At 53.7% G+C, this 57,671-nt stretch carries 52 protein-coding genes and 3 tRNA genes (2 of these 55 running past the window's edge); 28 read left to right on the top strand and 27 right to left on the bottom strand.

Translation table 11 applies throughout. The features are described from left to right. From PGR10_RS22140 to nnr, 11 genes are all read right to left on the bottom strand, one after another. On the bottom strand, window positions 1-202 hold the 5' end (the start) of the coding sequence (locus PGR10_RS22140; protein ID WP_087858289.1) for an adenylosuccinate synthase. 1,097 nt of this gene lie to the left of the window's left edge; 202 of the gene's 1,299 nt are visible here — the first part of the coding sequence; it begins with the start codon at window positions 200-202; its stop codon lies beyond the left edge, outside the window. Window positions 203-305: 103 nt separating this feature from the next. Next, window positions 306-503: a DUF2065 domain-containing protein gene (locus PGR10_RS22135; protein WP_430924108.1), complete on the bottom strand. Its 198-nt coding sequence runs from the start codon at window positions 501-503 to the stop codon at window positions 306-308. Window positions 504-701: 198 nt separating this feature from the next. After that, window positions 702-1,706: a protease modulator HflC gene (gene hflC / locus PGR10_RS22130; protein WP_015368630.1), complete on the bottom strand. Its 1,005-nt coding sequence runs from the start codon at window positions 1,704-1,706 to the stop codon at window positions 702-704. A gap of 2 nt (window positions 1,707-1,708) precedes the next feature. Then, complete coding sequence (gene hflK, locus PGR10_RS22125; RefSeq protein ID WP_015368631.1) at window positions 1,709-2,971, bottom strand: FtsH protease activity modulator HflK; 1,263 nt, start codon at window positions 2,969-2,971, stop codon at window positions 1,709-1,711. Window positions 2,972-3,029: 58 nt separating this feature from the next. Continuing rightward, window positions 3,030-4,310, bottom strand: coding sequence for a ribosome rescue GTPase HflX (hflX, locus tag PGR10_RS22120; RefSeq protein WP_032713510.1), 1,281 nt, complete (start codon window positions 4,308-4,310; stop codon window positions 3,030-3,032). Between the two features lie 75 nt (window positions 4,311-4,385). Then, window positions 4,386-4,694, bottom strand: coding sequence for an RNA chaperone Hfq (gene hfq, locus PGR10_RS22115; protein ID WP_045396870.1), 309 nt, complete (start codon window positions 4,692-4,694; stop codon window positions 4,386-4,388). A 92-nt stretch (window positions 4,695-4,786) separates the two neighbouring features. Then, on the bottom strand, window positions 4,787-5,737 hold the full coding sequence (miaA, locus tag PGR10_RS22110) for a tRNA (adenosine(37)-N6)-dimethylallyltransferase MiaA (protein ID WP_087858288.1): 951 nt from the start codon (window positions 5,735-5,737) through the stop codon (window positions 4,787-4,789). After that, window positions 5,730-7,592 (bottom strand): DNA mismatch repair endonuclease MutL, encoded by a 1,863-nt coding sequence (gene mutL / locus PGR10_RS22105; RefSeq protein WP_308957763.1) that lies wholly within the window; start codon window positions 7,590-7,592, stop codon window positions 5,730-5,732. The genes miaA and mutL overlap by 8 nt, the downstream gene beginning before the upstream one ends. Before the next feature lie 10 nt (window positions 7,593-7,602). Further along, on the bottom strand, window positions 7,603-8,955 hold the full coding sequence (gene amiB, locus PGR10_RS22100) for an N-acetylmuramoyl-L-alanine amidase AmiB (RefSeq protein WP_271031642.1): 1,353 nt from the start codon (window positions 8,953-8,955) through the stop codon (window positions 7,603-7,605). A gap of 16 nt (window positions 8,956-8,971) precedes the next feature. Next, complete coding sequence (tsaE, locus tag PGR10_RS22095; RefSeq protein WP_087858285.1) at window positions 8,972-9,433, bottom strand: tRNA (adenosine(37)-N6)-threonylcarbamoyltransferase complex ATPase subunit type 1 TsaE; 462 nt, start codon at window positions 9,431-9,433, stop codon at window positions 8,972-8,974. Further along, on the bottom strand, window positions 9,426-10,937 hold the full coding sequence (gene nnr / locus PGR10_RS22090) for a bifunctional ADP-dependent NAD(P)H-hydrate dehydratase/NAD(P)H-hydrate epimerase (RefSeq protein WP_430924107.1): 1,512 nt from the start codon (window positions 10,935-10,937) through the stop codon (window positions 9,426-9,428). The genes tsaE and nnr overlap by 8 nt, the downstream gene beginning before the upstream one ends. Before the next feature lie 13 nt (window positions 10,938-10,950). Here nnr and queG point away from each other — a divergent pair, with 13 nt between their 5' ends. After that, window positions 10,951-12,090 (top strand): tRNA epoxyqueuosine(34) reductase QueG, encoded by a 1,140-nt coding sequence (gene queG / locus PGR10_RS22085; protein ID WP_015704164.1) that lies wholly within the window; start codon window positions 10,951-10,953, stop codon window positions 12,088-12,090. A gap of 270 nt (window positions 12,091-12,360) precedes the next feature. On the opposite strand, the gene PGR10_RS22080 is transcribed toward queG, so the two are convergent. Beyond that, window positions 12,361-12,436: transfer RNA gene (locus PGR10_RS22080), tRNA-Gly, on the bottom strand. Window positions 12,437-12,507: 71 nt separating this feature from the next. Beyond that, window positions 12,508-12,583, bottom strand: a tRNA-Gly gene (locus tag PGR10_RS22075). 292 nt (window positions 12,584-12,875) lie between these two features. On the opposite strand from PGR10_RS22075, the gene PGR10_RS22070 reads away from it, so the two are divergent. Beyond that, a complete protein-coding gene (locus PGR10_RS22070) occupies window positions 12,876-13,607 on the top strand; it encodes an arginine ABC transporter substrate-binding protein (RefSeq protein ID WP_213795033.1) in 732 nt (243 codons plus the stop codon). A 41-nt stretch (window positions 13,608-13,648) separates the two neighbouring features. On the opposite strand, the gene orn is transcribed toward PGR10_RS22070, so the two are convergent. Further along, the gene (gene orn, locus PGR10_RS22065) at window positions 13,649-14,194 is read right to left on the bottom strand and encodes an oligoribonuclease (RefSeq protein WP_015704162.1); all 546 of its coding nucleotides are present in this window, start codon (window positions 14,192-14,194) and stop codon (window positions 13,649-13,651) included. A 94-nt stretch (window positions 14,195-14,288) separates the two neighbouring features. Between orn and rsgA the strand changes: the two genes are divergently transcribed. The 3 genes from rsgA to mscM all read left to right on the top strand — a co-directional run bounded on the left by rsgA (window position 14,289) and on the right by mscM (window position 19,814). Continuing rightward, entirely contained in the window at window positions 14,289-15,350 is a 1,062-nt protein-coding gene (gene rsgA, locus PGR10_RS22060; protein WP_015368642.1) for a small ribosomal subunit biogenesis GTPase RsgA, read from the top strand. 150 nt (window positions 15,351-15,500) lie between these two features. Next, a complete protein-coding gene (gene asd / locus PGR10_RS22055; protein ID WP_113374741.1) occupies window positions 15,501-16,463 on the top strand; it encodes an archaetidylserine decarboxylase in 963 nt (320 codons plus the stop codon). Between the two features lie 24 nt (window positions 16,464-16,487). Continuing rightward, a complete protein-coding gene (gene mscM, locus PGR10_RS22050; RefSeq protein WP_430924106.1) occupies window positions 16,488-19,814 on the top strand; it encodes a miniconductance mechanosensitive channel MscM in 3,327 nt (1,108 codons plus the stop codon). Between the two features lie 43 nt (window positions 19,815-19,857). Here the strand turns inward: mscM and yjeM are convergent, their stop codons facing one another. Then, window positions 19,858-21,360, bottom strand: coding sequence for a glutamate/gamma-aminobutyrate family transporter YjeM (gene yjeM, locus PGR10_RS22045; protein ID WP_430924105.1), 1,503 nt, complete (start codon window positions 21,358-21,360; stop codon window positions 19,858-19,860). Between the two features lie 202 nt (window positions 21,361-21,562). Beyond that, entirely contained in the window at window positions 21,563-22,540 is a 978-nt protein-coding gene (gene epmA / locus PGR10_RS22040; RefSeq protein ID WP_430924104.1) for an elongation factor P--(R)-beta-lysine ligase, read from the bottom strand. 277 nt (window positions 22,541-22,817) lie between these two features. Here epmA and frdA point away from each other — a divergent pair, with 277 nt between their 5' ends. The 5 genes from frdA (at window position 22,818) to PGR10_RS22015 (ending at window position 26,755) form a co-directional block, all read left to right on the top strand. Beyond that, window positions 22,818-24,608, top strand: coding sequence for a fumarate reductase (quinol) flavoprotein subunit (gene frdA / locus PGR10_RS22035; protein WP_113374740.1), 1,791 nt, complete (start codon window positions 22,818-22,820; stop codon window positions 24,606-24,608). After that, a complete protein-coding gene (gene frdB / locus PGR10_RS22030; RefSeq protein ID WP_087859210.1) occupies window positions 24,601-25,335 on the top strand; it encodes a fumarate reductase iron-sulfur protein in 735 nt (244 codons plus the stop codon). Before frdA ends, frdB begins: the two co-directional genes overlap by 8 nt. A 10-nt stretch (window positions 25,336-25,345) precedes the next feature. After that, window positions 25,346-25,741: a fumarate reductase subunit FrdC gene (gene frdC / locus PGR10_RS22025; protein WP_045362549.1), complete on the top strand. Its 396-nt coding sequence runs from the start codon at window positions 25,346-25,348 to the stop codon at window positions 25,739-25,741. Between the two features lie 10 nt (window positions 25,742-25,751). Further along, window positions 25,752-26,111: a fumarate reductase subunit FrdD gene (gene frdD / locus PGR10_RS22020; protein ID WP_015368650.1), complete on the top strand. Its 360-nt coding sequence runs from the start codon at window positions 25,752-25,754 to the stop codon at window positions 26,109-26,111. A gap of 113 nt (window positions 26,112-26,224) precedes the next feature. Further along, complete coding sequence (locus PGR10_RS22015; protein ID WP_045396405.1) at window positions 26,225-26,755, top strand: lipocalin family protein; 531 nt, start codon at window positions 26,225-26,227, stop codon at window positions 26,753-26,755. Here PGR10_RS22015 and sugE read toward each other — a convergent pair. From sugE to efp, 4 genes are all read right to left on the bottom strand, one after another. Further along, window positions 26,752-27,069, bottom strand: coding sequence for a quaternary ammonium compound efflux SMR transporter SugE (gene sugE / locus PGR10_RS22010; RefSeq protein WP_015368652.1), 318 nt, complete (start codon window positions 27,067-27,069; stop codon window positions 26,752-26,754). The two genes, PGR10_RS22015 and sugE, sit on opposite strands and share 4 nt — an antisense overlap. 138 nt (window positions 27,070-27,207) lie before the next feature. Next, window positions 27,208-27,354 (bottom strand): lipoprotein toxin entericidin B, encoded by a 147-nt coding sequence (ecnB, locus tag PGR10_RS22005; RefSeq protein WP_015368653.1) that lies wholly within the window; start codon window positions 27,352-27,354, stop codon window positions 27,208-27,210. Window positions 27,355-27,505: 151 nt separating this feature from the next. Continuing rightward, window positions 27,506-27,637 (bottom strand): entericidin A/B family lipoprotein, encoded by a 132-nt coding sequence (locus PGR10_RS22000; protein ID WP_087859224.1) that lies wholly within the window; start codon window positions 27,635-27,637, stop codon window positions 27,506-27,508. 64 nt (window positions 27,638-27,701) lie between these two features. Then, window positions 27,702-28,268: an elongation factor P gene (gene efp / locus PGR10_RS21995; protein WP_003855940.1), complete on the bottom strand. Its 567-nt coding sequence runs from the start codon at window positions 28,266-28,268 to the stop codon at window positions 27,702-27,704. Between the two features lie 42 nt (window positions 28,269-28,310). On the opposite strand from efp, the gene epmB reads away from it, so the two are divergent. Continuing rightward, entirely contained in the window at window positions 28,311-29,342 is a 1,032-nt protein-coding gene (gene epmB, locus PGR10_RS21990) for an EF-P beta-lysylation protein EpmB (RefSeq protein WP_430924103.1), read from the top strand. Window positions 29,343-29,506: 164 nt separating this feature from the next. Here the strand turns inward: epmB and PGR10_RS21985 are convergent, their stop codons facing one another. Then, on the bottom strand, window positions 29,507-30,064 hold the full coding sequence (locus PGR10_RS21985) for a winged helix-turn-helix domain-containing protein (RefSeq protein ID WP_087859212.1): 558 nt from the start codon (window positions 30,062-30,064) through the stop codon (window positions 29,507-29,509). A 501-nt stretch (window positions 30,065-30,565) separates the two neighbouring features. On the opposite strand from PGR10_RS21985, the gene PGR10_RS21980 reads away from it, so the two are divergent. The 8 genes from PGR10_RS21980 to yjeJ all read left to right on the top strand — a co-directional run bounded on the left by PGR10_RS21980 (window position 30,566) and on the right by yjeJ (window position 40,346). Beyond that, window positions 30,566-31,129: a fimbrial protein gene (locus PGR10_RS21980; RefSeq protein WP_113374738.1), complete on the top strand. Its 564-nt coding sequence runs from the start codon at window positions 30,566-30,568 to the stop codon at window positions 31,127-31,129. Window positions 31,130-31,185: 56 nt separating this feature from the next. Next, window positions 31,186-31,872 (top strand): fimbrial biogenesis chaperone, encoded by a 687-nt coding sequence (locus PGR10_RS21975; RefSeq protein WP_087859214.1) that lies wholly within the window; start codon window positions 31,186-31,188, stop codon window positions 31,870-31,872. Between the two features lie 35 nt (window positions 31,873-31,907). Beyond that, window positions 31,908-34,451, top strand: coding sequence for a fimbria/pilus outer membrane usher protein (locus PGR10_RS21970; protein WP_087859215.1), 2,544 nt, complete (start codon window positions 31,908-31,910; stop codon window positions 34,449-34,451). Between the two features lie 23 nt (window positions 34,452-34,474). Beyond that, window positions 34,475-35,491, top strand: coding sequence for a fimbrial protein (locus PGR10_RS21965; RefSeq protein ID WP_087859216.1), 1,017 nt, complete (start codon window positions 34,475-34,477; stop codon window positions 35,489-35,491). Between the two features lie 132 nt (window positions 35,492-35,623). Further along, window positions 35,624-35,995 carry a hypothetical protein gene (locus PGR10_RS21960; RefSeq protein WP_045396432.1) on the top strand — a complete coding sequence of 124 codons (372 nt, stop codon included), beginning with the start codon at window positions 35,624-35,626 and terminating at the stop codon, window positions 35,993-35,995. 71 nt (window positions 35,996-36,066) lie between these two features. Then, complete coding sequence (locus PGR10_RS21955) at window positions 36,067-37,356, top strand: HlyD family secretion protein (protein ID WP_087859218.1); 1,290 nt, start codon at window positions 36,067-36,069, stop codon at window positions 37,354-37,356. After that, entirely contained in the window at window positions 37,349-39,472 is a 2,124-nt protein-coding gene (locus PGR10_RS21950) for a peptidase domain-containing ABC transporter (RefSeq protein ID WP_316425429.1), read from the top strand. The genes PGR10_RS21955 and PGR10_RS21950 overlap by 8 nt, the downstream gene beginning before the upstream one ends. A 10-nt stretch (window positions 39,473-39,482) precedes the next feature. After that, window positions 39,483-40,346, top strand: a complete 864-nt coding sequence (gene yjeJ, locus PGR10_RS21945; RefSeq protein ID WP_430924102.1) for a YjeJ family protein — start codon at window positions 39,483-39,485, stop codon at window positions 40,344-40,346. 42 nt (window positions 40,347-40,388) lie between these two features. Here yjeJ and PGR10_RS21940 read toward each other — a convergent pair whose 3' ends face one another. The 3 genes from PGR10_RS21940 to PGR10_RS21930 form a co-directional block, all read right to left on the bottom strand. Continuing rightward, the gene (locus PGR10_RS21940; RefSeq protein ID WP_015368664.1) at window positions 40,389-40,742 is read right to left on the bottom strand and encodes a DUF4156 domain-containing protein; all 354 of its coding nucleotides are present in this window, start codon (window positions 40,740-40,742) and stop codon (window positions 40,389-40,391) included. 127 nt (window positions 40,743-40,869) lie between these two features. Then, window positions 40,870-42,516: a chaperonin GroEL gene (gene groL, locus PGR10_RS21935; RefSeq protein ID WP_015368665.1), complete on the bottom strand. Its 1,647-nt coding sequence runs from the start codon at window positions 42,514-42,516 to the stop codon at window positions 40,870-40,872. 37 nt (window positions 42,517-42,553) lie between these two features. Further along, entirely contained in the window at window positions 42,554-42,847 is a 294-nt protein-coding gene (locus tag PGR10_RS21930) for a co-chaperone GroES (protein WP_003855929.1), read from the bottom strand. A 231-nt stretch (window positions 42,848-43,078) separates the two neighbouring features. On the opposite strand from PGR10_RS21930, the gene yjeH reads away from it, so the two are divergent. Continuing rightward, window positions 43,079-44,326 (top strand): L-methionine/branched-chain amino acid transporter, encoded by a 1,248-nt coding sequence (yjeH, locus tag PGR10_RS21925; RefSeq protein ID WP_113374734.1) that lies wholly within the window; start codon window positions 43,079-43,081, stop codon window positions 44,324-44,326. Between the two features lie 31 nt (window positions 44,327-44,357). Here yjeH and PGR10_RS21920 read toward each other — a convergent pair whose 3' ends face one another. Continuing rightward, complete coding sequence (locus tag PGR10_RS21920) at window positions 44,358-44,828, bottom strand: FxsA family protein (protein ID WP_015368667.1); 471 nt, start codon at window positions 44,826-44,828, stop codon at window positions 44,358-44,360. A gap of 335 nt (window positions 44,829-45,163) precedes the next feature. On the opposite strand from PGR10_RS21920, the gene aspA reads away from it, so the two are divergent. From aspA to PGR10_RS21885, 7 genes are all read left to right on the top strand, one after another. Then, window positions 45,164-46,600 carry an aspartate ammonia-lyase gene (gene aspA / locus PGR10_RS21915; protein ID WP_045380159.1) on the top strand — a complete coding sequence of 479 codons (1,437 nt, stop codon included), beginning with the start codon at window positions 45,164-45,166 and terminating at the stop codon, window positions 46,598-46,600. A 116-nt stretch (window positions 46,601-46,716) separates the two neighbouring features. After that, on the top strand, window positions 46,717-48,018 hold the full coding sequence (locus tag PGR10_RS21910; protein WP_047040086.1) for an anaerobic C4-dicarboxylate transporter: 1,302 nt from the start codon (window positions 46,717-46,719) through the stop codon (window positions 48,016-48,018). Window positions 48,019-48,117: 99 nt separating this feature from the next. Beyond that, complete coding sequence (cutA, locus tag PGR10_RS21905; protein WP_032715456.1) at window positions 48,118-48,441, top strand: divalent cation tolerance protein CutA; 324 nt, start codon at window positions 48,118-48,120, stop codon at window positions 48,439-48,441. Next, window positions 48,417-50,129 carry a protein-disulfide reductase DsbD gene (locus tag PGR10_RS21900; protein ID WP_430924101.1) on the top strand — a complete coding sequence of 571 codons (1,713 nt, stop codon included), beginning with the start codon at window positions 48,417-48,419 and terminating at the stop codon, window positions 50,127-50,129. The genes cutA and PGR10_RS21900 overlap by 25 nt, the downstream gene beginning before the upstream one ends. 35 nt (window positions 50,130-50,164) lie before the next feature. Beyond that, a complete protein-coding gene (locus PGR10_RS21895) occupies window positions 50,165-50,740 on the top strand; it encodes a transcriptional regulator (RefSeq protein WP_113374765.1) in 576 nt (191 codons plus the stop codon). 65 nt (window positions 50,741-50,805) lie between these two features. After that, the gene (locus PGR10_RS21890) at window positions 50,806-52,893 is read left to right on the top strand and encodes a DUF1176 domain-containing protein (protein WP_430924100.1); all 2,088 of its coding nucleotides are present in this window, start codon (window positions 50,806-50,808) and stop codon (window positions 52,891-52,893) included. Between the two features lie 114 nt (window positions 52,894-53,007). After that, window positions 53,008-53,083, top strand: a tRNA-Phe gene (locus PGR10_RS21885). Window positions 53,084-53,616: 533 nt separating this feature from the next. On the opposite strand, the gene PGR10_RS21880 is transcribed toward PGR10_RS21885, so the two are convergent. Both PGR10_RS21880 and PGR10_RS21875 read right to left on the bottom strand, forming a co-directional pair. Beyond that, entirely contained in the window at window positions 53,617-53,904 is a 288-nt protein-coding gene (locus PGR10_RS21880; protein ID WP_020079839.1) for a PerC family transcriptional regulator, read from the bottom strand. A gap of 330 nt (window positions 53,905-54,234) precedes the next feature. Then, on the bottom strand, window positions 54,235-54,801 hold the full coding sequence (locus tag PGR10_RS21875; RefSeq protein ID WP_020079840.1) for a helix-turn-helix transcriptional regulator: 567 nt from the start codon (window positions 54,799-54,801) through the stop codon (window positions 54,235-54,237). A 651-nt stretch (window positions 54,802-55,452) separates the two neighbouring features. Here PGR10_RS21875 and pgaA point away from each other — a divergent pair. After that, window positions 55,453-57,671, top strand: the 5' portion of a protein-coding gene (gene pgaA / locus PGR10_RS21870; RefSeq protein WP_430924098.1) for a poly-beta-1,6 N-acetyl-D-glucosamine export porin PgaA. 229 nt of this gene lie beyond the right edge of the window; the window shows 2,219 of its 2,448 coding nt (coding positions 1-2,219); the start codon lies at window positions 55,453-55,455; the stop codon falls past the right edge of the window.

Genomic DNA, 57,671 nt, shown 5'->3' with positions numbered 1-57,671 from the left:
TGCTGGTTACATTCTCGCGGAGAATACCTGATGGAATAAGATGGAGGACGGTTTTTTCACCGTTGATTACGAGAGTATGGCCTGCGTTATGGCCACCCTGGTAGCGCACAACATATTTAGCCCGTTCTGTCAGGAGATCGACGATCTTCCCTTTACCTTCGTCACCCCATTGGGTGCCCAGTACGACGACGTTGTTACCCATTTTTTCAAAATCACCGTTTGCTTAAAAATGGATTCTACCATCGCTTTTTCAGAGTTACAGCACTTTTTGCACTCAAAATGAGGGTAATCCGATTATTTTTTGATCAGCCAATCGATTTCCTCAACATGTAGTAGATGACGATGCCAGCTACCACAAGACCGCCGCCAAAGCGACGCAATAAATTATCCGGCAGTTGACTCATGGTCGCTACTATCTTGCGCCAGGCGCGGGGATAAAGCAGTGGGCCAAGACCTTCGAGAACTAAAACCAGCGCCAGTGCCAGCCAAATTGTTGCATTCATTATTGATGACCCTTATAGAAAAACAAAACCGCCGCCAGTTTGGCGCCGGTGAGTATTACCGCAAACCCTTTTTCTTTCTTCACATTCTCCGGCATTTCATAGGCAATATGAAACCACTAGCTGAGAGAAAAATCACAATCAATGGCATGAAAAAAGGCGCCTCTTGCAAGGCGCCTTCTGATTTCACACCGACCCGGCTTATTTACGCACGGAATCCGGTGACTTCATGTAACGGAAGAAATCGCTATCCGGGCTGAGAACCATCACGTCCTGGTTGCTCTGGAAGCTCTTCTCGTAAGCACGCAGGCTACGGATAAAGGCATAGAAGCCCGGATCCTGACTGAATGCATCGGCAAACAGTTTTGCCGACTCGGCATCGCCTTCACCGCGCAGGATACGCCCTTGACGCTCGGCTTCCGCCAAAGTCTTGGTCACTTCATAGTCCGCGGTCGCGCGCAGTTTTTCCGCCTCTTCCTGACCTTGTGAACGATGGCGACGAGCAACCGCTTCACGCTCGGCGCGCATACGGTTGTAGATCGCTTCAGACACTTCAGCAGGCAGGTTGATCTGCTTGATACGTACGTCAACGACTTCAATACCCAGCGCCGCCATACTGTTCGGGTTGATCACCTGAACCTTACCGTTAGTTTCAGCTTCTACACGCTCTGCCGCTTTAGCGATAGCGTCATCGGCTGCCGGCGTCGAAACTTCATCTTCTGTACCTGCAGAACCTGAGTTCAGCGCATCACGCACTTCCAGGGTCAAACGACCGCGAGAATCAGTCACGATGTCTTTCACGTCCAGACGACCAATCTCAGAGCGCAAACGGTCAGAGAACTTACGTTTCAGCAGAACCTCGGCCTGGGAGACGTCGCCGCCGCCGGTCGCCAGATAGTAACGACTGAAGTCACTGATGCGCCACTTGATATAGGAGTCGACGATCAGATCTTTCTTCTCTTTGGTAACAAAGCGGTCAGCCTGGTTGTCCATGGTCTGGATACGCGCATCCAGCATTTTCACGGATTCAATAAACGGGATCTTGAAGTGCAGACCCGGCGCATACACCAGCGGCTTGTTCTCATCGTCGCGCAGAACTTTGCCGAAGCGCAGCGTAATGCCACGCTCGCCTTCTTTCACCACGAAGACAGACATGTAGAGCACTACCAGCACGACGACAATGATCGCGATAACAGATTTACGCATCGTTATTCCCCCTGACGCTGGTAGTCGTTACGCTGCGCGTTGGCGCGGCGTTGGTCCATAATGGTACCCCCGGTTGAACTCGAGGTTGATGAAGTGCTGGCGCTGCTTGAGCTGGACGCAGGCGGCAGGCGCAGCAGATCGCTTGCGCCACTGCTATCGCTCTTTGCCGGCGCACCAGTGGCGCCTTTCAGCATCTGATCCAACGGCAGAACCATCAGGTTGCCGCCCTTGCTGTCATTAACCAGCACTTTGCGGGTATGGCTCAGCACTTTTTCCATGGTTTCGATATACAGACGCTCGCGGGTAATTTCCGGCGCGGCTTTATATTCCGGCAGGATCTTCGCAAAGCGAGCGACTTCACCCTGCGCTTCCAGTACGGTCTGGGTTTTATACGCACGCGCCTCTTCGAGGATACGCTGCGCCTGACCGTTAGCACGCGGCTGAACTTCGTTGGTATAAGCTTCCGCTTCGCGGATGTACTGCTGCTCGTTCTCACGCGCGGCAATGGCATCATCAAACGCGGCCTTCACCTCTTCCGGCGGACGCGCCGTCTGGAAGTTGACGTCCAGCAGGGTGATACCCATGTTGTACGGACGAATGGTCTCTTCCAGCTCGCGCTGGGTATCGCTACGGATAACGGTACGACCTTCGGTCAGGATACGGTCCATGGTGTACTTACCAATGACGCCACGCAGGGCGCTGTCGGTGGCCTGACGCAGACTATCGTCGGCGCTGGTCACGCTAAACAGGTAGCGCTCCGGATCGGTCACCCGGTACTGTACGTTCATCTCAACGCGCACGACGTTCTCATCGGAAGTCAGCATGACGCCGGACGCTGCCAGTTCGCGAACCGACTCGACGTTCACCGCTTGCACATTATCGACAAAAGTTGGCTTCCAGTTCAGACCTGGCTCAACCAGATGGCTGAACTTGCCAAAGCGTGTCACCACACCACGTTCCGCTTCCTTGATGGTATAGAAACCGCTGGCTGCCCAGATAATCACCGCCGCTGCAGCAACGATGCCGACAATGCGCCCGCCCATCGGGCCACGCGGCCCCTGCGTCACATTACCGCCACCCTGGCCGCCTTTACCGCCGCCGAGACCGCCAAGTTTTTTGCTTAACTTGCGGAAGATATCATCCAGATCGGGCGGCCCCTGATCGCGACCGCCTTTGTTGCCATTTCCCTCAGAGTTGCCGCCATTCTTGCTGCTTCCCCACGGGTCGCGGTCCTGTCCGTTATTACCGGGCTGATTCCACGCCATGTATATGCTCCATATTTGTTTTTGATATCCCCACAGGGGTTAATATCTTCAGGCCAGGTCAAACCACGTAGTCGACCAACGCAGGCTCTTGTTTGCAGAGGCGACGCCAGTCCACGATGGGCATGCGCACTTGCAGGCTTACGCTGCCGTCATCCTCCATCCACTCTTTTTCTATCGCCTGAAGCTGATAGAACCGGCTTCTCAGACGACCTTCCTGCGGCGGTAAACGCAGCGTATGCTGCGCCACTTCGCCGGAAAGACGTTCTGTTAACGCCTGAAAAAGCAGTGGTACGCCAATCCCGGTCTGGGCGGAGAGCCAGACCCGAATCGGTTTATTCTCTTCATCCCGATCGATGCGCGGTTCAAAATCGTCAAGCACATCGATTTTGTTCATCACCAGCAATGACGGAATTTCATCGGCCTCGATTTCAGCAAGGACCGTATTTACTGCATCAATATTTTCCTGCACGCGGACATCCGCCGCGTCGATAACGTGCAGCAGCAGCGTCGCCTGACGCGTCTCCTGCAGAGTCGCTTTAAACGCCGCCACCAAATCGTGCGGCAGATGACGAATAAAACCTACGGTGTCTGCCAGTACCGTTTCGCCGACGTCTGTGACGTTAATACGGCGCAGCGTCGGGTCCAGAGTGGCGAACAGTTGGTCCGCGGCATAGACTTCCGCTTCGGTTATCTGGTTGAACAGCGTTGATTTTCCGGCGTTGGTATATCCCACCAGCGAGACGGTAGGGATATCGGCCTTGGCGCGTGACCGCCGACCTTGCTCGCGCTGTTTTTCTACTTTTTCCAGTCGCGACAGGATCTGCATAATACGGTTACGCAGCAATCGACGGTCGGTTTCGAGCTGGGTTTCACCCGGTCCGCGCAAACCAATCCCGCCTTTCTGCCTTTCAAGGTGGGTCCAGCCGCGTACCAGACGCGTGGCCAGATGGCGCAACTGCGCCAGCTCAACCTGCAGTTTCCCTTCGTGGGTACGCGCTCGCTGGGCAAAAATATCTAAAATCAGACCGGTGCGATCGATAACCCGGCATTCGCATAGCTGCTCCAGGTTACGTTCCTGGGCCGGACTCAAGGCATGATCGAACAGCACGACCGAGGCGCCGGTCGCTTTTACGGCTTCCGCAATTTCAACAGCCTTACCTTCACCAACAAAATACTTCGGGTGCGGTGCTTTACGGCTACCGGTAATCACCTGCATTGCTTCGACACCGGCGGAAGAGACCAGGGATTCAAACTCCTGGAGATCCTCCATATCTTTGTCTTGCGAAAAATAGATGTGTACCAGTACCGCCTGCTCACCGGCATCATAACGGTCAAACAAGCGTAAACCCCTTATAAAATACCAGCGGGGAACGCAGAAAACCTGGCTCCCCGACGTGGAAAAACAGCATTAGCCTTATTCGGCGTCGTCGCTGTCTTGCTGCGGCGCAGAAGAACCTTGCGCGCTACCACCGTGGTGATAGTTGCTTGCACCGCCGCCAGCATTATTGCTGTGGTGAGACACCGGACGGGACGGGACAACAGTAGAAATTGCGTGCTTATAGACCATCTGGCTGACCGTGTTCTTCAACAGGATCACGAACTGATCGAAAGACTCAATTTGCCCTTGCAGCTTAATACCATTCACCAAATAAATAGAAACCGGAACACGTTCCCGACGCAAAGCGTTCAGGAACGGATCTTGTAAAGATTGCCCCTTAGCCATTCTCTCTTTTCCTTATATGTATGCTTGTTTTGTACTCAGAACCTTACGATTCTTAAAAAAAATTACGCACGATACCGTTCAATTGTACACGTTCAGTTCTGGCTAGCACCAACAACCTGTAATACTTTGTTGAGCGCTTGTTCAGGTTGCTCACTGTCTAACCAGTGAACATCTTCCCAACCGCGCAGCCAGGTGACCTGACGTTTCGCTAACTGTCTCGTCGCGCAAACACCTCGATAAACCATTTCATCATACGAGACCTCGCCTTCAAGGTATGACCACATCTGGCGGTATCCAACACAACGAATGGAAGGCATATCCGTATGCAAATCTCCACGGGCAAATAGCGCCCGCACTTCTGCTTCAAAACCTGAAGCCAACATCTGATGAAAACGCTGCTCAATGCGTTGATGTAGCAGTTCACGGCTCGCCGGGGCGATGGCGAACTGATGCACCTGATACGGCAGAGCCTCTCCTGACGTTTGCGTCAGTTCCGTTAAAGTTTTACCCGAAATGAAAAAAACTTCCAGTGCTCGGGAAAGTCTTTGCGGATCATTTGGATGAATACGCGCGGCGGCCACGGGATCGATCTCCTGTAACTGCCGGTGCAATGCGTGCCACCCCTGCTCTGCTGCTTGTTGCTCAATTCTGGCCCTGACTGCGGGATCCGCCGAAGGCAGCGGCGATAACCCTTCCAACAACGCTTTGAAATACAACATCGTTCCGCCGACCAGCAGCGGGATGCGCCCGGCGGCGACGATATCCGCCATTTCCGCCAACGCATCGCGACGAAAATCCGCCGCCGAGTAAGACTCTGCCGGATCAAGGATATCCAGCAACCGATGCGGCGCAGCGCTAAGCTCCGCGGCATCGGGTTTGGCCGTACCGATATCCATTCCTCGATAGATGAGGGCGGAATCGACGCTAATCAACTCTACGGGCAAAACTTTACGCAAGGCGATAGCTAATGCGGTTTTACCGGAGGCCGTCGGCCCCATTAAAAAAATTGCCTTAGGCAGGCTCGCCTCAGTTACATCACTCATCTTTCAGGGCTGTCATCGCCGAATGTAAATCAACAGGTTGTAACAGACCACCCGGCGGCGCTTTAATCAGCTGCGGACATAAACGCTCAACGTCCGCCAGCACCGAAATCGCCTGCGCCATACTCCACTGCGCGTGCTCGCTCGTCAGATTACGCGCCGTCCACTGGGCAATGTCGCCGACGTTGAATGCCGTTAGCTGCGCCAGGTAGCCTATCAGTTCAGGAATCAAGATTTGTAAATTTTGTTGTCTTAAGGGTAAAGGCACCGCGCGGACCGTCACGTGCTGGGCATCTGCTTGTAAATCGATGCCCAATTGCGCCAGCGCCGGCTGCGCCTTTTCCAGCGCCTTACGTTCTGCTTCACTCACTTTAAGACGCAGCGGGATAAGCAGCGGCTGCGCGCAAACCGCTTCCGCGCCCGGCGTTAGCTGCGCCTGACGCAGCCAGCGTTCCGCCACCGGCAGCGCCAGCAACGCCAATGTGCCGCCCCGCTCGAGCAGCGCGCAATCGCCGCCGATAATAGTCAGCACCCGGCCAAAGCTTTGGCCATGGGCCGCCAGACTTTCCGCAGGCGCCGACGCGGCTTGTTTTTTTTCCACCGCCGGGGTTTGCAGCAGTTGACGATAAAGCGCCCCTTGCTGTTTTTGATAACCCGGCTGGGCGTGCGGCCAACTGGCGCCGCCTGCGCTATAGCCGCCAGCGGCGGCAGGTTCGCGCGGCGCGCGAGTATCATAACCAGCCGCCGGTTCCCGGACCGGCGATGGGCGAGCGAAATGGTTCGCGCCCGCCGCTACGCGGTTTTCCGGCACCTGCCGCGGCGCTGGCGCTTCGTCCTCTGCCACCAGCGGCGCATCAAGCTGCTGCTGCAGCACGCTCAGTACGCCCTGGTAGATAAAATCATGCACCAGTCGTGATTGATGGAAACGCACTTCGTGCTTCGCCGGATGCACGTTGACATCAACCTGATGCGGGTCAATCTCCAGATACAGTACAAACGCCGGCTGCTGGTCAGCGCCCAGCTTGTCTTCGCAGGCCTGGCGAATGGCATGGTTGATAAGCCGGTCGCGCATCATACGCCCGTTGACGTAACAATACTGGATTTCCGCTAGTGCCGGATTGGTATGCAATGGATCGGCGACCCAGCCGCGCAGCGTCAAATCGCCATGCTGCCACTCAATGGCCAACGCATGTTCCAGAAACGCCGCGCCGCAAATCGAGCCGAGGCGGCGTTCACGCGGGCCGCCTTCCGCCACTGCGCGATACTGGCGCATCATTTTGCCGTTATGGCTGAGATTAATCGTCACATCGAAACGCGCCAGCGCGATGCGGCGGACGATTTCATCAATATGATTAAACTCGGTTTTTTCGGTGCGCATGAACTTGCGTCGCGCGGGAGTGTTGTAAAACAGATCCAGCACTTCCAGCGTGGTGCCTATCGGATGCGCCGCCGGTTTCACCGTCACCGCCTGGTCGCGCCCTTCAGCATAGGCCTGCCATGCCTCTTGCTGCTCCGCGGTACGCGAAGTCAACGTCAGGCGGGCGACAGAGCTGATACTGGCCAACGCTTCGCCGCGAAAGCCAAGACTGATGATCGCCTCAAGGTCATCCAGCGAGGCGATTTTACTGGTGGCGTGACGAGCCAGCGCCAGCGCCAGCTCATCTTTTTTGATCCCACAGCCGTTATCGCGAATACGGATAAGCTTCGCGCCGCCGCGTTCGATATCTATGTCGATACGGGTCGCGCCGGCATCAAGGCTGTTTTCGACCAGCTCTTTAACGACCGACGCCGGACGTTCCACCACCTCGCCAGCGGCAATCTGGTTGGCGAGCTGCGGCGGTAGAACCTGAATCGGCATGACCTTCTCCTTAGTTAATCAACGACCCGCCAGGCGAACTGGCGCTGGCGGTTTGCGCAGCCGTGCCGCGCGGCGCTGATTGCAGCGGGTGCTGCATATAATAGTTACGCAGCCCTTTATAAATCGCCTCTGCAATCTGCTGTTGGTAATCATCGCTACCCAGCAGGCGCTCTTCGCCGTTATTACTGATAAAGCCAGTTTCTACGAGGATCGACGGAATATCCGGCGAGCGCAGAACGCCAAGGCTGGCATGCTCCGGGCGGCGTTTATGCAGATTACCAACCCGCTGGAGCTGGCTGAGTACATCGGTCGCCACATCATAACCGACGCGCTGGGAATGGCCGAACTGTAAATCCAGCACCGCCTGGCTCAGATAAGGATCCGACTGGCTATTCGCCAGCACATCGCCCGCGCCGCCCAGAAGTTCGGATTGTTTCTCATGCTGTTCAAGCCAGCCGGCCATTTCGCTGTTAGCGCGGCGGTTAGAAAGTACCCACACCGATGCGCCAGTCGCATCGCGATTCGGGGCCGCATCGGCATGGATAGAGACCAGGAAATTGGCGTTTTGTTTGCGCGCCACGTCCGAACGCCCCATGACCGAGATGAAGTAGTCGCCGTTGCGGGTCAGCACCGGTTTAAACTGCGGATCGTCGTTGAGCAACGCCCGTAGCTTATGGGCGATAGCAATCGTGACGTTTTTCTCTTTGGTGCCGCCCGGTCCGATAGCGCCAGGATCCTGGCCGCCGTGACCGGCATCAATAGCGATAATTATTTTTTCGTCAGATGAGACGGTACGCGCCGCCGGTCGGCTGATGGTCTGGTTGTTAGTCATCGCCGGCTGACTGCTGGTGACCACCGTGGTTCTGTCGCTACCAGAGTTTTTAAACGGATTGCGCGGCGGCTCGCTCGGACGCGGCGCCACTACCGGCGCTTCGACCCGTTTCGCTACCACTGGCGGCGGCGGAGGGGGCGGCGGCACATCGGCGTTAATGGTAAAGACGACGGTATAGTTGGCGCCGTTTTGCTGCTTCGCCGCCCGCGTTTTACCATCTTCCGTCAGATCGACCAACAGCCGCAGAGATTGCGTATCCTGAGGCGAGCCAGAGCGAATGCTTTTGACCAGATTATTACCGCTAAACTGCAGCGGCAGCCCCTGAAGCACGCCGGTTTGTTTGATATCCAACGCCACCACGCGCTTACCTTGCGGGGTGAAGGAATATTCGGGATCGCCGACAAAACTTAGCGTGATGCGGGCCTGCCGATCGCCGTTTGAGACCTGGATATCGGATAAACTTGCCGCGGACGCCTGAGTGCCGAACAGCATCAGAGCGGCGGCCAGCCAACTGGTTATACGATACTTCATCCCGTCATCCTTTAGGCTAAATGGCTAAACGCGCCAATAAAGACTCACCCAATGAAGAGACCGCCGTTACGCGCGCCTCACGCCCTTGCGCCTGGTAATCCAGGTGAATTTCGACATCCGGGTCAGGCAGTACACCCGCGCCTTGTTGCGGCCATTCCACCAGGCAGATGGCATCGTTAGCGAAGTAATCGCGGATCCCCATAAATTCGAGCTCCTCAGGATCCGCCAGGCGGTACAGGTCGAAGTGATACACCATCAGATTTTCGAGGGTGTAAGGCTCCACCAGCGTATACGTTGGGCTTTTGACATTGCCGCGGTGGCCAAGGGCCTGTAGAAAACCGCGGCTGAAGGTGGTTTTACCCGCGCCTAAATCGCCATACAGATAGATAACCGTCGCGCCGGTACAGGCCTGCGCTACGCGGTTGCCAAGGTCTAATGTCGCCTGCTCGTCGGGTAAAGGAATCACACGGTTAATCATGGTCTAGGTCAATCACATCCGGGTTAACAACACGCCTTAGCGTGCAAAAAAGATCGGTCGCCAGCATCCCACGGGCGCCATCTCTGGCGGCCAGTCGGTCTGCGGCTTCGCCGTGCGCCACGCAGCCTGCGCAAGCGGCATCATACGGGGTCAGCCCCTGTCCCAACAGCGCGGCGATAATGCCGGTGAGCACATCGCCCATCCCGCCGCTGGCCATTCCGGGATTACCGGCATCAATGATACCGATTTCACCCGCGTTATTCGCCACTACGGTTCCTGCGCCTTTTAGCACCACCACGCCGCCATACCGTTTTACCAGACGTTGTACAGAATGTAAGCGATCGCTTTCAACTTCTGCCACGCTGATATTCAATAAACGGGCGGCTTCGCCAGGATGCGGGGTTAACACGCGATTGTGACGTTTATCGGGATTGATTGCCAGCAGGTTCAACGCGTCGGCATCCCAGACCATTGGTTTGCGAAAATTCTCTACCTGCCGCAGCGCCGCTTTCCCCCATTCGCTTTGCCCAAGACCGGGGCCAATCGCCACGACATCCGCCCACTCCAGGCTCTCGGTAAGGGTGTCGCCGTTCAGCTCATGAACCATCAATTCCGGCCTGGCAGTCACGATCCCCGCGATATTTTCCGCCCTGGTCAGCACGCGTACTAAACCCGCGCCGGCACGTAGAGCGGCCTCGCCCGCCATACGAATGGCGCCAGCGGTGCCGCGATCGCCGCCAATAATCACCAGCCGACCATGCGAACCTTTATGCGACGTCGGACGACGCGGCGGCAGCCAGCCTGCCAGCTGCGCCGCGGAAAAACGGCGAATAGCGGTGTTTTGCCCGGCAAGCCAGCGCTCCAGACCGAGCGCATGATGATGTAAGCGCCCGACAACGTCGCGGGCATTACCGGTCAGCAGACCGGGTTTTAGCGCGATAAACGTCAGAGTATGGGCGGCGTGGATCGCCGCGCCAGGCGTCGCGCCGGTTTGCGCGTTCAGCCCGGAGGGGATATCAAGCGCAATAACCGGCGCGGGATAGGCGTTCGCCAGTTCAATCAGCCCGGCGACGTTAGCGCGCGGCGCGCTATGCAGGCCGGTGCCGAGCAGCCCGTCAATAATCAATGAGATATCATCCGGCCAGGCGCTATCGGCGGCGTGGATGACGCCGCCGGCATTGAGCCACTCTTCCCGCGCGGCCTGCGCCTCTTCCGGCAGCGGCTTATCGCTTTCCAACGCCAGTAGCGTTACCGCGATGCCCTGCGCCTGCGCCAGTCGCGCGACGACATAGCCGTCGCCGCCGTTATTGCCGTGGCCGCAAAGAATCAACCAGTGCTGGCTGGCGGGATAAAGGCTTCGGGCCAGTTGAAACGCCGCCTCGCCGGCACGCCGCATCAATTCAAAAAGCGTCAGCCCGAGACTATCCGCCGCCTCTCTTTCCGCCTGGCGCAGCGTCTCCGCTGGCCACACGATGTGTGGTATACTGTCAGGGTTTTTCGTCATTGTATGGTCCATCATGTCACAGCCCCTCGATCTCAATCAGTTAGCGCAGCAAATCAAACAATGGGGCACCGAGCTTGGCTTCCAGCAGGTCGGTATTACCGATACCGATCTCAGCGCCAGCGAACCTAAACTACAGGCATGGCTGGATAAACAATACCATGGCGAAATGGAATGGATGGCTCGCCACGGCATGATGCGCGCCCGGCCGCATGAACTGCTGCCCGGTACGCTACGCGTAATTAGCGTGCGCATGAACTATCTGCCCGCCAATGCTGCTTTCGCCAGCACTCTGAAAGATCCCACGCTGGGTTACGTCAGCCGTTATGCCCTGGGGCGTGATTATCATAAGCTGCTACGTAACCGCCTGAAAAAACTCGGCGAGATGATTCAGGAACAGTGTGCTTCGCTCAATTTTAGACCGTTTGTCGATTCCGCGCCTATCCTGGAGCGGCCAATCGCTGAAAAAGCGGGCCTTGGCTGGACAGGTAAGCACTCACTTATCTTAAGCCGCGACGCCGGATCGTTTTTCTTCCTGGGCGAGTTGCTTATCGATCTGCCACTGCCGATAGACCAGCCGGTTGCCGAAGAGTGCGGGCGTTGTGTCGCCTGTATGACTATCTGCCCCACCGGCGCCATCGTCGAGCCCTATACCGTCGACGCGCGGCGCTGCATCTCCTATCTGACCATCGAGCTGGAAGGCGCCATCCCGGAAGAATTTCGTCCGCTTATCGGCAACCGTATTTACGGCTGCGATGATTGCCAGTTGATATGCCCGTGGAACCGTTTTTCGCAGCTCACCGATGAAGAGGACTTCAGCCCGCGTAAAGCGCTACATGCGCCGCAGCTGATTGAGCTGTTCGCCTGGAGCGAAGCCTGGTTTCTGAAAGTCACTGAGGGATCGGCGATACGCCGTATCGGTCACTTACGCTGGCTACGCAATATCGCCGTCGCGCTCGGTAATGCCCCGTGGAATGAAGCCAATCTGGTCGCGCTGGAAAGTCGCCGAGGTGAGCACCCACTTCTCGATGAACACATTGAATGGGCGGTTGCGCAGCAGATCGAAAAGCGAAACGCCAACGTTGTCGAAGTGCAGTTGCCGCAGAAATTACGCCTGGTCCGGGTGGTCGAGAAAGGATTACCGCGCGACGCCTGATTCATTCACAGGCTGTGAATAAAAACAAAAAAACATTGCGTTTCAACGGGCAGACGTACGTCAAGTGATCGAATTAACAGTTTGAAATGAAATTTAAATGTTAAATTTCAATCAGATACAATAATACTATTTACAAAGTGAAGCATTTGTCGCGCAGTCAGCCAAACGACAGCCTGTGGATAACTCTGTTTACAGTATTTTTGGATAGGTAATGAAAATCATCCCCGGCGCGATTTCGCACTGTGGATAAATTGGATAAAGGAAGAAATTTGGAGCGGGAAACGAGACTCGAACTCGCGACCCCGACCTTGGCAAGGTCGTGCTCTACCAACTGAGCTATTCCCGCTTACATCGGTTTTCAATTTACCTGCTGGTAACCTGAAAACTATGCTTTGGTATGGTGTGTCTTTCAAATTTTGGAGCGGGAAACGAGACTCGAACTCGCGACCCCGACCTTGGCAAGGTCGTGCTCTACCAACTGAGCTATTCCCGCGTTACTGCTTTTTTGCCATATTTCGATGGCGTCGTAATTTGCATTTCTGCGTCGTTACGGGAGGCGCATTATACGAGAATTCGATTCACCTGCAACCCCCTGGCGAGCACTTTTTTTCGTTTTTTGTTTGAATGGACATTTTCTCGCCACACAGCCCACTGAATTGTATAAATAACCGCCATAATTAGCAAAATATCTTTTTCCCCCCGCGCGAATGGCGCAAAATCGCCCGCATGACACCGCGGTGGCTATCCGCGAAAAGGTCCACCATGACGACTATCAGGGATTAAGAATGAAAAAAGCGCTTTCCGTCCTGCTGCTGACCACATCAATCATCGGAACAGCTTCTGCCGAGACGCTCCATTTTGGCACCACAACCGCCAATCCGCCGTTTGAGACCGTCAAAGGCAAAGGCCAACCTACGGGTTTTGACATTGATTTGGCCAATGCGCTGTGTAAACAGATGCAGGCGGAATGTAAATTCACGCCGCAGCGCTTTGATACGCTCATCCCGGCGCTACGCTTTAAAAAGTTCGACGCTATTATCGCCGGCGTTGAAGTATTGCCGATGCGTGAAAAGCAGGTCGCCTTCACTCAGCCTTATCGCCAGGAGCTCTCCGGGGTGGTAGTCACGGCAAAAGACGCCGCCCACGGGTTTGCCGACCTGCAGGGTAAAAAGCTCGCCGTGGTCAAGGGCAGCGTTCATCAGCGTTATCTACGCGATAAACAAAAAGGCATTCAAACCGTCGCCTTTGGCAGCGATAGCGAGGCGCTGACAGCGTTGAAAAGCGGCGAAGTCGACGGCGCGATCGGCGATTTAGCGACGATGGACCAGTGGCTGGCGGATAATCCTGATTACGCCGAGATGAAAGAGCGCGCCACCGACCCGGCCTACTACGGCAAACAATATGCCATCGCGGTACGCAAAGACGACCCGGAGTTGCTTAAGCAGATTAATGACGCGCTGGAGGTCGTGAAGGCGTCGCCGGAGTTCCAGCAGATGGAACAAAAGTGGTTTAAGTAACACATCAAAAAGAACGGGGCCATGTCGGCCCCGTTGACGCTTCAGAGCTTAATAAAATGCTCGCGATAATAGGCTAACTCGGCGACGGATTCGCGGATATCGTCCATCGCCTGGTGAGTGCCCTGCTTTTTAAACCCATCAAGGATTTCCGGCTTCCAGCGGCGCGCCAGCTCTTTTAGGGTGCTGACGTCGAGATAGCGATAATGGAAGTAAGCTTCCAGTTCCGGCATATATTTGAACAGGAAGCGGCGGTCCTGACCGATGCTGTTGCCACAAATTGGCGATTTCCCCGCCGGCACCCACTGCTTGAGAAACTCAATAGTGGCCAGTTCCGCTTCACGGTCGCCCACGGTACTGGCCTTCACGCGATCGACCAGCCCGCTGCCGGTATGAGTGCGCACGTTCCATTCGTCCATTAGCGCCAGCTGAGCATCAGACTGGTGCACGGCAATGGTCGGGCCTTCTGCCAGAATATTAAGATTCGCGTCGGTGACCAGGGTGGCGATTTCGATAATGCGATCGCGCTCGGGATCCAGCCCCGTCATCTCAAGATCGATCCAAATCAGGTTGTTTTCATCTGCACTCATGCTATTTTCCACCCTTCTTGCGTGACTATATTCATCTAAAATAGCGTGTATCATAGAGGTTTTGCCCCATCAGGGCGACCAGGAGCCAGTTCGATTGAGTAAAAATAAGCTCTCCAAAGGCCAGCAGCGCCGCGTCAAGGCCAACCACCAGCGCCGCCTGAAAACGACTTCGGAGAAGGCCGACTACGATGACAACCTGTTTGGCGAGCCTTCTGAAGGTATCGTCATCAGCCGTTTTGGTATGCATGCCGATGTCGAATCCGCGGATGGCACGACCCACCGCTGCAACATTCGCCGGACCATTCGTTCCCTGGTGACCGGCGACCGCGTGGTCTGGCGGCCAGGTAAAGACGCCGCCGACGGGGTCAACGTCAAAGGTATCGTCGAAGCGGTACATGAACGCGCCTCGGTGTTAACGCGCCCGGACTTTTACGACGGCGTGAAGCCTATCGCGGCAAATATCGACCAAATCGTCGTGGTTTCGGCCATTTTACCCGAACTGTCGCTCAATATTATCGATCGCTATCTGGTGGCCTGCGAAGCGCAGAATATCGAACCGTTACTGGTACTGAATAAGATAGACCTGCTGGACGATGACGGCATGGCCTTCGTCAACGAGCAGATGGATATCTATCGCCAGATCGGTTATCCGGTATTGATGGTGTCCAGCCATACTCAGGACGGCCTGAAGCCGCTTGAAGAGGCGCTGACCGGGCGCATCAGCATCTTTGCCGGCCAGTCCGGGGTGGGTAAATCCAGCTTGCTGAACACGCTGCTGGGACTGCGGGATGAGCAAATCCTGACGAACGACGTCTCTGATGTTTCAGGGCTCGGCCAGCACACCACCACCGCCGCACGTCTTTATCACTTCCCGCACGGCGGCGATGTGATTGACTCCCCAGGCGTGCGCGAGTTCGGCCTGTGGCATCTTGACGCGGAACAAATCACCAACGGCTTTGTCGAATTCCATGATTATTTAGGCCATTGCAAGTATCGCGACTGCAAGCACGACACCGACCCAGGCTGCGCCATTCGCGAAGCGGTAGAAAAAGGCGCTATCGCCGAAAGCCGTTTCGCCAACTATCACCGCATCCTGGAAAGTATGGAACAGGTGCAGGTAAAAACGCGTAAAAGCTTTTCATCAACCGACGACTGACATTTAAGCTGTCCTCGCTAAACGTAATCGCTTTGCCGGCAAGACGGCGCGGATACAATTCGCTGAAGTTTACGTATAGAATCGTCCCCCTTTTCAGTACCCCGCGCCAAAGCGGGGTCAGGAACGACAATTAACGGCCTGGAGGCTACCTTGTTAAACTCGTTTAAACTCTCACTGCAATACATTCTGCCTAAACTGTGGCTCACCCGCCTCGCAGGCTGGGGGGCAAGTAAACGAGCAGGCTGGCTGACTAAACTGGTTATCGATCTGTTCGTCAAATACTACAAAGTCGATATGAAAGAGGCGCAGAAGCCGGATACTGCCGCTTACCGCACCTTCAACGACTTCTTCGTCCGCCCGCTGCGTGACGATGTTCGCCCGCTGAACACCGATCCCAACGTGCTGGTAATGCCGGCTGACGGCGTTATCAGCCAGCTTGGCGCTATCGAAGATGACAAAATTCTGCAGGCCAAAGGCCACAATTACACCCTGGAGGCCCTGCTGGCGGGTAACTACCAGATGGCCGACCTGTTCCGTAACGGTAGCTTCGCCACCACTTATCTGTCGCCGCGCGACTATCACCGCGTGCATATGCCGTGCAACGGCATCCTGCGCGAGATGATCTATGTCCCAGGCGATCTGTTCTCGGTCAACCACCTGACGGCGCAAAACGTACCGAACCTGTTTGCCCGCAACGAGCGCGTTATCTGCCTGTTCGATACTGAATTCGGTCCAATGGCGCAGATTCTGGTCGGCGCAACGATTGTTGGCAGCATCGAGACCGTCTGGTCCGGCACCGTGACGCCGCCGCGGGAAGGTATTATTAAACGCTGGACCTGGCCTGCAGGCGAAAGCGAAGGCTCCGTTGCGCTGCTGAAGGGCCAGGAGATGGGCCGCTTTAAGCTGGGCTCAACGGTGATTAACCTGTTTGCGCCAGGCCAGGTGAAGCTGGTTGAACAACTGCAAAGCCTGTCAGTCACCAAAATCGGCGAACCGCTGGCGACGGCCGTAGAAGCTGATATCTCCGTGGAACCTGCGCCGTTGCCGGAAGAAGAGATCCGCGCCGAACACCGCGCCAGCCCGCTGGTTGACGATAAACAAGACGAAGGTTAATTCCGGACGACAAAGGGTTACGCCGTGCGCCTGATATACACTTTTCTGTTGGCCTTGAGCCTCAGCTTCGGGGCGTACGCAGCGACGGCCCCGGACGTCAAACAAATTACCCAGGAACTGGAACAGGCGAAGGCGGCGAAACCCGCCCAGCCTGAAACCGTCGAAGTCCTGCAAGCCGCGCTGAATGCGCTGGAGGAGCGCAACGCCTCCGTTGAGCGCGCTCGCCAGTACCAGGACGTTATCGATAATTTCCCCAAACTGTTTCAAACGCTCCGCGCTCAGTTAGCGAATGTCAGCGAAACGCCGCACCAGGTACCTACCGCCCTCACCGCCGACGCGCTGAATCAGGAGATCCTGCAGGTCAGCAGCCAACTGCTGGAAGCCAGCCGCCAGGCGCAGCAGGAGCAGGATCGGGCGCGGGAAATCGCCGACTCCCTTAATCAATTACCACAGCAGCAAACCGACGCCCGCCGCAAGCTTAATGAGATTGAACGTCGCGTCGGCGCGCAGCCCGGCAATACGCCGCTGGCGCAGGCGCAAAATCTCGGTCTGCAGGCGGAATCCGCGCGTCTGAAAGCGCTGGTCGACGAGCTGGATCTGGCCCAACTCTCCGCTAACAACCGCCAGGAACTGTCGCGCATCCGCTCTGAGCTGGCGCAGAAACAGAGCGAACAGCTCGATGCCTACCTGCAGGCGCTGCGTAATCAGCAGAACAGCCAGCGCCAACGCGAAGCGGAAAAGGCGCTGGAGAGCACCGAGCTGTTGGCGGAAAACAGCGAAAACCTGCCGCCGGGGATCACCGACCAGTTCAAAATTAACCGCGAACTATCGCAGGCGCTTAATCAGCAGGTTCAGCGCCTGGATCTGGTGGCCTCGCAGCAGCGGCAAGCAACCAATCAAACGCTCCAGGTGCGCCAGGCGCTGAACACCCTGCGCGAACAGTCGCAGTGGCTGGGATCATCAAATCTACTCGGCGAAGCGCTACGCGCCCAGGTCGCCCGTCTGCCGGAGCGCCCGCGCCCACAGCAGTTAGATACTGAAACGGCCCAGTTGCGCGTACAGCGCTTGCATTACGAAGACCTGCTCAGCAAGCAGGCGCAGCTACGGCTGATTCGCCAGGCCGACGGCGAGCCGCTCACCGCGGAACAAAACCGCATCCTGCAGGCGCAGCTGCGCACCCAGAGCGAGCTGCTTAACTCGCTGCTGCGCGGCGGCGATACCCTGCTGCTCGAACTGACGAAACTGAAGGTCGCCAACGGCCAGTTAGAAGACGCGCTGAAAGAGATTAACGAAGCAACCCACCGCTATCTGTTCTGGACCTCGGACGTCAGCCCAATTGGCTTCTCCTGGCCGCTGGAAGTGGTGCAGGATCTGCGTCGTCTGATCTCGCTTGATACCATCAACCAGCTCGGCAAGGCCAGCGTCATGATGCTGACCAGCAAAGAGACGCTGTTCCCGCTTTTTGGCGCGCTGGTGCTGGTGGGCTTCAGTATCTATTCGCGCCGCCACTTTACCCGCTTCCTTGAGCGCTCCAGCGCGCGGATTGGCAAGGTGACGCAGGATCACTTCTGGCTGACGCTGCGTACCGTGTTCTGGTCAATTCTGGTGGCTTCGCCACTGCCGGTATTGTGGATGACGCTCGGCTATGGATTGCAGGCGGCCTGGCCCTTCCCGCTGGCGGTCGCCATTGGCGACGGCGTGACCGCCACCGTGCCGCTGCTGTGGGTGGTGATGATTTGCGCCACCTTCGCCCGGCCGAATGGATTGTTCATCGCCCACTTCGGCTGGCCGCGTAACCGCGTCGCCAAAGCCATGCGCTACTACCTGATGAGCATCGGGTTGATCGTACCGCTGATTATGGCGCTGATCATGTTCGATAATCTCAACGACCGTGAATTCTCGGCCTCTCTGGGCCGCCTGTGCTTCATGCTGATATGCGGCGCGCTGGCGCTGGTTACCTTGAGCCTGAAGCACGCCGGGATCCCGCTGTATCTTGATAAAGCAGGCGACGGCGAGAACATGGTGAACCGTCTGCTGTGGAACCTGCTGCTCGGCGCGCCGCTGATCGCGATGCTGGCGGCGGCAGTGGGCTATCTTGCCACCTCGCAGGCGCTACTGGCGCGACTGGAAACCTCGGTCGCCATCTGGTTCCTGCTGTTGGTGGTTTACCATATTATTCGCCGTTGGATGCTGATTCAGCGTCGGCGTCTGGCCTTCGATCGCGCCAAACACCGCCGTGCGGAAATCCTCGCCCAGCGCGCCCGCGGCGAAGAAGATACCGCCCACTCCACCAGCACAGAAGGCTCGGTCGAAGCGGAAGTCAGCGAAGTCGACCTCGACGCCATCAGTACCCAGTCCCTGCGCCTGGTCCGCTCGCTGCTGATGCTAATCGCCCTGCTGTCGGTGATTATTCTGTGGTCGGAAATTCACTCGGCATTCGGCTTCCTCGAAAATATCTCGCTATGGGATGTGACCTCCACGGTACAGGGCGTCGAAAGTCTTGAACCCATTACTCTTGGCGCCGTCCTGATCGCCATTCTGGTGCTGATTATCACCACCCAGCTGGTGCGCAATCTCCCGGCGCTGCTGGAGCTGGCGATTCTGCAACATCTGGATTTGACGCCGGGTACCGGCTACGCCATCACCACCATCACCAAATATCTGTTGATGCTAATTGGCGGGCTGGTCGGCTTCTCGATGATTGGTATTGAGTGGTCGAAACTGCAGTGGCTGGTGGCGGCGCTCAGCGTCGGTCTTGGTTTTGGTCTACAGGAAATTTTCGCCAACTTTATCTCCGGCCTGATCATCCTGTTTGAAAAACCAATCCGTATCGGCGATACGGTCACTATCCGCAGCCTGACCGGTAGCGTGACGAAAATTAATACCCGCGCCACCACCATCAGCGACTGGGACCGTAAAGAAATCATCGTGCCGAACAAAGCGTTCATCACCGAACAGTTCATCAACTGGTCGCTGTCGGATTCGGTCACTCGCGTGGTGTTGACTATCCCGGCGCCCGCGGAGGCCAATACGGAAGAGGTCACGCAGATTCTGTTAACCGCCGCTCATCGCTGCTCGCTGGTGATTGATACCCCGGCGCCGGAAGCGTTTCTCGTTGACCTGCAGCAGGGGATACAGATTTTCGAGCTGCGTATTTACGCCGCCGAGATGGGCCACCGTATGCCGCTGCGTCATGAGCTGCATCAGCTGATTCTGGCGGGTTACCGCGCGCACGGCATCGACATGCCGTTCCCTCCGTTCCAGATGCGCCTGGAAAGCCTGGATGGCCTGCGCAGCAGCCAGCCGCTAAACTCAGCGGGTAAAACCAGCCGTACGCCAGGAAGTTTGTAAGCACTAACTAGCCCGGTGAGCGCTTCACCGGGCATTCTCTTTCTTAACCCTCCGCCAGCGCTACCTGTACCGCCGTTCTCTGACGATAGTTCTCGTAGATCCCTAGCGCCAGTAGCGAGAAGAAAATCGGCCCGCCGACCATCCACAGCGTACTGTTCCAGTCGCCGGAATCCATCACCGGCTGAATAACGGTGAAGATATTGGCGAACGCTACCACCAGTACCACTATCGTCGTCGCCAGCAGCGTACTTATGCGGCTTTTGAACATCACAAATGGACGATCGAGCTCGGCTTTGACCTTAAAGAACGGGAACGCGATCGCCAGGAACAGATACGGCAAGGTCATCGAGACGTTAGCCATCAGCGTCAGCTTGTTATAAAACGCCGAGGCGGTATCGCCGCCGAAAGAGACCAGCAGAATAAACAGACTCACCAGCAGACACTGCAGCCACATGGCGTTAGCCGGCATGCCGTTGGCGTTGACTTTGGTCATCATCGTCGGCCACAGCGCTTTCGGCGTCCCCTGAATAATCGCCTTCAGCGGCGAATAGCTCAGGGTGAAGAATGCGCCGGTATAGGCCAGGAACATCGACAGCCCGGTAATGCGTGCAAACCATACGCCGGTCAGCGCCGCCGCCTGCGGCGACAGATGCAACGCCTGTCCAAGCGTTGCGCCAAGGCTGGTCATCAACACATAGGTGATATTGCCGAGGTTGGTACTGTGGTTGCTCAATACCTGCTGCCAGTTGGCGCTGACGCCCCACAGCACGATGGCCAGCGAGTAGCCGATCGAAATCACCAGCGCGGCGATAATAATGCCTTTGGCAAAGTTCTTTTCCGGCTTCACGGTTTTATCCACCAGCCCGCCGACCGCTTCAATCCCGCCATAGGCGAAAATGGCGAATACCACGAAAGAGAGCATCGCCAGCCCGGATTGATATCCTGGATTCGGCGACGCCGTGAAATCCAGCGGTTGTGCGAAATGGCCGCCGTTCAGCAACAGAATCGCCCCGCTTACCAGCAGCAGTACCAGATTCAGGCACATCACCGCGATACCGCCGACGGCGGTAATTTTGGCAATCTTATTTATCCCTTTCGCCGCCACCAGCGTCACCAGCACCATCCAGCAGGCGGCCAGCACGCCGACGGTTTGCGTCGAGGTTAAGCCGGCAAAAGCCCAGCTCTGGGTTTTATCCGCGCCGAAGAGAAAGGTCGAAAAAGGGACCCAAATTTTCGCCGCGGTGCTGACCATCCACACCACATAGGATGAAAACCACATAAAGGTGCCGATAAACGCAAAGCGCGGCCCGACGCTGCGGTTCATCCACGAATAGATCCCGCCCTCTTCCTTACGATATGCCGAGCCCATCTCCGCCATCATTAAGGCGAAAGGAATAAAGAAAAACAGCGCCGAGAAAAGATAAAACGGCATCGCGCTATAACCCATCAGATAAAACGCCGAAGGGCTGTTGGCAAAGCCAAACACCGAAGTAAAGATCATTAATATCAGCCCAATCAGGCTCATCTTCTTGATTTGTTGAGGCATAAATCGATCCAAACGTGAGCGTCGCCGAACGGCGTCGCCAGGTAAGCAGAAATTGAACGCGGATCCTAGCAATAATCCAGTTTGAAATTGTGGTTATTAGGGCTAATGCAGCGGGGAGAACTGTAAAAATCTTTGAATGAAGGGGAAAACGCTAACGGCAGGAAACAGCTTCCCTCTCCTCATGAAAGGGAAGCGCAGTTCATCAGGCGCGATCGACGGTGAATGAGATCACTTCGCCGATGGTCTCTACACCTAACGCCAGCATCACCAGGCGATCGACGCCCAGCGCGACGCCGGAACAATCCGGCAGGCCGGCTTCCAGCGCAGCCAGCAGATTATAGTCGATGGGCTGTTCCGGCAGGCCGCGGGCCGCACGTTTGCGGTTGTCCTGCTCAAAACGCTGCTGTTGTTCGCGCGCGTCGGTCAATTCATGGAAGCCGTTCGCCAGCTCCATCCCCTTGTAGTAGACCTCGAAGCGCTCGGCGACGCGGTGATCTTCGGTGCTGATCTGCGCCAGCGAAGCCTGGCTTGCCGGGAAGTGATAGACGAACGTCGGACGTTCTTTACCGATGTGCGGCTCTACGCCCATGGCGAACAACAACTGCAGCAGCGTATCGCGATCTTCTTCCGTATCAGCGATATTACTGAGATCGAGCTTTGCCGCCACTTCGCGCAGCTGGGTTTTATCTGCCGAGAGCGGATCGATCTCCAGATAGCGCTGGAAGGCCTGTTGATAAGAGAGGCTTTCCGCGGGGGCGCACTCAAGCACCTGCTGTAGTAAATCGTCAACTTCGTTAATCAGACGGTACATGTCATAGCACGGACGATACCACTCCAGCATGGTGAACTCTGGATTGTGGTGACGGCCCATCTCTTCATTACGGAAGCTTCGGCACAGCTGAAATACCGGCCCGCATCCGGCGGCCAGCAGCCGCTTCATGTGGTATTCCGGGCTGGTCATCAGATACAGATTCAGACCCTGAGAGTGGCCGGGGCCGACGAAACGGGTTTCAAACGGGAACATGTGGATATCGGTCACCGTTGCCTGACTCATACAAGGCGTTTCCACCTCCAGCACGCCGCGGTCGGTAAAGAAACGGCGAATTTCCGCCATTACAGCCGCACGTTTTAACAGATTTGGAATGGATGCGCTCGGCTGCCAGGTTGCCGTCTCGCTCATGGTACTTTTCTCCGATTTCATACAAGGGCACGAAGTCTACTCGCAACCGTCGAGTGAAACAAATTTTGTGCAATCCGGCGGCGATATTACATCCTGATAATTTATTGCTAACTTAATTGCATAAATAAAATTGATAAATCAGCGCACGGATTGATAAAAAAATCGAACGCGTCAATTTTCCCCAACATCCCTATGGCTATACTCATTTACCTATAAAGGAGCAGTGATACTTTTTCGCCAGCCCGGCGGCGAAATACACAAAAACTGGAGGAATGTCGTGCAAACTTTTCAAGCCGATCTTGTCGTCATTGGCGCAGGCGGAGCAGGTCTTCGCGCAGCCATCGCCGCTGCGCAGGCTAATCCAAAAGCCAAAATCGCACTGATTTCAAAAGTCTATCCAATGCGTAGCCATACCGTCGCCGCCGAAGGCGGTTCTGCGGCGGTCGCGCAGGATCACGATAGCTTTGAATACCATTTTCACGACACCGTCGCCGGCGGCGACTGGCTCTGTGAACAGGATGTCGTAGACTATTTCGTACACCACTGCCCCACGGAAATGACCCAGCTTGAGCTGTGGGGCTGCCCGTGGAGCCGCCGCCCGGACGGCAGCGTCAACGTTCGCCGCTTCGGCGGGATGAAAATCGAACGTACATGGTTCGCCGCCGATAAAACCGGCTTCCATATGCTGCATACCCTCTTCCAGACCTCCCTCCAGTTCCCGCAAATTCAACGTTTCGACGAGCACTTCGTGCTGGATATTCTCGTCGATGACGGCCAGGCCCGCGGCCTGGTGGCAATGAATATGATGGAAGGCACGCTGGTGCAAATTCGCGCCAATGCGGTCGTCATGGCTACCGGCGGCGCTGGCCGCGTCTATCGCTATAACACCAACGGCGGCATCGTCACCGGCGATGGCATGGGCATGGCGCTGGGCCACGGCGTCCCGCTGCGCGACATGGAGTTCGTCCAGTATCACCCAACCGGCCTGCCGGGTTCGGGGATCCTGATGACCGAAGGCTGCCGCGGCGAAGGCGGTATTCTGGTGAATAAAAACGGCTACCGCTACCTGCAGGATTACGGTATGGGGCCAGAAACGCCGCTCGGCGAGCCGAAAAACAAATACATGGAACTCGGCCCGCGCGATAAAGTCTCTCAGGCCTTCTGGCACGAGTGGCGCAAAGGCAACACCATTTCGACGCCGCGCGGCGACGTGGTTTATCTCGACCTGCGCCATCTCGGCGAGAAGAAACTGCTTGAACGCCTACCGTTCATCTGCGAACTGGCGAAAGCCTATGTCGGCGTCGATCCGGTAAAAGAGCCCATTCCGGTGCGTCCGACCGCCCACTACACGATGGGAGGCATCGAAACTGACCAGCAGTGCGAAACCCGCATCAAGGGCCTGTTCGCCGTCGGCGAATGTTCCTCCGTCGGTCTCCATGGCGCCAACCGTCTGGGATCCAACTCGCTTGCCGAGCTGGTGGTCTTTGGCCGCCTTGCCGGTGAGCAAGCCATGCAGCGCGCGATGGCCGCGGGCGAAGCTAACAACGCGGCGCTGGATGCGCAGGTCAACGACGTTGAAAACCGTCTTAAAGACCTCGTTAACCAGCAAGGCAATGAAAACTGGGCCAAAATCCGCGATGAAATGGGTATGTCGATGGAAGAAGGCTGCGGTATCTATCGCACGCCGGAGCTGATGCAAAAAACCATCGATAAGCTGGCCGAGCTGCAGGAGCGCTTTAAGCGCGTGCGTATCACCGACACCTCCAGCGTATTCAATACCGACCTGCTCTACACCATTGAGCTGGGCCATGGTCTCAACGTCGCCGAATGTATGGCGCACTCCGCTATCGCGCGTAAAGAGTCCCGCGGCGCTCACCAACGTCTCGATGAAGGCTGTACTGAACGCGACGACGTCAATTTCCTCAAGCATACGCTGGCCTTCCGTGAGGCCGACGGCAGCACGCGTCTGGAGTATGGCGATGTGAAGATCACCACTCTGCCGCCGGCTAAACGCGTGTATGGCGCCGAAGCGGAAGCCGCTGAGAAGAAGGAGACGACCCATGGCTGAGATGAACAAACTGAAAATTGAAGTGGTGCGCTACAACCCGGAAGTCGATACCGCGCCGCACAGCGCTTTCTATGAAGTCCCCTACGACGAACAAACCTCGCTGCTCGACGCGCTGGGCTATATCAAAGACAACCTCGCGCCGGATTTAAGCTACCGCTGGTCGTGCCGCATGGCGATCTGCGGTTCTTGCGGCATGATGGTCAACAAGGTGCCAAAACTGGCCTGTAAAACCTTCCTGCGCGACTATACCAAAGGGTTGAAGGTAGAAGCGCTGGCCAACTTCCCGATCGAGCGCGATCTGGTGGTCGATATGACCCACTTTATCGAAAGTCTGGAAGCGATTAAGCCGTATATCATCGGAAATAACCGCACGCCGGAGCAGGGGCCGAATAAGCAGACTCCCGCGCAGATGGCGAAATACCATCAGTTCTCCGGCTGCATCAACTGCGGTTTGTGCTATGCCGCCTGTCCGCAATTTGGTCTGAACCCGGAGTTCATCGGCCCGGCGGCGATCACCCTCGCCCATCGCTACAACGAAGACAGCCGCGACCACGGCAAAAAGGAACGTATGGCGCAGCTTAACGGCCAGAACGGCGTGTGGAGCTGTACGTTTGTCGGCTTCTGCTCCGAAGTTTGCCCGAAGCATGTCGATCCGGCGGCCGCCATTCAGCAGGGCAAGGTAGAAAGTTCGAAAGACTTCCTGATCGCCACCCTGAAACCACGCTAAGGAGTGCACTATGACGACTAAACGCAAACCCTACGTGCGGCCCATGACCTCCACCTGGTGGAAGAAGCTGCCATTTTATCGCTTCTATATGCTGCGTGAAGGGACGGCGGTGCCGACGGTCTGGTTCAGCATCGTGCTGATTTACGGCCTGTTCGCCCTTAAGCACGGCGCCGAAAGCTGGGATGGCTATGTGGCATTCCTGCAAAACCCGATTGTGGTGATCCTCAACCTGATCACCCTGGCAGCGGCGCTGCTGCACACCAAAACCTGGTTTGAGCTGGCGCCGAAAGCCGCCAACATCATTATTAAAGGCGAGAAAATGGGGCCTGAGCCGCTGATTAAAGGGCTGTGGGCGGTAACGGCGCTGGTTAGCATCGTGATCCTGTTTGTCGCGTTGTTCTGGTAAGGAGGCTGATATGATTAATCCCAATCCCAAACGTTCCGATGAACCGGTGTTCTGGGGGCTGTTTGGCGCAGGCGGCATGTGGGGGGCGATTATCGCGCCGGTGATGGTGCTACTGGTCGGCATTCTGCTGCCGCTGGGACTCGCCCCTGGCGATGCTTTCAGCTACGAACGCGTTTACGCCTTCGCCCATAGCTTCATCGGCCGCCTTTTCATCTTTCTGATGATTGTTCTGCCGCTGTGGTGCGGCCTGCACCGTATCCACCATGCGATGCATGATCTGAAAATCCACGTACCGAACGGCAAATGGGTCTTCTATGGCCTGGCGGCGATTTTAACCGTCGTTACCCTGGTCGGCGTGTTATTTATCTGATGCGACATCTCGCCCGGTAGCAATCTGTTACCGGGCTCGCTTATCGACAAAATCTCCCTACTTTTTTCCTGCCGCTATCTACACTTAGAGAAAAAGCGGTAAGGAAGGTACCTATGCGTCTGCTGCCAGTGTTAACCGTGGTTATCGCGTCGTTGCTGAGCGTTGCGTGCAGCAATCCCGTTCCTCCCGCTGGCGTGACCGTCGTCAGCCCATTCGAAAGCCAACGCTTCCTCGGCACCTGGTATGAAATAGCCCGCTTCGATCATCATTTCGAAAGCGGACTGGAAAAGGTTACGGCGACTTACAGCCTGCGCGGCGATGGCGGCATTGATGTGGTCAATAAAGGTTATAACCCTGACCGCGGCATCTGGCAGAAAACAGACGGCGTGGCCTGGTTCACCGGCGATCCGAACCGCGCGGCGCTAAAAGTCTCGTTCTTCGGCCCTTTCTATGGCGGATACAACGTGATTGCGCTGGATAAAGAGTACCGCCATGCGCTGGTTTGCGGGCCGAATCGCGATTACCTGTGGCTACTGGCGCGTACGCCGAAGATTTCGCCGCAGGTAAAACAGCAGATGCTGGATATCGCCACCCGGCAGGGCTTCGACGTGAGCAAACTGATTTGGGTTAACCAGCGCTATTAATGTGCGCTGATTTTCAGACCAATAATGCCGATGACAATACAGGCCAGGCTTGCGATGCGCATCGGGCTTGCGGATTCACCCAGCAGCACGATGCCGGTTATCGCTGCGCCTACGGCGCCGATCCCGGTCCACACCGCATAGGCGGTACCCACCGGCAGTGATTTCATCGCCCACGATAGCAGCGCCATACTGACGACCATAGCGGCAATGGTAATCACGCTTGGCAGCAGACGGCTAAACCCATGGGTGTATTTGAGGCCGACGGCCCACACGACTTCCAGCAAACCGGCGATAAAGAGAATGATCCAGGACATATGGCTCCAGTAATGGGGCCGTCCCCGAATGAGATACGCTCACGGGTCGTCCCGCAAGGTGGTTGAAAACGCCGGGATTATAAACAACGGCGCCGTGAATGTGAAGACCGGTACGGCGCGAGGCCGTACCGGTAATGTTTAATTCTGAGCTTTGGTCGCCGCACCAGAGATAGCGCTGCCGCCGTCAGAAATGTCTTCACCGATACCACGCGTGGTGTTACATGCGGTGAGCACGGAGGAAAGGACCAAAACAGTAAAGAACGCCGCAATCGTTTTTTTCACCATAATATCATCCTTATAAACAGTTTTTGTTTTCTTGCCCTATAAGCATAGCCAAACTGATTCAGAATGAAGGGATAGTCGCGTTTTTTAAGAGAAAAAGAGGTTCAGACTGAACTGCGCAAAATGAATTGCAGGGAAGGCAGATGAAATGAGACTAGCTGACGGCGTGAGAAATCGCGTGCCCTAACCCCTGGATATCTTCGCCAAAACCGCGGGCGGTATTACATCCAGTAAGCAGCGCGCCGCTGAGCAGCAGCAAAATGAGAAATTTGAGCGTCCGGTTCATGTTAATCCTGACATGAAACTGGAGGCGCAGCAGCATGGCTGCGCCCACCGTCTCACAGCATGAATTACTTCACGCGAGATACGTATTCGCCGGAGCGGGTATCTACTTTGATGACTTCGCCAATCTGAACGAACAGCGGAACTTTAACCACAGCGCCAGTGGACAGAGTCGCCGGCTTGCCGCCAGTACCTGCGGTGTCGCCTTTCAGACCTGGATCGGTTTCAACGATTTCCAGTTCAACGAAGTTCGGCGGCGTGACAGCGATAGGCTGACCGTTCCACAGGGTCACGATGCACTCAGCCTGATCCAGCAGCCATTTCGCGTTGTCGCCGATAGCTTTAGCATCAGCGGACAGCTGTTCGAAGGTTTCGTTGTTCATGAAGTGCCAGAACTCACCATCGTTGTACAGGTAAGTCAGGTTCATATCGACAACGTCCGCGCCTTCTGCAGAGTCGGTGGACTTGAACGTTTTTTCTACACGGGTGCCGGTCAGCAGGCGACGCAGCTTAACGCGTGCGAATGCCTGACCTTTACCTGGTTTAACGAATTCACTGGCTTCAACCGCATACGGTTCACCATCCATCATGATTTTAAGACCAGCACGAAAATCGTTGCTATAGTAAGTCGCCATAAGGCCCTCTGAAATTGTTTAACTTGGTAGCTAAGCCACAAAATGGCGCATATTGTAACCCTAAATACCCCATCCAGAGAAGATTGGATCACGCAACTTGCCGATGTTGTGACCAGTCCCGATGAACTATTGCATCTTTTAGATCTGGAAACAGATGCAAACCTATTGGCGGGACGTGATGCGAAGCGTCTCTTCGCGCTGCGCGTACCGCGCGCGTTTATTGCACGTATGGAAAAGGGCAACCCAAACGATCCCCTTCTTCGTCAGGTACTTACCGCACAAGAAGAGTTTGTTGCCGTCCCTGGTTTTTCCACCGATCCGCTGGAAGAACAACACAGCGTTGTACCAGGCCTGCTGCATAAATATAGCAACCGGGCGCTATTGCTGGTGAAAGGAGGCTGTGCGGTCAACTGCCGCTACTGCTTCCGCCGCCACTTCCCCTATGCCGAGAACCAGGGCAATAAACGCAACTGGCAGGCAGCGCTCGAGTACATTGCCGCCAATCCGCAGCTTGATGAAATTATTTTTTCCGGCGGCGATCCGTTGATGGCCAAAGACCACGAACTGGATTGGTTGCTGACGCAACTGGAAGCTATCCCGCATATTAAACGGTTACGCATCCATAGCCGCTTGCCGATTGTCATTCCGGCGCGGATCACCGAAGGGCTGGCGGCTCGCTTTAACGCCTCCTCGCTGCAGATCCTGTTGGTTAACCATATCAATCATGCCAATGAGATCGGCCCGGAATTTCGGGCGGCAATGGCGCTGCTACGGCAAGCGCGCGTGACGCTGCTCAACCAAAGCGTCCTGCTGCGCGGCGTTAACGACAACGCACAAACCCTGGCGGACCTCAGCAACGCGCTGTTCGATGCCGGGGTGATGCCCTACTACCTGCACGTGCTTGATAAAGTCCAGGGCGCAGCCCACTTCATGGTCGAAGACGAGGAGGCCCGGGCAATCATGCGTAAGCTATTAACGCTGGTATCCGGATATATGGTGCCAAGGCTGGCACGTGAAATCGGCGGCGAACCGAGTAAAACGCCGCTGGATTTAGGTTTAAAGCAACAAAACTAAGTTTTTCTGCCGGCCCTGTCCGGCAGATACTTAAATGACAAGTATGTTCGCCTGGCAAATAAAAGATATAACATTTTTCACCAGCGTTATCCAGAAAGCGGTGTTTGCTTAACATTTATAATTATATATACGCGTATCTATTAAATGATGCGCTAATAGAGCATCTAAAAAAGCAGTGAAAGTATATTAGTTGCGACCATAACAATAAACATCACCACGATCCATTTAGGTAATTTAAACGTAGTTCCTCTGCGACTTTCGCTTCGATTAGCATTAACGGTATTTTTAACTTCGTACATTTCGCTCTCTATGCTCTCCCTATCACTTGCAGAATCATCTACATTCGTTGATGGGCTCGCTATTATCTCTTGCGTTGTGGTAACTGGAGTGATTACCGCATCCGTGGCAAGGATAAACCCGCGCTGCCTGACGGTAATAATGATATCCTGAGATAGTCCGGCCTTTACCAGTGATTTTCTGAGCAATGAGATATTTTGGTAAAACGTGTTTTGCGCAACTATTACCCCCCTTGTTTTCCAGACAGTTTCCAGAAATTCCTCACGTGAAATGATCCTGCCATTACTTTCTATTAGCAACAATAAACAACGCGCCGTTGGTCCATTTAAGTTAACGGTAGTGCCATTTTCATTAACAGTTCGCAACTCACTCATATTCACGTCAAAAATAACTTCATCATTAATGATGAATTCACTAAATGCCATAATGTCTTCCCTTTTTCATTAGCTATGTGAAATAAACATGAAATTAATGAAATCCCATCTTTAATGTTGCGCGAATAGCCTTGAACAGGCCTGCTATTAGATGGCTTCACATATCAATCATTGAGTCTCGATTTTGCATCAAAGATAAGACTAACATGATATTTAAACTGAATGGAAGCCAGAGATACCGCACAACATTCATCGAATCAACGCTATCACTTATAGTTCGAATAAAAATGTGAATCGTTCCTTTAGTCATTAAAAAGATTATTCAATTAAAATTCACATGCATTTTCACCAACGGCGAATTAGATTCCTCAGTGCTCCCGTCTTAAGCTAAATGCAGGCTAACACCTGCTTATTAGCGTAAGGGACAACAAGGAGTACAGAGATGGGATAGTGTAGTTCTTGGGGCAATTATTGGATTATTAGACCAACCAATAATTAGCAATTAGAGCGATATCTATTTCAAGGATTACGTATTTATACATGGACAAATAAATGAAAAAAACAATCGTAGCTGTAATGGTTGCTGCATCTGCAGTTCTGAGTGCTCAGGCAATGGCCGCTAACACTGCTGAAGTGACCGTTCTGGGTGAAGTCAATGACTCCTCCGCTTCTTGCGTAGTCACCCCGACTGGTACTCTGAACAACGGCATCGTTCGTCTGACTTCTGTTACCACCAGCGAAGCGAACGCTCAGGCTGCAAACACCCTTTTCAAAAGCCAGAAGTTTGGTTTTGATGTTTCTGATTGCGCCCAAGGCAGCAAAGATCCGGCAACAGGCCTGACTGTTGCTGTTACTGGTACCACCAGCAGCAACGCGACCATTCTGGACAACACCGCTGACGACGGCGCTGCCGGTATCGGTATCGGTATCGCGAAAGTCAGCGATGGTTCTCGCGTAGCCTTCGATGGTTCCCAAACCATGTCCGAAACCTACACTGACGGTTCCGTCACTTCCCTGAACTACTACGCTGGTTATGTGAAAGTAAATGCCACAACTGCTGTAACCGAAGGTCCGGTTAAAGGCGTTGCAACCTTTACTATCGATTACACCATCTAATTCTATTTTAGAGGGCTCGCCGTCTGGCGAGCCCTTTTTCCGTTTAGAGAAATGCTATGTTAAGCACCTTATTTAAACTTTTCATTCCCTTTTTTTTATTGATTAGCGGTATTGCACATGCTGGTATCGTTATCGAGTCAACTCGCTATCTTTACAAAGAGGGCGCTCGCGAAATCACCGCGCAGATTGAGAACAAAGACGGTATTCCTTACTTAATTAAGTCGTGGATTGAGACCCCAAAAGGGCAAATCCCCTCTTTCACGGCGACTCCGCCACTATTCCGACTCGAAGCAAAACAGCAAAATACCGTGCGTTTGTTTTCAACCAATAATGTTACTGCGCCAACAGATCGAGAATCTATATTTTATTTCAATATTATGGCTATCCCGCCAGCTGATGACACCAATGCCAAAAACAATACGATTCAGCTAGCGGTTCGCCACCGTATGCGTCTGGTATACCGGCCAAAATCGCTGTTTGATATGAAGCCAAATACAGAAGCGGCAAAACTCCAATGGCGTAAATCAGGCAATAAATTGTTCATTAACAATCCGACACCTTTTTTCTATTACTTCAACACAATAAAAATAGGTAACACCGAAATAAAAAATGAAGTAAACACCGTCCCTCCGATGGAAACAAAAGAAGTCACGTTAAAGGAAAGTGTCAATGCATCAAGCGTGACATGGAAAATAGTTAATGATTATGGTGGGGCCGGATCGCTCTATTCATCACCGTTGTAATTTGGAATTTTTATTAACGTTATAGGGATGTGTCTATGCAAAATAAAAATAAAGAGCTATTCAAACTATCAACGCTCTGCATCACGTTGTTGCCAGCGTTTTTTTGTGGTTTGGATAATAAAGCGCAAGCACGTGATTTCTTCGATCCCTCATTCATCAATTCATTGAATGGTAGCGATCCTTCAAACGCCCCAGACTTATCTGTTTTTGAAGCCAGGAACGCTCAGGCGCCCGGGGATTATCGGGTTGACATTGTTTTCAACGGTCAATATCTGGATACCCGTACTATCAAGTTTGTTATTGATAGCCATACTGCCGATAAGAGTGATGATATCAAATTAACCCCCTGTTTCACGCTTAAAGACCTGGCGGAATATGGTGTCAGAGTGAAATCCTTCCCAGCTCTGAAAGAAGATGCCAATAACTGCGTTAACCTAACGGTCATACCGGATACAAAAGCGGATTTCGATTTTACTGCACAACGGTTAAATATCTCCATACCACAAGCGGCATTATCCACCGTTGTGCAAGGATTTATTCCGGAAGATCAATTTGATGAAGGTATTAACGCGCTGTTAATGAATTACCAGTTCAGCGGCTCGAATGATTTCGAATCAGAAGATGAATACTATAGCCTTAACCTCCAGTCCGGTTTAAATCTTGGTCCATGGCGTATCCGAAATCTGAGCACCTGGAATAAAACGAAAGGAGAATCCAGCGACTGGGAATCAGCTTACCTGTACATGCAGCGCAGCATTCGCCCTCTTAATAGTAATCTGGTAATGGGTGAAAGCTCCTCGCTCTCCGGTATTTTTGATAGCGTGCCGTTTACCGGGATTCAAATGGCAACGGATACCTCCATGCTGCCGGAGAGCCTTCGCGGCTATGCGCCAATTATCCGAGGGATTGCAAAAACCAACGCCAGGGTGATTGTTAAGCAGAATGGCTACCAGGTATATCAGACCTACGTCGCCCCCGGCGCCTTTGAAATTACCGATATGTACCCAAGCGGCGGTAGCGGCGATCTGTACGTAACGGTAGAAGAATCGGATGGCTCAAAGCAAGAATTCATCGTGCCGTTCGCTACGCTGCCGGTCATGGTGCGCGAAGGCCAGCTACAGTATGAAATCACCTCTGGTAAATATCGTCCTTATGATGGCGGAGTTGACGAAACGCCATTCACCCAAGCGACAATAAGCTATGGTGTATCCAGTAGCCTGACGGCCTACGGCGGGATGCAAATGGCCTCGCACTATCAAGCATTATCATCCGGTCTAGGCTATAACCTCGGTGATTTTGGCGCGGCTTCAGCAGACGTCACCCAAGCCTGGTCAAAGATCCAGGATCAAGAAAAGACGTCGGGTCAGTCCTGGCGTATCCGCTACGGTAAAAACATCCTTGATACCGGTACTAACATTACTATCGCGGGTTACCGATACTCTACCAAAGGCTTTAACACTCTGTCAGAGGTGTTCGATAGTTATTCAAACGACGGCAGCTATACCACCCGCTCACTGCGCAACCGTACCAACCTGACGCTTAATCAAAGCTTAGGTAAAGGGCTCGGTAGTCTCTCTATTAGCGGTCTGGTAGAAGATTATTGGGATGATAAACGCACCAATAAATCTATCAGCGTTGGCTATAACGGTGGCTTTAAAAACGTGAACTTCTACTTGGGTTATAGCTATAGCCGCTATACCTGGAGCAGCAATAGCGCGAATAAAGATGCCCAGGACGATCAGCGTATCACCCTAACGGTTACTTTACCGATCGGCAACTGGCTTCCTGGCACCTATACCAGTTACCAGCTCACCAATAGCAACCCAGGCTCAACGGATCAATCGGTTGCTATCGGCGGCGTCGGGCTGGAAAACGATAGTCTGGACTGGAGTATTCAGCAAGGATACAGCAACCGCGAGTATTACAGCGGCGACATGCGCGCCACCTTTAACAGTTCTCAGGGGAGTGTTAACGCCGGTTACAGCTACGATCGCGATAGCCAACGCATTGATTATGGCGCCAACGGCAGCATTATCGCGCACGCTGACGGCATCACTTTAGGTCAGGACATCACCGATGCTGCCGTACTGGTTAAAGCTCCGGGGCTGGATGACGTCAAACTGACGACCGATAACACCATTTCGACCGACTATCGCGGCTATGCCATCGTGCCTTACGTTACCCCTTATCGTCGCACCGATATCACTCTCGACACCGCCACGCTTGGCGATGATATGGAACTACCGGAAACAACGCAAACCGTGGTGCCGACTCGCGGCGCTATTGTGCGGGCCAACTACGACGGCAAGATTGGGCAACGTGCCTTTATTCATCTTAAATCCGCCAGCGGTCAGGACATTCCCTATGGAGCGATGGTTTTACTGGCTGGTGATGCGAAAAGCCAGGCAAGTATCGTTAGCGATGCCGGGATGGTCTATATGTCCGGTCTACAGCAAACCGGGACGCTCAACGTTCAGTGGGGAAAAAGTAGTTCCCAGCAGTGTCATGCCCCCTTCACGTTACCGCCGCGGGAAGGCAAAACCGCTGGCTTAAACCAGGTCGAAGCGGTATGTCGCTAGCCATCATTTAAGGACAAATATTGATGAAGAGAATATTTATTCTATTAATGCTTTTAGTTATCGGTGGTGAGGCGGCTGCAAAATGTAGTTACTCAGGTAGCATCCAGCGGCAAGCATTTACTATTAGAGCAAAAATACCGACAGACGACTCAATTCCAGTGGGCAGCATATTATATTCGACTAAATACGGCACTGGTAACTATAAAAACTTCACATGCAGCCAGAAAGATAACGATCAGTATATTACGACTATCAGTACCGCTGAGGTCGCCGGCGTTACAGGAATGCATGGAATGCCGGTGTATGAAACCGGAATTGACGGTATTGGATTCCAGGTATCCGATCTGCTGGAAAGTAAAAATGGCGCACTGGTTCCTGCCGTTGCGGGTTCGGTACTGGTACCGTTTGAAAAAACCTCAGATAACTACTATAAGTTTGTCACCGTGTGGTTTATCAAAACAAAACAGGTCATTGATACTTCAGGGTCGGATTCAAACCCGTCAATAAGTTTCTCTGTCGGCAACCCTACAACCAACCCAAGCGCCAGTGATAGACTTTTATACACTACGAGTATCAAACTGAAAAATACTACCTATCAGGCAACATCCTGTGATATATCGCCCTCCAGTTCACAGATAACGCTCGGTCGGATTAAAAAAAGCACGCTAATGTCGGTCTCCCGCGGCGGCGTGACACCAGAGCAAAAAAACATCTTATTAACCATTAACTGCCCAGCCGGTTCAATCGGTAATACGTTAATGTACTGGTTTAATCCGATAGGCACCGCCAGCGCATCTGGCGATGGCATCATTGATAATATGATAACCGATGATAGCGGCGCCAAAAATGTCGGTATCATTTTCAAACAAACTGGGACGCCTTTAGTTTTCTATGATATGGATAGCTATAGCTTCAACAGTGCAGCGACTTCGCAGGTCATCAACCTTACCGCTGACTACTATCGCCAAAGCAATAGTGTTGACGATATTACTAACGGTAAAGTTAAGGCAATGTTAGAGGTAGTTATACAGGAACAATAATATTAAGAAAATAGACATGAATTCACAAACAATTCATGTCTATTACATTGCTTAAAAAGCAATCGTCGCTTACATTTCTGCCCGACCCGTAATTAGGTCAATCCGTAATAATATTAATTTAAAGGAATAAATATGAAGCAATTAACAGTATTTGAGATGGAAGAGATCTCCGGAGGCTATTCATGGGATTTCTCTTCAATTTCTTCTACCGTGACATCTTTACTTGGTAATGCGGCTGAAGCCGCAGGCTCCGCAATCCTCGGATCCGTTATTGTCGGTGCAATTGGCGCCTCTGTTGGAGGAACATTAGGTGGGACAAATGGTGGGCTTTTAGGTTTCGGCCTGTTGGGTAACCTGGTTGGATTATTTGCTGGTGCAGCCGTCGGTGCAATTGCAGGTGCTGTCGGCGCCGTGGCAGTAGGCTGGGATAAGTGCATTGATTATTTAGGTCAACTTATCGACGCCGGGCTTGATGGTACCTTTGTACCTTGGCCATCATCGTAAATATCTTTTTACATAAACAAAGGCCATATTGGCCTTTGTTTCCCCGACTACTATAATCAGAATCATCATTCATGAATAATAAGCTTTATCGCAAGGAAGCGATCGAATACAAAAGAAATCACTGGAAAGGTAAAGCCTTATTGCTCGCTGGCTTACCTGCATGGTTGATTGCATTGTTATCGGCACTATTTCTCATTGCGCTTATTTGCGCACTCATTTTTTGTAAGTTCACACAGCGCGTTGACGTTCAGGGCGAAGTCATCACCCTCCCTCACTCGATTAACGTCTTTGCGCCGCAGCAAGGATTTGTCGTTAAGCAATTCGTGAAAATTGGTGACGTCGTTAAAAAAAACCAACCGCTCTACGAAATTGATGTGTCCCGCAGCACCACCAGCGGCAATGTCAGTGCGGCGCAGATAGAAGTCATCAATGAAAAAATTGCCAACTCTGACGACATCATCAAAAAGCTGGAAGATAATAAAAGTCAGACATTAAATGCGCTAAATGCCCAGTTGAAAACCACTACTGACTCTCTGAAAGAGACCAACCGAATGCTGGTCAATACCCAGGTCGGTCTGAAAAAAATGCATGATAACCTTTCCAGCTACGATAAATACCTTAGCAATGGCCTGATAACAAAAGATCAGTATAACTATCAGCACTCTTTATACTTTCAACAGCAAAGCGCGTATCAATCTCTGGTTAGCCAGAAGATGCAACTGGAATCACAAATCACCCAGCTTAATAGCGATAAAATCACTAAAGCTGCGGATTTTGATAACCAAATATCCAGCCAGTACAACCAATCCAACGATTTTAAAAATCAACTCGTTGAATCCAACGCTAACGGTAACATTATTATTAAATCCACCAGCGATGGCAGAATTGAGTCACTTTCAGCTACCCAAGGGCAAACCGTTGATAACGGCAGCAGCCTGGCACAGATAAAACCTACAGGAAACGTTGAGTATTTTCTTATCCTTTGGCTACCAAACAATACTATCCCCTATTTAAAAACTGGGGATACCATTAATATTCGCTATGATGCTTTCCCATCAGACAAATTCGGGCAATTCCCTGGAAAAATCATATCAATATCCTCAATGCCGGCATCACGACAAGAGATGTCTGAATATACCAACGTCAACAATGGTGGTAATCAGCAACAAGAACTGGCGCTGTATAAAGCAATCGTCAAAATTAAAGATAAACAGTTCGAATATGACGGGAAAAAGCTGAGCCTGTCCAACGGCCTTAAAGCACAAGCCGTTGTTTTTCTTGAAGAACGCCCTCTCTATATGTGGATGTTTACTCCGGTTTATAAGATTACTCAAAGCGTGAGCGGCCCGATTCATGACTAATGAACTGTTTGAGAAAATTACGGCGAAAGTTAATTTTTCAATACTGAAAAAGACGCCGGTCATATTACAATCCGAAGCCGCCGAATGCGGCATTGCCTGCCTGGCAATGATTTGCGGCCATTATGGCCTCGATATCGATCTCTTCAACTTCCGCCAGCGTTTTGGTAGCCCTTCTCAGGGGGTCACGCTGATGTCATTGAGCAAAACGGCGGAACATGCCGGCTTAAAAAGCCGGGCGCTGTCGCTCGATCTCGACGAAATCAGGCAATTAAAGCTACCCTGCGTTATCCACTGGGGAATGAACCACTACGTCGTGCTCACCAAAGTGCGAAAGTCCAGTTTTGTCGTCCACGATCCGGCGCTGGGTAAACGCATTATCGGCATTCAGGAAATGTCGAATAATTTTACCGGCATCGCCTTAGAGCTATGGCCCGATCAGAACTTTCAGCAGGAAAAAGCCAAATCTCGCCTGCGTTTGTTAGATCTGATGCGCAATATTGTTGGCTTAAAATCAGCGCTGCTGAAAATTTTCGCCTTCTCGGTGGTGGTTGAAGCTATCGGCTTACTGCTGCCGATAGGCACGCAGTTAGTCACTGACCACGTGATCATGGCCCACGATCAAAGCCTGCTCTCGGTTATCTGTATTGGCCTGGTTTTCTTTACCCTCTTCCGCACCTTTATCAGTATGCTGCGCGCATGGACTTCGCTGACGCTCAACACGCTGACCAATATTCAGTGGAAAACGACCCTTTTCGATCATTTGGCCAGCCTGCCGCTCTCTTTTTTTGAAAAGCGCCATCTGGGGGATATTCAGTCCCGTTTCTCATCGCTGGACACCATTCGCTCCACGTTCACTAATAGCATCGTCAGCGGCATTATCGATTCGATCATGACAATCGGGCTGCTGATTATGCTCACGCTGTACGGCGGTTGGCTAACATGGGTCGTCGTTGGCTTTACCTTATGCTACGCCATTATGCGTCTGGGAACTTATCGCTTCTATCGCCGCGTTGCTGAAGAACAGGTAATTAAAGGCGCACGTTCCAGTTCGCATTTTATGGAGTCGCTGTACGGTATTTCGACCATCAAAGCGCTGAATCTGAAAGAACGCCGCTCCCAGCACTGGCTGAATATCAATATCGATGCCTGTAATGCGGGGATCAAGCAAACCCGTTTCGACATGATGTTTAGCGGTATTAATACCTTCATTACCGCTATCGATCAGGTGGCAGTACTGTGGTTGGGCGCCATTATGGTTATTGATAATGAAATGACCCTCGGTATGTTTATGGCCTTTAACGCCTACCGCGGCCAGTTCTCCCAGCGCGCATCCAGCCTGGTTGACCTGACCATGCAGCTGCGCATGCTATCGCTGCATAACGAGCGTCTTTCAGAAATCGTCTTCAGCGAACCCGAGCAAGAATTACCATCACGGGACGTCTTCTCAAAAGATGCCGGCGCAAGACTTGAAGTCAAAAATCTCAGCTATCAGTACGATCCCTTTTCACAGCCGATTTTCTCAAACCTGAACATCACCGTTGAGCCGGGTGAGTCTGTCGCGCTGGTCGGGCCGTCCGGCGTCGGTAAGACCACGCTATTGAAAGTCATGTGCGGGCTGCTCTCCCCCACCAGCGGAGACGTCTTCGCCGATAATCTCGATATCCAGAAGATAGGTCTCAATAACTATCGCCAGGGAACGGCCTGCGTATTGCAGGAGGATAGACTCTTTTCCGGTTCGCTTATCGATAATATCAGCGGCTTTGAAGACAACGCCGATGTGGATTTTGTTGTCGAATGCGCTAAACGCTGCAACATCCACGACGAAATTATGAAAATGCCGATGGGCTATGAAACCATCATCGGTGAGTTAGGCTTAGGCATTTCCGGGGGCCAGAAGCAACGTATTTTGATTGCTCGCGCGCTTTACCGTAAGCCGAGCATTCTGTTTATGGATGAGGCCACCAGCCATCTCGATTTAAGAAATGAGTCGGTCATTAACCAATCGATTTCAGGGCTCAGTATTACCCGCATCATCGTTGCCCACCGCCCGTCAACTATCGCCTCTGCCGATCGGGTTATTGATTTGTCGCAGTCCAAAATACCAATGCCAGCGTAAGGAGAAGAATATGCAAGGAACGTTTATTGGTTTTAACACCGCCGGAATTACCTATGAAGACCATTTCATGGCGCTGCTGATGAAAGTACAAAACCAGAATGGCCTGTGTCGGACGTTCTATTTACAGGCGCCGGCGCTGGCTGACCTGCTCATGGTCCTGACAACTCGAATGTCTGTTTTCTTACAGCGCTTGCAGCAAAGCGACGATACGCTGAAAGAGGAGCTTATTGCCTACAATAATGAGCTCATCGCCAACACCCCGGCAGTCGATATGGTAGAGGTACAAAACCCCAATCCGGAGCTGCGGATCATGTCGATCACGTTGAAACCGGGGGTAAATGAGTCAACGCTGCTCCTGATGCTGCAGAACGAGCAAATCGCGACATTACGGATTGACGACCGGCAGGTAGAGGCGTTGATTCTGGGTATCAATCAATCACTAAAAATGGTTGCTGATACGAAATTAAATGAGTACCTGGCGCTGGCTTTGGATTATGTACTGCTGTATACCGTCGATTTAACGACCCAACCTAACATTGAGTACCAGCAATATGCTCAGGAAGAGTGGAAGCTGAATTTGTTTAGCCACCATCTGGCCGTGTTATACAGCTACGAGCAGGAGGAGGGTAAAAAAGTACTCTCCGGTGCGGTGATTAAAACCAGCGCCGCGCATCAGTCCGATGTTGAAAAGAGTATCGCGCTGCGTCTGCTTGAAAAGAGTCAGAAGCTAAAACAGGTCCACAGCCAGCATACGCCGTATCAAATCTTCAGTAAGGTAATTCCATCCTCACCAGGACAAATGCTGACCAGAGATGAATGTATGCTGTCGCTGCGTGAATTCTACGTGGCTACCAAAGCAGCGCTTGAGGCATAAGTTGTTAAGCACTCTCTGCCTGTGCAGAGAGTGCTTAACGCATCAGTTCGGGCACTTATAAACCTGGCCGTTCATCTGGCTATCGGTCGGAACAAAGCTCGACAGCAGGTTTTGCGTCGGGCTGCTCACGCCATAAATGACGTTACCGCCCATGGCCGCAGCCTGGTTACGTAGGGCATTCGCCGCGCCGCGCATCGAGCCGCCTTCATCGCCATTCTGGCCTGACAACCAGTTGCTTTGCGTACCGGTTGCCGTCCCTAACAGCTGGCATTCCGTTCCCGGTTTATCTTCAACAAAACGCACGCTCTGGCCGCCTGCGGTTAATTCGTTGCTGGAACTGCAACCCGCTAACAATAATGCTGCGCCGACAATCCCTGCTAAATATTTTACCTGCATGTTATTCCCCAATGAGCTGGACGCACTGGCCCGGATGTAAACCTTATACTAAAAAGCCAGCAAAAAGAAAAACCCCCAGCCATTTCTGACCGGGGGTTTCTGCATTTTTATGCCGTATAGCGCACGATTACATCATGCCGCCCATACCGCCCATGCCGCCCATGCCACCAGCAGCACCTAAATCAGGCGCGTCGCCTTTCGGCAGGTCGGTCACCATGCACTCGGTGGTGATCATCAGGCCAGCAACGGATGCCGCGTACTGCAGCGCAGAACGGGTGACTTTAGTCGGGTCCAGGATACCGAAGTCGATCATGTTGCCGTACTCTTCGGTAGCCGCGTTGTAACCGTAGTTACCGTCGCCTGCTTTCACGTTGTTGGCAACAACAGACGGCTCTTCACCGGCGTTGGAAACGATCTGACGCAGCGGCGCTTCCATTGCGCGCAGCGCAACTTTGATACCGACGTTCTGATCTTCGTTCTGACCGGTCAAGCCAGCGATTTTCGCCGCCACGCGGACCAGCGCTACGCCGCCGCCAGCTACCACGCCTTCTTCAACCGCAGCACGGGTCGCGTGCAGGGCATCGTCAACGCGCGCTTTTTTCTCTTTCATTTCAACTTCGGTAGCAGCACCGACTTTGATTACCGCAACACCGCCGGCCAGTTTAGCCACACGCTCCTGCAGTTTTTCACGGTCGTAATCAGAGGTCGCTTCTTCGATCTGCTTACGGATCTGAGCAACGCGGCCCTGAATTGCGGCTTCTTCGCCAACGCCATCGATGATGGTGGTGGTGTCTTTGTTGATAACAACGCGTTTCGCCTGACCCAGGTCTTCCAGAGTCGCTTTTTCCAGCTCCATACCGATCTCTTCAGAGATAACGGTACCGCCAGTCAGGGTTGCGATGTCCTGCAGCATGGCTTTACGACGATCGCCGAAGCCCGGCGCTTTAACCGCAGCAACTTTAACGATGCCGCGCATGGTGTTAACCACCAGGGTCGCCAGCGCTTCGCCTTCAACGTCTTCAGCGATGATAACCAGCGGTTTGCCAGCTTTCGCTACAGCTTCCAGGACCGGCAGCATTTCGCGGATGTTGGAGATTTTTTTGTCAGCCAGCAGGATGAACGGGCTTTCCAGTTCAACAGCGCCGGTATCCGGCTTGTTGATGAAGTAAGGGGACAGGTAGCCACGGTCGAACTGCATACCTTCAACGACGTCCAGCTCGTCTTCCAGACCGGTGCCGTCTTCAACGGTGATAACGCCTTCTTTACCGACTTTATCCATCGCTTCAGCGATCAGTTTACCTACGGTTTCGTCGGAGTTAGCGGAGATAGTACCAACCTGAGCAATGGCTTTAGAGTCAGAGCACGGTACGGACAGGGCTTTCAGTTCTTCAACAGCGGCAACGACAGCTTTGTCGATACCACGTTTCAGATCCATCGGGTTCATGCCCGCGGCAACGGCTTTCAGACCTTCGTTAACGATAGCCTGAGCCAGTACGGTTGCGGTGGTGGTACCGTCGCCTGCAGCGTCGTTCGCTTTAGAGGCAACTTCTTTCACCATCTGCGCGCCCATGTTTTCGAATTTGTCTTCCAGTTCGATTTCACGAGCTACGGAAACGCCATCTTTAGTGATGGTCGGCGCGCCGAAGGATTTGTCCAGAACAACGTTACGGCCTTTCGGGCCCAAGGTGACTTTAACTGCATCTGCCAGTACGTTTACGCCGCGCAGCATTTTTACACGAGCGTCGTTACCGAATTTTACGTCTTTTGCTGCCATTTCTTTTATTCCTCAAATTCGTTCAGGGTCGTGCGAATTACGCTTCAACAATTGCCAGGATGTCGCTTTCGGACATGATCAGCACTTCTTCGTTGTCGATTTTCTCAGACTTCACGCCGTAACCATCGTTGAAAATCACGATGTCACCAACTTTAACGTCCAGCGGCTGCACAGTTCCGTTTTCCAGGATGCGGCCTTTACCGACAGCGATGATTTCGCCACGAGTTGATTTAGCTGCCGCAGAACCGGTCAGAACGATGCCGCCTGCAGATTTGGTTTCAACTTCTTTACGTTTGACGATCACACGATCATGTAACGGACGAATACTCATTGATAGCTCTCCTTCGAGAAAGTCATTATCAGTTATGGATGGCGCCGGGCCGTAAACGGTTTCCGACTAGTGCAGAGAGAGATGGGGATGGCCATTTACCGCTTCAAGGGGAAAATTAAAAAAAAATTTCCGCCTGTGCGCTGACGCGCAAAAATATTCGCGTGGCGGCTGCGCTTTCTGGCGCAAAGGGTTGTGATAACATCGTTTTTTTGCCGCGCGCAGGGTTGAGTCATGAGTGGTTTAAAACAGGAGCTGGGGTTAGGTCAGGGAGTCGGGTTACTTTCGACATCACTACTGGGAACCGGCGTATTCGCCGTACCGGCGCTGGCGGCGCTGGTCTCAGGCGATAATAGCCTGTGGGCGTGGCCGGCGCTGATTCTCCTGGTCTTTCCCATCGCTATCGTGTTTGCCGTGCTTGGGCGCCACTTTCCCAGCGCTGGCGGCGTGGCTCATTTTGTGGATATGGCGTTCGGCCCACGTCTGGCACGGGTAACCGGTTGGCTGTTTTTATCGGTGATCCCGGTGGGCTTACCCGCCGCACTGCATATCGCCACCGGTTTTGGCCAGGCGCTGTTCGGCTGGCACGATACTCAGCTGCTGCTTGCCGAGCTCGGCACGCTAGCGATCGTCTGGTGGGTGGGCTCGCGCGGCGCCAGTTCCAGCGCCAATCTACAGACGCTGGTTGCGATATTGATTGTCGCGCTGATCGTCGCCATCTGGTGGCGCGGCGGCATAAACCCGGCGCAGATCCCTTTCCCGGAGCCTAAAGATGTCGACACGTCACAGCTGTTTGCGGCCCTATCGGTGATGTTCTGGTGCTTCGTCGGCCTGGAAGCCTTTGCTCATCTGGCATCTGAGTTTAAACGTCCGGAGCGCGACTTCCCTAGAGCGCTGATGATTGGCCTGGTGCTGGCAGGAACCGTTTATTGGGGCTGTACGGTAGTCGTTCTGCATTTTCACGCCTTCGGTGAGGAAATGGCGGCGGCGGCTTCGCTGCCAAACATCGTGGTGCGACTGTTCGGCGTGCAGGCGCTGTGGGTTGCCTGCGTAATCGGCTACCTCGCCTGCTTCGCCAGCCTTAATATCTATATCCAAAGTTTTGCCCGCCTGGTCTGGTCGCAGGCGCAGTTCAAGCCGGAGAGCTACCTGGCCCGCCTGTCGCCGCGCCAGGTACCGCGCAACGCCCTGAATGCGGTCTTAGGCTGCTGCGTACTTAGTACGCTGTGCATTTACTGGCTGAACATTAATCTCGATGCGCTGATCGTCTATGCCAACGGCATTTTCATCATGATTTATCTGCTGTGCATGCTGGCGGGATGCCGACTCCTGCACGGTAAATACCGCGTGCTGGCCATCGTGGGAAGCGTGCTCTGCATTTTGCTGTTAGCAATGGTCGGCTGGAAGAGCTTGTACGCCATTATTATGCTGGCGGTGCTGTGGTTCGCCTTACCTGCACGCTCACCTTCAGCAAGCCGATAACAAAAAACCGGCGCAGGCCGGTTTTGTCGTTTTAGCGGTCGTCTTTGTGATCCAGACGGTCGCGTTCGTCGTCTTTGCGCTGGAACTCCCCTTCGAAGGTGTCTCCGTTGCCAGCGCCGGCGCTAAAACCGCCGCCCGGCATCCGGCTAAAGCGCAGATACGGCATCAGTTTTAAGGTCATCAGCTTTTGCACCGGCGGCAACAACAGCAGCAGACCGAGGAAGTCGGTAAAGAAGCCCGGGATCAACAGCAGCAGCCCGGCGATAATCAGCGACACGCTTTTAATCATTTCTGCGGCAGGGCTTTCGCCAGCCGCCATTTTCTGCTGCATCAGCATCAGGTTTTTGAAGCCCTGGTTGCGGACCAGCGACATCCCCACAACCGAGCTAAAGATAACCAGGATCAGCGTCAACAGCACGCCAAGCACGTGCGCGACCTGGATAAAGATCGAGATCTCGACGTAAACGTATAAGAAAAAGGCAATAAATGGGATCCAACGCACCGGCGTCTCCTTCAATCGGCCGTCGTCGCAGACGCCCGTAGTGATAAATTTGCTATTCGCGTCATAGGAATGTGGGGTTGGCGCGCCATTTTTCAATCAACGACAACGGCATTTTTTTCAAAAATAGTAAAGCGGTGACTCATTTCACAGATTAATAATTCTTATCCGCCGCGCTATATAATAAGTGATCAAGGTTACTGAACTTCGCTATCATCAGCATATGATCGTGGGCACCGGGCCGGTTAAGGAAATAATCTTCGGTCTGAAAATACGCTAAATCCTATAAATTCTGTGTATTTGGTGAATTCATTGGCAGCTTGAAAAAGAAGGTTCACATGTTAAACAACATTCGTATCGAAGAAGATCTGTTGGGCACCAGGGAAGTTCCAGCTGACGCATACTATGGCGTTCATACTCTGAGAGCGATTGAAAACTTCTACATCAGCAACAACAAGATTAGCGACATCCCTGAGTTTGTTCGGGGCATGGTGATGGTGAAGAAGGCCGCCGCGCTGGCTAACAAGGAACTGCAAACCATTCCTAAAAGCGTAGCGAACACCATTGTCGCGGCATGCGATGAAGTGCTGAACAACGGTAAATGCATGGACCAGTTCCCGGTTGATGTGTTCCAGGGCGGCGCGGGCACCTCCGTCAATATGAACACCAACGAAGTGCTGGCGAATATCGGTCTGGAACTGATGGGCCACCAGAAAGGTGAATACCAGTTCCTCAACCCTAATGACCACGTCAACAAATGCCAGTCCACTAACGACGCCTACCCCACCGGTTTCCGCATCGCGGTCTATGCATCGATTCTCAAATTAATCGATGCTATCAAACAGCTGGGCGAAGGCTTCCAGGCGAAAGCCGTTGAGTTCCAGGACGTCCTGAAAATGGGCCGCACGCAGCTACAGGATGCGGTGCCGATGACCCTCGGCCAGGAATTCCACGCTTTTAACGTACTGCTGAACGAAGAAACCAAAAGCATTCTGCGTACCGCAGAGCTGCTGCTGGAAGTGAACCTCGGCGCGACCGCTATCGGGACTCGCCTGAACACCCCTGACGGCTACCAGCAGCTGGCGGTACAGAAACTGGCGGAAGTCAGCAACCTGCCGGTCGTTCCGGCGGAAGACCTGATTGAAGCGACTTCTGACTGCGGCGCGTATGTGATGGTTCACAGTTCGTTGAAACGCCTGGCGGTCAAACTGTCCAAGATTTGTAACGACCTGCGCCTGCTCTCTTCCGGCCCGCGCGCTGGCCTGAATGAAATCAACCTGCCAGAGCTGCAGGCCGGTTCCTCAATCATGCCGGCAAAAGTTAACCCGGTGGTGCCGGAAGTGGTTAACCAGGTGTGCTTCAAAGTTATCGGCAACGATACCACCGTGACCATGGCCTCCGAAGCCGGTCAGCTGCAGCTGAACGTTATGGAGCCGGTGATTGGCCAGGCGATGTTTGAATCTATCCACATCCTGACCAACGCCTGCTACAACCTGCTGGAAAAATGCGTGAACGGCATTACCGCTAACAAAGCGGTATGCGAAAGCTACGTCTACAACTCCATCGGTATCGTTACCTACCTCAACCCGTTCATCGGCCACCACAATGGCGATATCGTCGGTAAGATTTGCGCCGAAACCGGTAAGAGCGTACGTGAAGTGGTGCTGGAGCGCGGGCTGCTGACCGAAGCCGAACTGGATGACATTTTCTCCCCGCAAAACCTGATGCATCCGGCTTATAAAGCAAAACGGTATACCGATGAAAGCGAACAGTAAGCTTTCAGGGTAAACTAACCTAAGGCATGTCAGTGATGACATGCCTTTTTGCTTTTTTGGGTTTACGAAACGACAACAATTCAATATCAACTTGTTAAAAAACAAGGAAGGCATATATGTTTGGTGCAGAGCTCGTGGTTGTCCTGCTGGCAATCTATTTGGGGGCCCGACTCGGGGGCATTGGTATCGGCTTTGCCGGTGGCCTCGGCGTCCTCGTCTTAACCTTAATTTTTCAAATTCCACCCGGGGCGATCCCCTTTGACGTCATTGAAATCATCATGGCGGTTATCGCCGCTATCGCCGCGATGCAGGTCGCCGGAGGGATGGACTATCTGGTCAGCCTCGCCGAACGTATGCTACGCCGCCATCCCAAGTACATTACCTTCCTTGCGCCGCTGGTCACCTGGTTTATGACCGTGCTGGCAGGCACTGGTCATACCGCGTTTTCTACCCTGCCAGTCATCACCGAAGTGGCGAAAGAACAGGGTATTCGCCCTTCCCGCCCGCTCTCCATCGCCGTTGTCGCTTCGCAGATTGCGATTACCGCCTCGCCTATCTCCGCGGCAGTGGTCTTCTTTGCCGGTATTCTCGAACCACTTGGCGTCAGCTACCTGACGCTGCTGGCGATCTGCCTGCCGGTTACCCTGATTGCCGTCATGCTGACCGCCGTCGTCTGTAACTTCCTCGGCTGCGAGCTGAAAGACGACCCGGTATATCAGGAACGGCTGGCAAAAGGGGAAGTGAGCCTGCGCGGCAGTCAGGTCTTCGAGCTGAAGCCGCATGCTAAACGCTCCGTTCTGCTTTTCCTCGTCGGCATCGTCGCGGTCATGTTCTACGCTACCGCCATCAGCGACACCGTCGGCCTGATCCAGAACCCGGTGCTGCCGCGTAACGAAGCGATCGTGGTCTTCATGCTGACCATCGCCACGCTGATTAGCATCACTTGTAAAATCGATACCGGCGAAGTGCTGAACGCCAGCACCTTTAAGTCAGGAATGAGCGCCTGCGTCTGCGTGCTCGGCGTCGCCTGGCTCGGGGATACCTTCGTTAAAGCGCACATTGCCGATATCCAGACGGTAGCGGGCGATCTGCTGCAAAACTATCCGTGGTTGCTGGCGGTGGTGCTGTTCTTCGCCGCTACGCTGCTCTATTCACAGGCTGCCACGACCAAGGCATTGATGCCCGCCGCGCTGCTGCTTGGCGTCACCCCGCTGACGGCAATTGCCTCATTCGCGGCGGTCTCAGCGCTGTTCGTGCTGCCAACCTATCCGACCCTGCTGGCAGCGGTCGAAATGGACGACACCGGCTCCACGCGTATCGGCAAATATGTCTTTAACCATGCCTTCCTGATCCCGGGCGTCATCGCCATTACGCTTTGCGTGATCCTCGGATTCATCTTCGGCGGCCTCATGCTTTAAGATCGTTAAAAAGGGGCCAGTAAAGTAACTGGCCCCTTTGGTTAATCTCCCCGCATCATGCATGCTATAGTGCCTCTTTTCGCTGATACGAGGTTCACGATGACTACGCCTGATGCTGTTGTTGTACTCTGTACCGCGCCGGATGAAGCGACCGCCCAGGATCTGGCGGCCAAAGCGCTCGGAGAAAAACTCGCCGCCTGCGCCACCATCCTGCCGGGAGCGACGTCGCTCTACTACTGGGAAGGAAAGCTTGAGCAGGAGTATGAAGTCCAGATGCTGCTCAAAACCAACCTGGCCCATCAGCAGGCGTTACTGGACTGCCTGAAGTCCCATCACCCGTATCAAACCCCCGAACTACTGGTCCTGCCGGTTACTCACGGAGACAACGATTACCTCTCATGGCTCAACGCATCATTACGCTGATCCTGCTACTGTGCAGCGCATCCGCCAGCGCCGGGTTGTTTGACGCCCCCGGGCGTTCAAACTTCGTGCCTGCCGATCGGGCTTTCGCCTTTGACTTTCAGCAGAATCAACACGACCTCAACCTGAGCTGGCGCATCAAGGATGGCTACTACCTCTACCGTAAGCAGATTACGCTGACGACAAAGGACGCGGCGATCGTCGACCCTTCTCTACCGCCTGGCGAATGGCATGAAGACGAGTTTTATGGCAAAAGCGAAATTTATCGTCAGCGTCTGACATTACCGATTAGCCTCACGCAAGCCAGCAAAACAGCCACGCTGACCGTTACCTATCAGGGCTGCGCCGACGCCGGGTTCTGCTACCCGCCGGAGACCAAAATCGTGCCGCTCAGCGCGGTGCTCGCCGATTCCGGCAAGGCGCTGGCAGACCAACCTTCAGCACCCGCCAGCGGCAGCCAGACCGGCGCGGAACCCGCGTCGCTGCCGTTTTCAGCGCTATGGGCGCTGCTGATTGGTATCGGTATCGCCTTTACGCCTTGTGTTTTACCGATGTATCCGCTGATTTCCGGGATTGTCCTCGGCGGTAAACAGCGCTTATCAACGGCGCGCGCCCTGCTGCTGGCATTTATTTATGTCCAGGGGATGGCGGTTACCTATACCGCGCTGGGGCTGGTCGTAGCCGCCGCCGGTCTGCAATTCCAGGCCGCGCTGCAGCACCCTTACGTATTAATTGGGCTGTCAGCGGTATTTATCGCGCTGGCGCTGTCGATGTTCGGCCTGTTTACGCTGCAACTGCCTTCATCGCTGCAAACCCGACTGACGCTGATGAGCAACAAGCGCCAGGGTGGTTCGCCGGGCGGCGTGTTTGCAATGGGCGCCATCGCCGGGCTTATCTGTTCCCCTTGCACTACGGCCCCGCTTAGCGCCATTCTGTTGTATATCGCTCAAAGCGGTAACCTGTGGCTCGGCGGCGGCACGCTGTATCTGTACGCGCTGGGAATGGGGCTGCCGCTGATCCTGGTGACCGTGTTCGGTAACCGTCTGCTGCCGAAGAGCGGGCCGTGGATGGCTCATGTCAAGACCGCGTTTGGCTTCGTGATCCTCGCGCTGCCGGTTTTTTTACTGGAACGCGTTATCGGCGAAGCCTGGGGTTTACGTCTGTGGTCGTTGCTTGGCGTCGCCTTCTTTAGCTGGGCGTTTATCACCTCGCTTGGCGCCACCAAACCCTGGCTGCGTCTGGTGCAAATCGTCATGTTGGCCGCCGCGCTGGTTAGCGCGCGTCCGCTGCAGGATTGGGCCTTTGGCGCAACGGCCGTCCAGCAGCAGGCGCATCTGGAATTTACCCGCGTCAGCACCGTTGATGAACTCAACCAGGCGCTGGCTCAGGCCAAAGGGAAACCGGTCATGCTCGATCTGTATGCCGACTGGTGCGTGGCCTGCAAAGAGTTCGAAAAATATACCTTTAGCGCTCCTGAAGTGCGACAGGCCCTAAAAGAGACCGTTCTGTTGCAAGTGGATGTCACTAAGAACAGCGCGCAAGACGCGGCCCTGCTGAAGCATTTACAGGTGCTCGGCTTGCCGACGATTCTGTTCTTCAACGCGCAGGGAGAAGAACAGCCCGCGCAGCGCGTCACCGGGTTTATGGATGCTACGGCATTCAGCGCCCATTTGCGCGATTGGCAACCGTGAACGACACTTGAGGAGGATAAATGGAGGAGACTATCGTGCAACGTGAAGATGTCCTGGGTGAGGCCATACAAATTCTTGAAATCGAGGGTATCGCCAACACCACGCTGGAAATGGTCGCCGAACGCGTCGCATACCCGCTTGATGACCTCAAGCGCTTTTGGCCCGACCGCGAAGCGCTGCTTTATGACGCCCTGCGTTATTTAAGTCAGCAGGTTGATGCCTGGCGTCGCCAGCTGTTGCTGGATGAGACGCTGAGCGCAGAACAAAAGCTGCTGGCGCGCTATAGCGCGCTGACCAAATGCGTTAGCAACCACCGCTATCCGGGCTGCCTGTTTATCGCCGCCTGTACATTCTATCCGGATGCCCAGCACCCAATTCACCAGTTAGCGGAACAGCAGAAGCAGGCTTCGCTGGCCTACACGCACGAGCTGCTGACCCTGCTTGAGGTGGATGACCCGGAAATGGTCGCTAAGCAGATGGAATTAATTGTCGAAGGCTGCCTGAGCCGCATGCTGATCAAACGCAGCCAGGCCGACGTCGATACCGCCCAGCGTCTAGCGGAAGATATTCTGCGCTTTGCCCGCTGCCGGATGGGCGGCGCGCTCACGTAATTCGGATTTCCCAAGCCCTGCAAGGCGCATATAATTCCCTGACACTTTCTGTGGCAGGGATCTATATGCGTCCACTTCTCTGGGCCGCCGTAATGGGGCTCTGTTCGACCTCGCTGATGGCCGCCCCTCCTCGCGGTTTCTCTTTCGCCTACAAAGACTGGGAAGTCGCCTGCGATAATACCGGCACCTGCCGGGCTGCGGGCTATGGCGCGACAATGGGCGAAGTCAGCGTCCTGCTGACTCGCAGTGCAGGCGCAGGGCGGCAGGCAACCGCGCAGGTCACGTTTGCGCAGACCGAGCACGATATTCCGCCAGATGCCAGCGTAAATCTTTTTATCAACGATAGCGATCGCGGGACGCTTGAGGCTATCGACGACAGCCATTTTCATTTCGACAGTACGCAAACCAGCGCGCTTATTACCGCCCTGGAGCAAAACGCGAAAATCGAGCTATCGCTCAATGGCCAGCGCAAGCGGCTGTCTAACGCAGGCAGCAGCGCGGTGTTCCTCAAGATCGATGAATTCCAGCGGCGGATCGGCACCACCGATGCGCTGTTACGTAAAGGCGACGGTGACGACAGCACCGTTCTTCGCGCCATTCCCGCGCCGGAGATCCTGAGCGCGCCGTTTATTCACAGCGCTCAGCCCGTTGCGCTCAACGCGAAACAACAGCAGAAATGGCTACCGCAATTGGAAATCGCGCTCAACAGCCAGTGTGATGACAGGCAAAACGCCGATATTCCGACCAGCGAACGACAAATCACCCTCACTTCGCTGGATAAAAATCACTCGCTACTGCAGACTCTGTGCTGGCGCGCCGCCTATAACGACGGCTACGCGATGTGGGTTGTCGATAACACACAGGCCGCCAGGCCACAGCTCATTACTACGGATGCTTCCAGCTATAACGATGGCGTAATCGCCTTCTTCAACAAGGGACGCGGCGTCGCCGACTGCGTCAGCGGAGAAGAGCGAGTGTGGGATGGCAAAGCTTTTGTGCAAAGTCTGAAATACAGTACCGGCATGTGTCGGGAAATCACCCCAGGCGGAACCTGGCAGCTTCCTACCTTCGTCAGCAAGGTTATTCCCCGCAAGCAACGAGAGGCCGACATACTCGCGCTGAAGACGTTGCACGACGCGGTCCTAAAAGAGCAAAAACGCAACCCGGAACTTGCATTAGAGAACATTGCGGAACAGTTTCCGCTCAGCGGACACATCAGCCACTTTACCCTCACCTATGCCGACGACGCGCCGGTCTCAACCACCAAGCCAGCGGCGGATATCAGCGACGATGAGTGGCAGGCGTTTTTACATTCCGATATCAGCGCCGATTCGGAAAACGGCAAAGTCAGCTTCACGCTTATCGACCTCGACGGCGACGGCAAACGCGATCTCATCATCGATAGCTATGTTGGCGGTACCGGCCTGTTCAGCTATACCGGCGTGCTGAAACGCGGTGATAACGCCTTTGAATCGGTGAACGATGCCGACAACAATGACGACGATAACTTCGATGCCGGCGTGCCCGGCGCCCTTTACTCTATTAACGATCGCGGAGCGAACCAGTGGGGCCGCTGGGTCAGAATCAACGGCCAGGTTTACGCCCTGTGGTTTAACGGCGTGTTTGGGGAAGATAACCTCTATCTGCTGCGTCCGTTTAACCAGAGCGACCTGACGCCGGCCATCACCATCCGCTACCGTTATAACCTCAATATCATTAGCGCTGCGGAAAACGGGCAGTCACCCACCCCAGCCTTAAACGATAAAGATAAAGCGGGCTTATTGAAGTCATTGGACGTCATGCAAGGTAGCCTGCTAAAGGATAAACCTGCTGACGATAACGATGAGCCGATTTGCCCTGTTCCCCCCGGTACCGCTAAAGATGATGTGGACAGCTACTATGGCGGCGCTGCGGGGCACTACACCGTTGAAACGGTGGCGTGGATCCCGGTGTGGCTCAACGATAAATGCTTTATTGGCACCATTTTCAGCCATCATGGCGCTTACCGCCACGGGGTGGATGCGATCTTAACCATCAATTCGCCACGAGATGACGAAGAGATCGTTGGCGATTATGACATCTCCGGAAAACGCCATGCCATCGCCATCACCCGCGGCTGGAGAGTCCGCGAAGGCGATAACGGCGTGATGTGATTTTAAGCAAAACGCCCCTTTTGGCGCGGAATTGCCGCAAAGATAAGCAATCAAACAATAAATAGAGAAATTTCATTGACGCAGTGGGCGGATTACGGTTTAATGCGCCCCGTTGCCCGGATAGCTCAGTCGGTAGAGCAGGGGATTGAAAATCCCCGTGTCCTTGGTTCGATTCCGAGTCCGGGCACCACTTATTCAGAGAACCCGCCCAAAAGGCGGGTTTTTGCTTTTCTGCGACCGGACTCTTCATCGAACTGCGTTCGATTATTCGCCGCAACGCGGCTCACCCCTTCGGGGCCAGCGCGACAAGCGCGCTGTTCAACGCCTGCGGCGTTAGTCCGAGTCCGGGCACCACTTATTCAGAGAACCCGCCCAAAAGGCGGGTTTTTGCTTTTCTGCGGCCGGACTCTCCATCGAACTGCGTTCGATTATTCGCCGCAATGCGGCTCACCCCTTCGGGGCCAGCGCGACAAGCGCGCTGTTCAACGTCAATGGCATACCGTAGGCCTGATAAGCGCAGCGCCATCAGGCGTAATGCAGGCATAGAAATCCCCGGCTTGTATCGATAGCCTTTCCTCTACCCAAAGTATGATTTCAAAATGAAAAAATGAACCTGAAGGAGGAATGGAGGGAGCACTATGCATCAGAATTTAATCCCCATATCAGGGCACAAATGCTCTCCTCCTGAAACGGGCAAGAGAGAAAGGAACGCGCCACGCAGAGCTAGCGCCGCGTCGCTTTCTTCTTAGCGGGAAGGCGGAACACTTCCCCATTCGGCTTGGCAATTCCCATACGGTACTGCGTTTCTCTGGCTGCCTTGTGGATGTCAGCAAACTCTTCTTTACGCGCCGGCGGCAGCTTCGCTTTTTTCAGGCATTTATTGCGGTGCATCCTAATCCATTCACGGTCATTATCATCGACACACGTCTGCATCACATCCACCCAGCGCGAAGCGGCCCGACGGTACAATCCACGGGCTTCCAGAGACTCGGCAATACTGTCCTTGATCATTCGATAATTTCTCTCACATATGCTAGCTAATTTGCGTATATAAATATAACCACGCCATCCGAAGAAATAATGAAAGAAAACCCCGATAATTTGATCCACGATAAATCTATGCCAGCTCAATATTGAGGACATTTATAATATTAATTGCTGTGTGCATTAAAACTGCCGAAGCAGTAAGTACTTCCAAAGAGCATTTTTATCATATACCGCGGATTATCATCTGAGTTATTCCTGAACTACGGTTATACCTATCAATGATTGATTAAATTAACATAATACCGTTGTTGAGTAGCTTGTAGTAGATACCTTACTCTGTATTCATTTCCCTTTTTATCGCTTCTGCGCGGGACACTCCAGCAGTCTATTTTTAAAGATAAACAAACAGGCCTCATTAAAGTTGGCCAGTCCCAGACGTTCATAAAGCTCAATGCGTTTACGATACAGGCTTTTCACTGAAGTATTAAGCACCCCGGCAATTTGATCCATGGTCATTCCGGCCCTGAGCAAAGTCAACGTCATATGTTCCTGTGGTTTCAGGCTGAAATTCTTGAGCCATTCTCGGGTCAGCCGCTTACTCTTCACATCAAGAAACAGGCTAAATAAATTAGCCATATCCGTAGGCGTCAAAGACATGTTGAGAAACCACTTTAAGCTCAGCAAATGCTCTTCCCGATGGCGCATATCAAGCATAATACAGCAGATACGTTTACCCGCTTCCGCTGCGCCAGGAATAAGATAATCATAAAAACAAAGCGGCGCCCGACTATCCACCAGCACCGAAAACTCCTCGGCATCACTCTCAAAAAGCTTATGCTCAATCGAATGTAACTGGATGATATCTGGAAAGAAAATCCTTACCCCTTCAAAGAGATAGTGATCCTGAGTAACTAAAAACATTGTCGTTGCCACAAATCATCCCTTTAACAATAAAGCAACAAAACCCCTCCAGGGAGAATATGCACAGCGCCTGGTGGCGTGCTGACTATGGCGAGCAAAATAAAGCATGTGTTTGTCGTTTTAGTAAACCTCCAACCTCTCCATCTATAGTGAATGCTCCACTCCACGACTCTTACGTCATTTCCTAATTATCTGCCCTTCGGCTAATTATAAATAAAAAACTCGCACAAAAAAGAAGCTTTTCCACTATTGAGAATTTTTGTCAAAAATCGTCTTAAATATCTACACCAACAGCCTAACATTATGCATGGAAAAGCGAACCAAAAACATTAAAACAGAATTTCGGACGCGCTTTAACTTTTTCCAATTCAGTTAGTTATGCGTAACATCAGACAATTAATTATTGTATAAAAGGACAATTTCCAGATTTATCTTAAAACCACAGGTCTATTATTTGACATATTTTCAGGCAAACATATCAGGTGTACATTAATCACCACCCCGTTATCGCGAGGAGATATTTTATTACCTTAAATAAGTAATCGCAGCCGCGTACCGTCAGGTAAAAACTCATTACCCCATCCTTTTGCATTCAGCTAAAAGGCCGACGTGTTGTGCAATGGATTCTTGATGGACATATGGTAAATAGTTATGGGAAGATCAACTCGTTTCAATAAGTTATTCTTTTATCGCCGCACGACATTCTCGCTTTCAATTAGTTTATTGTTGTTAACGCCTATTCTGGCTCAGGGGGCTGAGTCGATATATGAACAACATGTACTACAGGCGCGTGAAGGTAATTACTCTCCTTTTCTCGATTATCTTCAGCAGTATCAGCAACAACATGCCTTGACGCCTGAGCAAGTCGCCGACTGGCTACAAATTGCCTCCTGGGCTGGACGTGATGAAGAAGTTATCCAGGTCTGGCAGCGTTATCAGGTTTATATGGCGCTACCGGCACGCGGTACGGCGGCAGCGGCGCAGGCTTACCGTAATCAAAAACGGTGGTCTTCGGCGCTGGCGCTTTGGGATCAAGCGCTCAGCCAACAGCCGAAGAACGACGATTATCTTATTAGCCGGATTAAAACACTGGCCGATGCGCGCCATGACGGGCAGGCGCTAAGTGAAGCCCGCCGCTTAGTCGCCACCACACCCAGCGCCGCTCACCTGCAGACGCTCTCCTACGTCTATTTACGTCAGGGAAAAAGCTGGGACCAGCTGCTCACCGATATGCGCGCGCAGGAGCTCGCGCCGCAAAACAGAGAGACGCTCAATAGCCTGATTGAAAGCCTGAGCAGCAATCGCATCAATTCGCCTGCGCTGCAATGGTCAGCCAAAACCACCTTAACGCCCGCACAGCAGCGAAAGCTGGAAATGGACGCGGCGGCGGAGTGGGTACGGCTGGCGGACACCCCTGCCCGCGGTGAACAGGAGCGCTTTCGCCTGGCGCAAATGGCGCTCAACCGCTACGACGCGCTGTTCGCCCGCTGGCGTCAGGATCCGCAGGCCGCAGAGGATCTTGCCCACGCGCGTATTGACCGCCTCGGCGCGCTATACACCCGCGGCTATTACACTCAGGTCATCAGTGAATATCAGTCGCTGACCGCCGCTCAGCAGCCCGTTCCTGACTGGGCCATCGGCTGGGTTATCTCCTCTTATCTTGCGCAACAGAACGTCGGGGCCGCGCAGGCGATCGCCCGCCAACATCCCCTTTATCGCCCTGATCCGCAAGATGATCAGCATGAGTTATTTTACGCGCTGCTGGACAGCGGCCAGTATCAGGCCGCCCGCGACTATCTCGCCAAAGTGACTAACGGTGTTCCCTACACCCGCCGCCTTTACGGCTCGCCGACGCCGCAGCCAAACGACCCGTGGCTGAACGCCCAATCGCTGAAGGTACAGTATTTACTGAGTACTAACGCATTGCCGGAAGCCGAGCGTCTCTCCCGCCGACTGGCCGCTACCGCGCCCGGTAATCAGGGGCTGCGCATTGACTACGCGGCGATACTGCAGGCGCACGGTTTACCCCGCGCCGCCGAACGGGAACTGAAAGCGGCGGAAGCGTTGGAGCCGTCGAATATTCCCCTCGAACGCCAGCAGGCCTACGTGGCGATGGATCTTCAGGAGTGGCGGCAGATGGAGCTATTAACCGATGACCTGCTGGCGCGCAGCCCTGAAGACCTGAGCACGCAAAAATTAGCTCGCGCTCGCGAGGTGCACCATATGTCGGAATTGCGTCTCAACAGTACTCAGGGGATCCACTCGGATAACCCGGTCAGCGGTAGCCACGACTTTAGCTGGGATGCAGCGATTTACGGCCCGCCAATCGCTGATAACTGGCGGCTTTTCGCCGGTAATCGCTTCGCCAAAGGAAATTTTGATGAAGGAAAAGGCTCCAGCCGCCAGCTCTTTGGCGGCATCGAATGGCGCCCGCGTGATGCCTGGGCTGAACTGGAAATCTCCAACAACAATTTTGCCGGCGACAACAAACCCGGCGCCCGGCTTTCCGCCTGGCAAAGTTTCAACGATCGCTGGCAGATTGGCGGCGAGGTCGAACGCCTGTCGCGCCAGACGCCGCTGCGCGCGCTGCGCAATGGTATCAGCGCCAACCGCGGCGAGGGATGGGTTCGCTGGTATCAAAACGAGCGACGCGAATATCGCTTTAGCGCCGCCGCCAGCCGCTTCTCCGACCACAACCGTCGTCAGGAATACACCTTCACCGGCAAAGAGCGGCTCTGGCAATCGCCAACCATCACGCTCGATCTGGAACCTGGGCTTTCGGCCAGCGCCAACAGCCGGACGGATACCCTGTACTACAACCCGAAACGCGACTTCGCCGCCACCTCGGCGCTGGTCGCCGATCACGTCAT

The organism is Klebsiella sp. 141198, from assembly GCF_050600785.1.
GTDB classification, from domain to species: domain Bacteria; phylum Pseudomonadota; class Gammaproteobacteria; order Enterobacterales; family Enterobacteriaceae; genus Klebsiella; species Klebsiella aerogenes.
The sequence above is the reverse complement of the archived record's forward strand: the minus strand, read 5'-3'. Positions and strand labels throughout refer to the sequence as shown.

Excerpts from the sequence above, each read along its gene's own strand:
- epmB (WP_430924103.1), top strand. The coding sequence starts at position 28,311 with ATGGCGCATATTGTAACCCTAAATACCCCATCCAGAGAAGATTGGATC.
- PGR10_RS21930 (WP_003855929.1), bottom strand. The coding sequence starts at position 42,847 with ATGAGTATTCGTCCGTTACATGATCGTGTGATCGTCAAACGTAAAGAA.
- yjeJ (WP_430924102.1), top strand. The coding sequence starts at position 39,483 with ATGCAAGGAACGTTTATTGGTTTTAACACCGCCGGAATTACCTATGAA.
- PGR10_RS21955 (WP_087859218.1), top strand. The coding sequence starts at position 36,067 with ATGAATAATAAGCTTTATCGCAAGGAAGCGATCGAATACAAAAGAAAT.
- PGR10_RS21890 (WP_430924100.1), top strand. The coding sequence starts at position 50,806 with ATGCGTCCACTTCTCTGGGCCGCCGTAATGGGGCTCTGTTCGACCTCG.
- PGR10_RS21875 (WP_020079840.1), bottom strand. The coding sequence starts at position 54,801 with ATGTTTTTAGTTACTCAGGATCACTATCTCTTTGAAGGGGTAAGGATT.
- PGR10_RS21980 (WP_113374738.1), top strand. The coding sequence starts at position 30,566 with ATGAAAAAAACAATCGTAGCTGTAATGGTTGCTGCATCTGCAGTTCTG.
- cutA (WP_032715456.1), top strand. The coding sequence starts at position 48,118 with ATGACTACGCCTGATGCTGTTGTTGTACTCTGTACCGCGCCGGATGAA.
- frdC (WP_045362549.1), top strand. The coding sequence starts at position 25,346 with ATGACGACTAAACGCAAACCCTACGTGCGGCCCATGACCTCCACCTGG.
- hflC (WP_015368630.1), bottom strand. The coding sequence starts at position 1,706 with ATGCGTAAATCTGTTATCGCGATCATTGTCGTCGTGCTGGTAGTGCTC.
- hflK (WP_015368631.1), bottom strand. The coding sequence starts at position 2,971 with ATGGCGTGGAATCAGCCCGGTAATAACGGACAGGACCGCGACCCGTGG.
- frdD (WP_015368650.1), top strand. The coding sequence starts at position 25,752 with ATGATTAATCCCAATCCCAAACGTTCCGATGAACCGGTGTTCTGGGGG.
- PGR10_RS21970 (WP_087859215.1), top strand. The coding sequence starts at position 31,908 with ATGCAAAATAAAAATAAAGAGCTATTCAAACTATCAACGCTCTGCATC.
- hfq (WP_045396870.1), bottom strand. The coding sequence starts at position 4,694 with ATGGCTAAGGGGCAATCTTTACAAGATCCGTTCCTGAACGCTTTGCGT.
- aspA (WP_045380159.1), top strand. The coding sequence starts at position 45,164 with ATGTTAAACAACATTCGTATCGAAGAAGATCTGTTGGGCACCAGGGAA.
- PGR10_RS21985 (WP_087859212.1), bottom strand. The coding sequence starts at position 30,064 with ATGGCATTTAGTGAATTCATCATTAATGATGAAGTTATTTTTGACGTG.
- PGR10_RS21965 (WP_087859216.1), top strand. The coding sequence starts at position 34,475 with ATGAAGAGAATATTTATTCTATTAATGCTTTTAGTTATCGGTGGTGAG.
- PGR10_RS21950 (WP_316425429.1), top strand. The coding sequence starts at position 37,349 with ATGACTAATGAACTGTTTGAGAAAATTACGGCGAAAGTTAATTTTTCA.
- PGR10_RS21910 (WP_047040086.1), top strand. The coding sequence starts at position 46,717 with ATGTTTGGTGCAGAGCTCGTGGTTGTCCTGCTGGCAATCTATTTGGGG.
- groL (WP_015368665.1), bottom strand. The coding sequence starts at position 42,516 with ATGGCAGCAAAAGACGTAAAATTCGGTAACGACGCTCGTGTAAAAATG.
- PGR10_RS21880 (WP_020079839.1), bottom strand. The coding sequence starts at position 53,904 with ATGATCAAGGACAGTATTGCCGAGTCTCTGGAAGCCCGTGGATTGTAC.
- frdB (WP_087859210.1), top strand. The coding sequence starts at position 24,601 with ATGGCTGAGATGAACAAACTGAAAATTGAAGTGGTGCGCTACAACCCG.
- yjeH (WP_113374734.1), top strand. The coding sequence starts at position 43,079 with ATGAGTGGTTTAAAACAGGAGCTGGGGTTAGGTCAGGGAGTCGGGTTA.
- sugE (WP_015368652.1), bottom strand. The coding sequence starts at position 27,069 with ATGTCCTGGATCATTCTCTTTATCGCCGGTTTGCTGGAAGTCGTGTGG.
- ecnB (WP_015368653.1), bottom strand. The coding sequence starts at position 27,354 with ATGGTGAAAAAAACGATTGCGGCGTTCTTTACTGTTTTGGTCCTTTCC.
- PGR10_RS21960 (WP_045396432.1), top strand. The coding sequence starts at position 35,624 with ATGAAGCAATTAACAGTATTTGAGATGGAAGAGATCTCCGGAGGCTAT.
- PGR10_RS21940 (WP_015368664.1), bottom strand. The coding sequence starts at position 40,742 with ATGCAGGTAAAATATTTAGCAGGGATTGTCGGCGCAGCATTATTGTTA.
- PGR10_RS22135 (WP_430924108.1), bottom strand. The coding sequence starts at position 503 with ATGAATGCAACAATTTGGCTGGCACTGGCGCTGGTTTTAGTTCTCGAA.
- amiB (WP_271031642.1), bottom strand. The coding sequence starts at position 8,955 with ATGAAGTATCGTATAACCAGTTGGCTGGCCGCCGCTCTGATGCTGTTC.
- PGR10_RS21900 (WP_430924101.1), top strand. The coding sequence starts at position 48,417 with ATGGCTCAACGCATCATTACGCTGATCCTGCTACTGTGCAGCGCATCC.
- tsaE (WP_087858285.1), bottom strand. The coding sequence starts at position 9,433 with ATGATTAACCGTGTGATTCCTTTACCCGACGAGCAGGCGACATTAGAC.
- PGR10_RS22015 (WP_045396405.1), top strand. The coding sequence starts at position 26,225 with ATGCGTCTGCTGCCAGTGTTAACCGTGGTTATCGCGTCGTTGCTGAGC.
- PGR10_RS21975 (WP_087859214.1), top strand. The coding sequence starts at position 31,186 with ATGTTAAGCACCTTATTTAAACTTTTCATTCCCTTTTTTTTATTGATT.
- yjeM (WP_430924105.1), bottom strand. The coding sequence starts at position 21,360 with ATGCCTCAACAAATCAAGAAGATGAGCCTGATTGGGCTGATATTAATG.
- nnr (WP_430924107.1), bottom strand. The coding sequence starts at position 10,937 with ATGACGAAAAACCCTGACAGTATACCACACATCGTGTGGCCAGCGGAG.
- PGR10_RS22000 (WP_087859224.1), bottom strand. The coding sequence starts at position 27,637 with ATGAACCGGACGCTCAAATTTCTCATTTTGCTGCTGCTCAGCGGCGCG.
- mutL (WP_308957763.1), bottom strand. The coding sequence starts at position 7,592 with ATGCCGATTCAGGTTCTACCGCCGCAGCTCGCCAACCAGATTGCCGCT.
- queG (WP_015704164.1), top strand. The coding sequence starts at position 10,951 with ATGTCACAGCCCCTCGATCTCAATCAGTTAGCGCAGCAAATCAAACAA.
- epmA (WP_430924104.1), bottom strand. The coding sequence starts at position 22,540 with ATGAGCGAGACGGCAACCTGGCAGCCGAGCGCATCCATTCCAAATCTG.
- orn (WP_015704162.1), bottom strand. The coding sequence starts at position 14,194 with ATGAGTGCAGATGAAAACAACCTGATTTGGATCGATCTTGAGATGACG.
- miaA (WP_087858288.1), bottom strand. The coding sequence starts at position 5,737 with ATGAGTGATGTAACTGAGGCGAGCCTGCCTAAGGCAATTTTTTTAATG.
- efp (WP_003855940.1), bottom strand. The coding sequence starts at position 28,268 with ATGGCGACTTACTATAGCAACGATTTTCGTGCTGGTCTTAAAATCATG.
- PGR10_RS22070 (WP_213795033.1), top strand. The coding sequence starts at position 12,876 with ATGAAAAAAGCGCTTTCCGTCCTGCTGCTGACCACATCAATCATCGGA.